General features: G+C 72.7%; 41 protein-coding genes and 2 pseudogenes (1 of these 43 only partly in view). 29 read left to right on the forward strand and 14 right to left on the reverse strand.

From position 1 onward, the window contains the following. From ACZ4V1_RS25900 to ACZ4V1_RS25915, 4 genes are all read right to left on the reverse strand, one after another. Window positions 1-699: the beginning of a protein meaA gene (locus tag ACZ4V1_RS25900; RefSeq protein ID WP_468340105.1), read on the reverse strand. The gene continues 1,329 nt to the left of window position 1, outside the view; 699 of the gene's 2,028 nt are visible here — the first part of the coding sequence; the start codon lies at window positions 697-699; the stop codon falls past the left edge of the window. 10 nt (window positions 700-709) lie between these two features. Further along, a complete protein-coding gene (ccrA, locus tag ACZ4V1_RS25905) occupies window positions 710-2,047 on the reverse strand; it encodes a crotonyl-CoA carboxylase/reductase (protein WP_468340362.1) in 1,338 nt (445 codons plus the stop codon). A gap of 385 nt (window positions 2,048-2,432) precedes the next feature. After that, complete coding sequence (locus ACZ4V1_RS25910) at window positions 2,433-3,248, reverse strand: TetR family transcriptional regulator (RefSeq protein ID WP_468340107.1); 816 nt, start codon at window positions 3,246-3,248, stop codon at window positions 2,433-2,435. A 160-nt stretch (window positions 3,249-3,408) separates the two neighbouring features. Continuing rightward, entirely contained in the window at window positions 3,409-5,214 is a 1,806-nt protein-coding gene (locus tag ACZ4V1_RS25915; RefSeq protein ID WP_468340109.1) for a 3-hydroxyacyl-CoA dehydrogenase family protein, read from the reverse strand. A 412-nt stretch (window positions 5,215-5,626) separates the two neighbouring features. Between ACZ4V1_RS25915 and ACZ4V1_RS25920 the strand changes: the two genes are divergently transcribed. After that, window positions 5,627-6,220, forward strand: a complete 594-nt coding sequence (locus ACZ4V1_RS25920; protein ID WP_468340111.1) for an adenylosuccinate lyase — start codon at window positions 5,627-5,629, stop codon at window positions 6,218-6,220. Between the two features lie 4 nt (window positions 6,221-6,224). Here ACZ4V1_RS25920 and ACZ4V1_RS25925 read toward each other — a convergent pair whose 3' ends face one another. From ACZ4V1_RS25925 to ACZ4V1_RS25935, 3 genes are read right to left on the reverse strand one after another with little or no spacing between them, the layout of a single operon-like run. Beyond that, window positions 6,225-6,752 (reverse strand): GNAT family N-acetyltransferase, encoded by a 528-nt coding sequence (locus tag ACZ4V1_RS25925; protein ID WP_468340113.1) that lies wholly within the window; start codon window positions 6,750-6,752, stop codon window positions 6,225-6,227. After that, window positions 6,749-7,147: a RidA family protein gene (locus ACZ4V1_RS25930; protein ID WP_468340115.1), complete on the reverse strand. Its 399-nt coding sequence runs from the start codon at window positions 7,145-7,147 to the stop codon at window positions 6,749-6,751. Before ACZ4V1_RS25930 ends, ACZ4V1_RS25925 begins: the two co-directional genes overlap by 4 nt. Window positions 7,148-7,204: 57 nt before the next feature. Next, the gene (locus tag ACZ4V1_RS25935) at window positions 7,205-8,800 is read right to left on the reverse strand and encodes an alpha/beta hydrolase (protein ID WP_468340117.1); all 1,596 of its coding nucleotides are present in this window, start codon (window positions 8,798-8,800) and stop codon (window positions 7,205-7,207) included. Between the two features lie 423 nt (window positions 8,801-9,223). On the opposite strand from ACZ4V1_RS25935, the pseudogene ACZ4V1_RS25940 reads away from it, so the two are divergent. Continuing rightward, window positions 9,224-9,796 (forward strand): annotated as a pseudogene (locus ACZ4V1_RS25940) (N-acetylmuramoyl-L-alanine amidase); the annotation flags it as partial. Window positions 9,797-10,692: 896 nt separating this feature from the next. On the opposite strand, the pseudogene ACZ4V1_RS25945 reads toward ACZ4V1_RS25940, so the two are convergent. Then, a pseudogene (locus ACZ4V1_RS25945) lies at window positions 10,693-10,845 on the reverse strand (Rv2578c family radical SAM protein); the annotation flags it as partial. 174 nt (window positions 10,846-11,019) lie between these two features. Between ACZ4V1_RS25945 and ACZ4V1_RS25950 the strand changes: the two are divergent. From ACZ4V1_RS25950 to ACZ4V1_RS26000, 11 genes are all read left to right on the forward strand, one after another. After that, window positions 11,020-11,463: an SRPBCC family protein gene (locus ACZ4V1_RS25950; RefSeq protein ID WP_468340119.1), complete on the forward strand. Its 444-nt coding sequence runs from the start codon at window positions 11,020-11,022 to the stop codon at window positions 11,461-11,463. 149 nt (window positions 11,464-11,612) lie between these two features. Next, a complete protein-coding gene (locus ACZ4V1_RS25955) occupies window positions 11,613-14,021 on the forward strand; it encodes an MFS transporter (protein WP_468340121.1) in 2,409 nt (802 codons plus the stop codon). 145 nt (window positions 14,022-14,166) lie between these two features. Further along, the gene (locus ACZ4V1_RS25960) at window positions 14,167-16,638 is read left to right on the forward strand and encodes an ATP-binding SpoIIE family protein phosphatase (RefSeq protein ID WP_468340123.1); all 2,472 of its coding nucleotides are present in this window, start codon (window positions 14,167-14,169) and stop codon (window positions 16,636-16,638) included. Between the two features lie 147 nt (window positions 16,639-16,785). Further along, window positions 16,786-17,511: a class I SAM-dependent methyltransferase gene (locus tag ACZ4V1_RS25965; protein ID WP_468340125.1), complete on the forward strand. Its 726-nt coding sequence runs from the start codon at window positions 16,786-16,788 to the stop codon at window positions 17,509-17,511. A gap of 121 nt (window positions 17,512-17,632) precedes the next feature. Continuing rightward, window positions 17,633-18,211, forward strand: a complete 579-nt coding sequence (locus ACZ4V1_RS25970) for a dienelactone hydrolase family protein (protein ID WP_468340127.1) — start codon at window positions 17,633-17,635, stop codon at window positions 18,209-18,211. A 288-nt stretch (window positions 18,212-18,499) separates the two neighbouring features. Then, window positions 18,500-19,333: a M55 family metallopeptidase gene (locus ACZ4V1_RS25975; protein WP_468340129.1), complete on the forward strand. Its 834-nt coding sequence runs from the start codon at window positions 18,500-18,502 to the stop codon at window positions 19,331-19,333. Then, window positions 19,326-20,648, forward strand: a complete 1,323-nt coding sequence (locus ACZ4V1_RS25980; RefSeq protein ID WP_468340131.1) for a M20/M25/M40 family metallo-hydrolase — start codon at window positions 19,326-19,328, stop codon at window positions 20,646-20,648. Before ACZ4V1_RS25975 ends, ACZ4V1_RS25980 begins: the two co-directional genes overlap by 8 nt. A 57-nt stretch (window positions 20,649-20,705) precedes the next feature. Further along, window positions 20,706-22,673, forward strand: coding sequence for a prolyl oligopeptidase family serine peptidase (locus ACZ4V1_RS25985; RefSeq protein WP_468340133.1), 1,968 nt, complete (start codon window positions 20,706-20,708; stop codon window positions 22,671-22,673). After that, window positions 22,670-23,593 carry a S66 peptidase family protein gene (locus ACZ4V1_RS25990; protein WP_468340135.1) on the forward strand — a complete coding sequence of 308 codons (924 nt, stop codon included), beginning with the start codon at window positions 22,670-22,672 and terminating at the stop codon, window positions 23,591-23,593. Before ACZ4V1_RS25985 ends, ACZ4V1_RS25990 begins: the two co-directional genes overlap by 4 nt. Before the next feature lie 53 nt (window positions 23,594-23,646). Beyond that, window positions 23,647-24,213, forward strand: a complete 567-nt coding sequence (locus tag ACZ4V1_RS25995) for a GNAT family N-acetyltransferase (protein WP_468340137.1) — start codon at window positions 23,647-23,649, stop codon at window positions 24,211-24,213. Window positions 24,214-24,399: 186 nt separating this feature from the next. Then, on the forward strand, window positions 24,400-26,379 hold the full coding sequence (locus tag ACZ4V1_RS26000) for a DUF5107 domain-containing protein (RefSeq protein WP_468340139.1): 1,980 nt from the start codon (window positions 24,400-24,402) through the stop codon (window positions 26,377-26,379). Window positions 26,380-26,408: 29 nt separating this feature from the next. On the opposite strand, the gene ACZ4V1_RS26005 is transcribed toward ACZ4V1_RS26000, so the two are convergent. Next, on the reverse strand, window positions 26,409-26,756 hold the full coding sequence (locus ACZ4V1_RS26005) for a VOC family protein (RefSeq protein WP_468340142.1): 348 nt from the start codon (window positions 26,754-26,756) through the stop codon (window positions 26,409-26,411). Window positions 26,757-26,836: 80 nt separating this feature from the next. Here ACZ4V1_RS26005 and ACZ4V1_RS26010 point away from each other — a divergent pair, with 80 nt between their 5' ends. Beyond that, complete coding sequence (locus ACZ4V1_RS26010) at window positions 26,837-27,352, forward strand: phage holin family protein (RefSeq protein WP_468340144.1); 516 nt, start codon at window positions 26,837-26,839, stop codon at window positions 27,350-27,352. Window positions 27,353-27,450: 98 nt separating this feature from the next. Here ACZ4V1_RS26010 and ACZ4V1_RS26015 read toward each other — a convergent pair whose 3' ends face one another. Then, window positions 27,451-28,413 (reverse strand): LLM class F420-dependent oxidoreductase, encoded by a 963-nt coding sequence (locus ACZ4V1_RS26015; RefSeq protein WP_468340146.1) that lies wholly within the window; start codon window positions 28,411-28,413, stop codon window positions 27,451-27,453. 182 nt (window positions 28,414-28,595) lie between these two features. On the opposite strand from ACZ4V1_RS26015, the gene ACZ4V1_RS26020 reads away from it, so the two are divergent. From ACZ4V1_RS26020 to ACZ4V1_RS26080, 13 genes are all read left to right on the forward strand, one after another. Continuing rightward, the gene (locus ACZ4V1_RS26020; protein WP_468340148.1) at window positions 28,596-30,497 is read left to right on the forward strand and encodes an NAD(P)/FAD-dependent oxidoreductase; all 1,902 of its coding nucleotides are present in this window, start codon (window positions 28,596-28,598) and stop codon (window positions 30,495-30,497) included. Beyond that, on the forward strand, window positions 30,494-32,341 hold the full coding sequence (locus ACZ4V1_RS26025) for a transketolase (protein WP_468340150.1): 1,848 nt from the start codon (window positions 30,494-30,496) through the stop codon (window positions 32,339-32,341). The genes ACZ4V1_RS26020 and ACZ4V1_RS26025 overlap by 4 nt, the downstream gene beginning before the upstream one ends. After that, the gene (gene ligD, locus ACZ4V1_RS26030) at window positions 32,338-33,267 is read left to right on the forward strand and encodes a non-homologous end-joining DNA ligase (protein ID WP_468340152.1); all 930 of its coding nucleotides are present in this window, start codon (window positions 32,338-32,340) and stop codon (window positions 33,265-33,267) included. The genes ACZ4V1_RS26025 and ligD overlap by 4 nt, the downstream gene beginning before the upstream one ends. A gap of 159 nt (window positions 33,268-33,426) precedes the next feature. After that, window positions 33,427-33,798 carry a gas vesicle protein GvpO gene (locus ACZ4V1_RS26035; RefSeq protein WP_468340154.1) on the forward strand — a complete coding sequence of 124 codons (372 nt, stop codon included), beginning with the start codon at window positions 33,427-33,429 and terminating at the stop codon, window positions 33,796-33,798. Window positions 33,799-33,882: 84 nt separating this feature from the next. Then, window positions 33,883-34,320 carry a gas vesicle structural protein GvpA gene (locus ACZ4V1_RS26040; RefSeq protein ID WP_468340156.1) on the forward strand — a complete coding sequence of 146 codons (438 nt, stop codon included), beginning with the start codon at window positions 33,883-33,885 and terminating at the stop codon, window positions 34,318-34,320. Beyond that, entirely contained in the window at window positions 34,317-35,090 is a 774-nt protein-coding gene (locus ACZ4V1_RS26045) for a GvpL/GvpF family gas vesicle protein (RefSeq protein WP_468340158.1), read from the forward strand. The genes ACZ4V1_RS26040 and ACZ4V1_RS26045 overlap by 4 nt, the downstream gene beginning before the upstream one ends. 4 nt (window positions 35,091-35,094) lie before the next feature. Beyond that, window positions 35,095-35,358: a gas vesicle protein GvpG gene (locus ACZ4V1_RS26050; protein WP_468340160.1), complete on the forward strand. Its 264-nt coding sequence runs from the start codon at window positions 35,095-35,097 to the stop codon at window positions 35,356-35,358. Continuing rightward, window positions 35,355-36,113 carry a DNA primase gene (locus tag ACZ4V1_RS26055; RefSeq protein ID WP_468340162.1) on the forward strand — a complete coding sequence of 253 codons (759 nt, stop codon included), beginning with the start codon at window positions 35,355-35,357 and terminating at the stop codon, window positions 36,111-36,113. The genes ACZ4V1_RS26050 and ACZ4V1_RS26055 overlap by 4 nt, the downstream gene beginning before the upstream one ends. Further along, complete coding sequence (locus tag ACZ4V1_RS26060; RefSeq protein WP_468340164.1) at window positions 36,110-37,255, forward strand: SRPBCC family protein; 1,146 nt, start codon at window positions 36,110-36,112, stop codon at window positions 37,253-37,255. The genes ACZ4V1_RS26055 and ACZ4V1_RS26060 overlap by 4 nt, the downstream gene beginning before the upstream one ends. Continuing rightward, a complete protein-coding gene (locus ACZ4V1_RS26065; RefSeq protein WP_055419336.1) occupies window positions 37,252-37,578 on the forward strand; it encodes a gas vesicle protein in 327 nt (108 codons plus the stop codon). The genes ACZ4V1_RS26060 and ACZ4V1_RS26065 overlap by 4 nt, the downstream gene beginning before the upstream one ends. Further along, window positions 37,575-38,372 carry a GvpL/GvpF family gas vesicle protein gene (locus tag ACZ4V1_RS26070; RefSeq protein ID WP_468340166.1) on the forward strand — a complete coding sequence of 266 codons (798 nt, stop codon included), beginning with the start codon at window positions 37,575-37,577 and terminating at the stop codon, window positions 38,370-38,372. The genes ACZ4V1_RS26065 and ACZ4V1_RS26070 overlap by 4 nt, the downstream gene beginning before the upstream one ends. Then, window positions 38,369-38,551 carry a gas vesicle protein gene (locus ACZ4V1_RS26075; protein ID WP_003972471.1) on the forward strand — a complete coding sequence of 61 codons (183 nt, stop codon included), beginning with the start codon at window positions 38,369-38,371 and terminating at the stop codon, window positions 38,549-38,551. Before ACZ4V1_RS26070 ends, ACZ4V1_RS26075 begins: the two co-directional genes overlap by 4 nt. After that, window positions 38,526-38,846, forward strand: coding sequence for a gas vesicle protein K (locus tag ACZ4V1_RS26080; RefSeq protein WP_468340169.1), 321 nt, complete (start codon window positions 38,526-38,528; stop codon window positions 38,844-38,846). The genes ACZ4V1_RS26075 and ACZ4V1_RS26080 overlap by 26 nt, the downstream gene beginning before the upstream one ends. 37 nt (window positions 38,847-38,883) lie before the next feature. Here ACZ4V1_RS26080 and ACZ4V1_RS26085 read toward each other — a convergent pair whose 3' ends face one another. The 3 genes from ACZ4V1_RS26085 to ACZ4V1_RS26095 all read right to left on the reverse strand — a co-directional run bounded on the left by ACZ4V1_RS26085 (window position 38,884) and on the right by ACZ4V1_RS26095 (window position 41,591). Continuing rightward, window positions 38,884-39,054, reverse strand: coding sequence for a hydrophobic protein (locus tag ACZ4V1_RS26085; RefSeq protein ID WP_468340171.1), 171 nt, complete (start codon window positions 39,052-39,054; stop codon window positions 38,884-38,886). Between the two features lie 42 nt (window positions 39,055-39,096). Further along, a complete protein-coding gene (locus ACZ4V1_RS26090; protein ID WP_468340173.1) occupies window positions 39,097-39,939 on the reverse strand; it encodes a class I SAM-dependent methyltransferase in 843 nt (280 codons plus the stop codon). A 146-nt stretch (window positions 39,940-40,085) separates the two neighbouring features. Beyond that, window positions 40,086-41,591 (reverse strand): phosphatase PAP2 family protein, encoded by a 1,506-nt coding sequence (locus tag ACZ4V1_RS26095; protein ID WP_468340175.1) that lies wholly within the window; start codon window positions 41,589-41,591, stop codon window positions 40,086-40,088. Between the two features lie 123 nt (window positions 41,592-41,714). Here ACZ4V1_RS26095 and ACZ4V1_RS26100 point away from each other — a divergent pair, with 123 nt between their 5' ends. Beyond that, complete coding sequence (locus ACZ4V1_RS26100; RefSeq protein ID WP_468340177.1) at window positions 41,715-43,337, forward strand: ABC-F family ATP-binding cassette domain-containing protein; 1,623 nt, start codon at window positions 41,715-41,717, stop codon at window positions 43,335-43,337. 14 nt (window positions 43,338-43,351) lie between these two features. Here the strand turns inward: ACZ4V1_RS26100 and ACZ4V1_RS26105 are convergent, their stop codons facing one another. Continuing rightward, complete coding sequence (locus ACZ4V1_RS26105; RefSeq protein ID WP_468340179.1) at window positions 43,352-44,473, reverse strand: baeRF2 domain-containing protein; 1,122 nt, start codon at window positions 44,471-44,473, stop codon at window positions 43,352-43,354. A 59-nt stretch (window positions 44,474-44,532) separates the two neighbouring features. Here ACZ4V1_RS26105 and ACZ4V1_RS26110 point away from each other — a divergent pair, with 59 nt between their 5' ends. Beyond that, window positions 44,533-44,811: a DUF6158 family protein gene (locus tag ACZ4V1_RS26110; protein ID WP_468340181.1), complete on the forward strand. Its 279-nt coding sequence runs from the start codon at window positions 44,533-44,535 to the stop codon at window positions 44,809-44,811. The last annotated feature ends 173 nt before the right edge of the window (window positions 44,812-44,984 follow it).

The following is a 44,984-nucleotide window of genomic DNA, read 5'->3' on the forward strand; positions in this document are numbered from 1 at the left end:
GGCGCGCATCTTGCACATCTCCTCGACGAAGCGGACGCCCGCGTTCACGAAGAAGGAGATGCGGCCGACCACGTCGCCCATGCGTTCCTGCGGCACCTGGCCGCCGTCGCGCACGGCGTCCAGCACGGCGATCGCGGTGGACATCGCGTAGGCGATCTCCTGCACCGGAGTGGCGCCCGCCTCCTGCAGGTGGTAGCTGCAGATGTTGATCGGGTTCCACTTCGGGAGGTGGGAGACCGTGTAGGCGATCATGTCCGTGGTCAGCCGGAGCGACGGCCCCGGCGGGAAGACGTGCGTCCCCCGGGACAGGTACTCCTTGACGATGTCGTTCTGGGTCGTGCCCTGGAGCTTGGTGATGTCCGCACCCTGCTCCTCGGCGACGACCTGGTAGAGCGCCAGCAGCCACATGGCCGTGGCGTTGATGGTCATCGAGGTGTTCATCTGCTCCAGGGGGATGTCCTGGAACAGCCGGCGCATGTCACCGAGGTGCGCGACCGGCACCCCGACCCGGCCGACCTCGCCGCGGGCGAGGACGTGGTCGGAGTCGTAGCCGGTCTGCGTCGGCAGGTCGAACGCGACCGACAGGCCCGTCTGCCCCTTGGCGAGGTTGCGCCGGTACAGCTCGTTGGACGCCTCGGCCGTGGAGTGACCGGCGTAGGTCCGCATCAACCACGGCCGGTCCTTCTGACGCTCACTCATGCGGCGCTCCTCAGATGTTCCGGAAGCGGTTGATGGCGTCGACGTGCTTGGCGCGCATCTCCTCGTCGCGCACGCCCAGGCCCTCCTCGGGGGCCAGGCACAGCACGCCGACCTTGCCCTGGTGGGCGTTGCGGTGGACGTCGTGGGCGGCTTGGCCGGTGTCCTGAAGGGAGTACACCTTGGAGAGCGTCGGGTGGATCTTGCCCTTGGCGATGAGGCGGTTGGCCTCCCAGGCCTCGCGGTAGTTGGCGAAGTGGGAGCCGATGATCCGCTTCAGGGACATCCACAGGTAGCGGTTGTCGTACTGGTGGTCGTACCCGGAGGTGGACGCGCAGGTGACGATCGTGCCGCCCTTGCGGGTGACGTAGACGGAGGCGCCGAACGTCTCGCGGCCCGGGTGCTCGAAGACGATGTCCACGTCCTCGCCGCCGGTGAGTTCGCGGATGCGCTTGCCGAAGCGCTTCCACTCCTTGGGGTCCTGGGTGTGCTCGTCCTTCCAGAACCGGTAGTCCTCGGCGTTGCGGTCGATGATGTGCTCGGCGCCCATCTTCCGGCAGATCTCCGCCTTCTGTTCGCTGGAGACGACGCAGATCGGGGTGGCGCCGCCGGCCAGCGCGAACTGGGTGGCGTAGGAGCCGAGCCCGCCGCTCGCGCCCCAGACCAGGACGTTGTCACCCTGCTTCATCTGGGCGCCGTTGCGGGAGACCAGCTGGCGGTACGCGGTGGAGTTGACCAGGCCCGGGGCGGCGGCCTCCTCCCAGCTGAGGTGGTCCGGCTTGGGCATCAGCTGGTTGGACTTGACGAGGGCGACCTCCGCCAGACCGCCGAAGTTGGTCTCGAAGCCCCAGATGCGCTGCTCGGGGTCGAGCATCGTGTCGTTGTGGCCGTCCGAGGACTCCAGCTCGACGGAGAGGCAGTGCGCGACGACCTCGTCGCCGGGCTGCCAGGCGTTGACGCCCGGGCCGGTGCGCAGGACGACGCCGGCCAGGTCGGAGCCGATGATGTGGTACGGCAGGTCGTGTCGCTTGGTGAGCTCGCTGACCCTGCCGTAGCGCTCCAGGAAGCCGAACGTCGACAGGGGCTCGAAGATCGAGGTCCACACCGAGTTGTAGTTGACCGAGGAGGCCATCACGGCCACCAGGGCCTCGCCGGGGCCCAGCTCGGGCAGCGGCACCTCGTCCAGGTGGATCGACTTGCGGGGGTCCTTGTCGCGGGTCTCGAGGCCCGCGAACATCTCCGTCTCGTCCTTGTGCACGGTGATCGCGCGGTACGACTCGGGGAGCGCGAGAGCGGCGAAGTCGGCCGAGGTGGACTCGGGCGACTGGATCGCGGCCAGGATGTCCTTCATGGTCACGGTGTTGCCTCCGGCGTCGAGCGCCCTGAGGGAGGGGCGCTGAGGGTTACGTCGGTGCTGCTGAGGGGTTGGCTGGGGGGTGCCGTCGGTTCGGCGGTGGTGCTGTTCGGCAGCGCTTTGTGGCGCGGAGGGTGCCTGTGACGCAGGCGCCGGGCACGCAGGCGATCGCTTGCGGGGACAGCCCGGACACCTTCAACGTATGACACCGCGTGTCACCCCGCAAGGCACTGAGTGCCAGAACCTGCTCTCAGATGAAATCTTTACCTGACAGATGAGCGATGATCGATCGAACGAGGGCCGAGAGTGCCGAGAAAAGGGGCATTGACATGCGACAACGGCCACCCGGAGGGTGGCCGTTGTCACAGACGTGCAGAGCGGGTCAGCGCTCCTTGAGGGCCTGCTCGATGGTGCGCATGACCTCGTGCAGCGGTGCGTCGGTGCGCGCGACCGTCACCAGCACCTCGCCCTGCACCGAGGCCGAGGAGGCGGCCGTCCGCGCTGAGGACGCCGTGTCGCGTCCGGCCCCTATGCCCGTGCCGAACGTTCTGCGCACGATCGCGAAGGCGTGGTCGAGCTGAGCCTCCACGTCACCCTGTCCGCCCGCCCGCAGCCAGCGCCGCAGCACGTGGTTGTGGGCGGTGACCACGGCGGACGCGGCGACCTCGGCCAGCAGCGGGTCGTCGTTGGCGTCGTCGTCGTGCGCGTGCTCGTCGAAGTGGCCGAGCAGATAGCGGGTGAAGAGGCGCTCGTAGCGGGCCACCGACGCGATCTCCGCCTCGCGCAGGGTCGGGACCTCACGGGTCAGCTTGTAGCGGGCGACCGAGATCTCCGGCCGGGCCGCGTACATCTTCATGACTTCCTTGATGCCCCGGCACACGGTGTCGAGCGGGTGCTCGTGCGCGGGTGCCGCGTTGAGCACGGCCTCGGCGCGGACCAGGGTGTCGTCGTGGTCCGGGAAGATCGCCTCTTCCTTGGAGCGGAAGTGACGGAAGAAGGTGCGGCGGGCGACCCCTGCCTGGGCCGCGATCTCGTCGACGGTGGTCGCCTCGTACCCCTTGGTCGCGAACAGCTCCATCGCGGCTGCCGCCAGCTCCCGGCGCATTTTGAGCCGCTGGGCGGCGGCTCGGCCGCCGGCCGCGCTCTCCGGCGCGTCGGGCGTAGCTGGTGTACGTGAGGACTTGGCGGGCTGGGACATGACCCGAACGTACTGCATGTGCGCGCAATCATGCGCGTGACCGGGGATCCCCCCGCCCGGGGAGGACGGGGGAGACCCCGCCGGGCAGGGCGGGGGAGAGCCGGCCGGATCGAGCAGTCCGCCCCAGTCCTCCTCGGACCGGAACCAGTCGCCGGGACGCTCAGCGGCGGGCATATTCGCGGAAGCCGCGTCCCGTCTTGCGGCCGAGGCAGCCCGCGGCCACCAAGTGCTCCAGGAGCGGCGCCGGGGCCAGACCCGGGTCGCGGAACTCGCGGTGCAGGACCTTCTCGATGGCGAGCGAGACGTCCAGCCCGACCACGTCCAGCAGCTCGAAGGGGCCCATCGGGTAGCCGCCGCCCAGCTTCATCGCGGCGTCGATGTCGTCGAGCGTCGCGTAGTGCTCCTGCACCATCTTGACCGCGTTGTTGAGGTACGGGAACAGCAGCGCGTTCACGATGAACCCGGCCCGGTCGCCGCAGTCCACGGCGTGCTTGCGGACCTTGGCGCAGACCTCGCGGACGGTGGCGTGCACGTCGTCGGCGGTCAGCACCGTACGCACCACCTCGACCAGCTTCATGGCCGGCGCCGGGTTGAAGAAGTGCATGCCGATCACGTCCTGCGGGCGCGAGGTGGCGCGGGCGCAGGCGACGACGGGCAGCGAGGAGGTGGTGGTGGCCAGCACCGCACCGGGCTTGCAGACCTTGTCCAGCGTGGCGAACAGCTGCCGCTTGACCTCCAGATCCTCGGCGACCGCCTCCACCGCCAGGTCCACGTCGGCGAAGTCGTCGTACGACCCCGTCGGCGTGACCCGCTCCAGCGTCAGCGCGGCGGCCTCCGCGGTCAGCCTGCCCTTGTCGACGCCACGCGCCAGGGACTTGCCGATCCGGGCCTTGGCCGTCTGCGCCTTCTCCACGCTGCGGGCGGCGAGGACGACCTCGTACCCGGCCTTGGCGAACACCTCCGCGATGCCGGACGCCATGGTGCCCGAACCGGCGACGCCCACCGCGCGCACGGGACGGCCGGGGACCGGGGTGTCGCCCGCCCGCGGGGTCAGGGAGTCCGGCACCACGACCGCGCTGCCCGGCGCCTCGTAGGTGTAGAAGCCGCGCCCGGCCTTGCGGCCGGTCAGGCCCGCCTCGCTGAGCTGCCTCAGGATCGGCGCCGGGGCGTGCAGACGGTCGTGGGAGGCGGCGTACATGGCCTCCAGGACCGTGCGCGCGGTGTCCACGCCGATCAGGTCCAGCAGGGTCAGCGGGCCCATCGGCAGGCCGCAGCCGAGGCGCATCGCGGCGTCGATGTCCTCGCGGGAGGCGTAGTTCGCCTCGTACATCGCCGCGGCCTGGTTGAGGTAGCCGAACAGCAGGCCGTCGGCGACGAACCCGGGCCGGTCGCCGACCGCGACGGGCTCCTTGCCGAGGTCCAGGGCGAGGTCGGTGACCGCCGTGACGGCGCCCGGCGCGGTCAGCACGGAGGAGACGACCTCCACCAGCTTCATCGCCGGAGCCGGGTTGAAGAAGTGCAGGCCCAGCACCCGCTCCGGGCGGGCCGAGTCGGCGGCGAGCCGCGTCACGGACAGGGCGTTGGTGCCGGTCGCCAGGATGGTCTCGGGTCGCACGATCCCGTCCAGGTCCCGGAAGACCTGGTGCTTGATCTCGTACGACTCCGGGACCACCTCGATCACCAGGTCGGCGTCGGCCGCCGCCCGCAGATCGGTGGAGGTGCGGATGCGGGCGAGGGCGTCGGTGCGCTCCTGCCCGGTGAGGCGCCCGCGCTCGACGGCGCGGGCGGTGGAGGCCTCCAGGGCGGCGACCGCGGTCGCGGCCTGCGCCTCACTGATGTCGATGCCGACGACGTCGCGGCCGGCCCGGGCCAGGACCTCGGCGATGCCGGTGCCCATCGTGCCGAGACCGACGACGGCGATGGTCTGGAGCGGGGACAGGGGGGTGTCGGACAGGGGAGTGGCCATCGCGGGACTCCAGGAATGAGGGTGACGACGGGAACACGCCCGGACGCGCCGAGGGGCGTACCGGGTGCGTACGGAAGGGAGTGGAGTGCGGGTGTTGCCGGGCTGACTGGCGCACACGCCCGGGGTGCCGTCGCTCAGGGCGTGCACACGCCCGCACGGCGGCGTTCTCCGACCGGCCCTGTCCCGAGGCCGAGTCGCACTGCGGTACCTGAATGCCGGGACACCTCGGTGCCCGGGTACCGAACCGACTGCTCTCTGCTTTCACGGTGGCCGCGTCACCAGACCGCCGTGAGGAGTGCCGCGAGTGGGTAACTCGCTCGTCTGAGATTAACTCGCGGGTAACGAGCGCGCCAGCCCCCGGTGTTCGTGATGTACGTCCCACACGGCCTGTGACGCCCCTAACCTCGGTGTCATGGACGAAGAGTTGCGAACGCTCACGGAGCGCTTACGGGCCGAGGTGGCGGCGTCGGGCGCGACGGATGCCTGCGCGGTGTACGACCGTCTCGTGACGACCGGGGACGGGGACGAGCTGGCAGCGGTGCTCACCGAGCCCGGGCATCCGCTCTGGGCCCGCGAACTGGCCGCCTTCCGGCTGGGCGTGGCGGGGGACCGGCGGGCCTTCGAGTCCCTCGTGCTGCTGCTGAACCACCGCGACCCGCCGCGCTGCGCATCCGCCGCCCACGCTCTCGCCCGCCTCGGTGACCCCCGCACCGCCCGCGCCGCCGCCGCGCTCGCCACCAACGAGCTGCGGGTCGCCTATGCCCTGCACCCGGTGCGGCTGCTGGTCGAGCTGAGGGCGCCCGAGGCCGTGCCCGCCCTGATCACCACGCTGCGGCGGCGGCTGCGCCCGCACGACCCGTACCGGCGCGTCGCACTCGCCTGCGTGGACGGGCTCGGCACGCTGGGCGACGACCGCGCCACTTCCGTCCTGAACGACGCCCTGGCCCACCCGGCGCTGGCCGAGGCGGCGGTGCGGGCACTGGCGCGGATCCCGGGCCGGCGGTGAGCCGTCAGCCGGTCAGGTGCCTGGCGTACCGCACCTCGGGCACCTCGACACCGTCCACCTCGAACGGCTCCTCGGCGCCGTCGGCGCGAAATCCGGCCTGTTCGTAGAAGCGCCGGGCGCGGGCGTTGCCCTCCACCACCCACAGGAGCATCCGCGCGTGCCCGGCGGCCGTGCACCGGCGCACCGACTCCCGGAGCAGGGCCCTCCCGACACCGGTGCCGAAACGCCCCGGGTCGACGTAGAGGGCGTACAACTCGGCGTCGGCGGTGTGCGCTTCGCCGTCGCGGTAGGGGCCGTGGCAGGCCCAGCCGACCACCTCGCCGGCTTCGTCCTCGGCGACCAGGTTCACCATGTCGTCCGGGGCACGGGTGAACAAGTCGCGGCGTCGCGCGGCGTCCTCGCTCGGGTCGAGCTTGTCCAGGTACGCCTGCGGCATGAGGCCCCGGTACGCCGTCCGCCAGCCCCGGACGCGGATCGCGCAGACGCGGTCGCAGTCGGCGAGCGTCATCTCCCGCACCCGCGGCCCGCTCACGGAGCCACCACCGCGAACGCCTCGATCTCCATCAGGAACTCCGGCCGGACCAGTGAGGAGACCTGTACCGCCGACGCGGCGGGCAGCCGGTCGTCGGGTATGTGCTCGGCGCGGGCCGCGCGGATCGCGGACATGTGCGCCATGTCCGTGACGAAGAAGGTCAGTTTCACCACGTCGTCGAAGGTCGCGCCGGCCGCTGCCAGGCACCGGCGCAGGTTCTCGAAGACCTGGCGGGCCTGGGCCGCCGGATCGCCCTCGCCGACCAGCCCGCCGACCTCGTCCAGGGCGAGCTGGCCCGAGACGGCCACGAACCGTCCGGTGCCGAGCACGACATGGGTGTACTGCGCGGCGGGCGCGACGCCGTCGGGGGCGGAAATCCTGGTCAGCTGACTCATGCGTCCATCGTGGACCATGGGTCCGACAACGCCCCCGACGGGCCGTCGAGCCTGCGGCTAACCCCGGAAGCCGAGCAGCCCGTGCAGCGTCGAGCCGCGTGAGGACGTCGACGCCGCCTTCGACTCCAGCGGCTTCGGCGCGGGCAGCGCCGGGCACACCGCGTCCGCCTCGCCGTCGCCGCGCGGCACGGTGCCGTCGGCCAGGTAGGCGGCCAGGTGCTCGTCCAGGCAGGTGTTCCCGCTCAGCGTGATGCCGTGGTTCCCGCCGCCCTCCTCGACCACCATGCTGGAGCCGCGCAGCAGCCGGTGCACGGTGACGCCGCCCTCGTACGGGGTGGCCGCGTCGTCGGTCGCCTGGAACAGCAGCGCCGGCGGCAGTTCGCGGTTCGTGACGTCAAGCGGTTGCCGCGAGCCCGTGGGCCAGAACGCGCACGGCGCGTTGTACCAGGCGTTGTTCCATGCCATGAAGGGCGCCTTCTCGTACACGTCCCAGTTGTCGTCGCGCCAGTCGTCCCAGTCGCGCGGCCAGCCGGCGTCACGGCACTCCACGGCGGTGTAGACGCTGTAGCCGTTGTCCCCGGAGGCGTCGACGGCCCCGAAGTTCTCGTACGCCTCGACCAGCGGGGCGGTGTTCCGGTCGTTCGCGTACGCGGCGAACGCCTCCGCCAGGTAGGGCCAGTAGCCGTTGTAGTAACCGCCGGGGATGAAGGTGTCCTCCAGTTCCGAGGCCCCGACCTTGCCGTCCGCGGGCTTCCTCGCCAGCGCCGTCCGCATGGCGTACCACGCGGCCTCGATCCGCTCCGGGTCGGTGCCCAGCCCGTACGTCGCGTCGTGCTCGGCGATCCAGGCGAGGAAGGCCCGGTGACGGTCGTTGAAGGCGAGGTCCTGACGGAGGTTGACGTCGTGCCAGACGGCGGTCGGGTCCACGACGGAGTCCAGGACCAGGCGCCGCACCCGGTCCGGGTGGAGTCTGGCGTAGACCGCGCCGAGGTAGGTGCCGTACGAGTAGCCGAAGTAGTTGATCCGCTCCGCGCCGAGCGCCCTGCGGATCGCCTCGATGTCCCGAGCGGTGCTGACCGTGTCGACGTACGGCAGCACGTCCGGGTACTTCTCGCCGCATGCCTCGGCGAACGACTCGGCGCGGGCGAGGTTGGCCTTCTCGACGGCAGGGGTGGCGGGCAGGGAGTCCGGGCGTACCGGACCGAAGTGACCCGGCCGGCAGTTCAGGGCGGGTTCGCTCTTCCCCACGCCGCGCGGGTCGAAGCCGACGACGTCGTACTGGGCGGCCACCTCCGCGGGCAGCGAGGACGCCACGAACCCGGCGAGCGTCAGTCCGCTGCCGCCCGGGCCGCCCGGGTTGACCAGCAACGGGCCCTGGTACTCCGCGGCGGTGTGCGGGATGCGGGACAGCGCCAGCGTGATCTGCTCGCCGTCCGGACGCGCGTGGTCGAGCGGCACCGAGAGCGACGCGCACTGGAGGGTCGGGTAGTCGGCCGTGCCGCACTTCTTCCAGTTGGGCTGCGCGGCCCGCGGGGTGCCGACGAGGTGCGGCGCGCTCGCGGAGTGCGGTGCGCTCGCCTCGGCGGGGACGGCCGTGACGGTCCCGGCGGCGATGACGGCGGCGCCGCACAGTACGGCTGCGCGTTGTCTCATGGCGTCCTCCCAGGACGGAGAGGCTGCGGTCCGCGCGGGTCGCGGTCCTCGCCGCATCGTCCCGGGGAGCGCCCCCGGAGGAACGCGATCTGCTCACACTTGACCCAATTGCGTCGAGAGATGCCCTCGACTGGATGGCCCGATGGATGGCCGGATCCGTGCGATGGCCCACATCGTCCCGGCCGTCGGCGCGGACCTGGTGCTCACACCGGGTATCTACCCGACACGTGCCCTCGTGCGGACCGCGCACGTGGGCACGCGGCCCGGCGAAACCCCACCGCAAGGCCGACGCGATCACCGCGCTCCGACGAGGCCCCGCACCCCACGACCGGAGGCTGACATGGCCCAACCACCCATCCCGAGCGGCATCGTCATGCCGGCGACCACCTGGTCGTGTCCGGAGCGTGTGTGATGGCCGCGCCGATGGGAGCGCGGAGCTTCCTGCGGGCCCTGCGGGAAGAGGGCCTGGTGGTCGTCGAGGTCGGCGATTGGGAGGGACACAACCGCAACCACGTGGGCCCCTGGGGGCCCGTCCACGGGGTGATGATCCACCACACCGTGACCCGGGGCAGCGCCCGCACGGTGGAGATCTGCCGCAAGGGCTACGCGGGACTGCCCGGACCGCTGTGCCACGGCGTCATCACCAAGGACGGCCGGGTCCACCTGGTCGGCTACGGGCGTGCCAACCACGCGGGCCTGGGAGACGACGACGTCCTGCGCGCCGTCATCGACGAAGCGCGACCACCGGCGGACAACGAGGCGAACACCGACGGAAACCGGCACTTCTACGGCTTCGAGTGCGAGAACCTCGGTGACGGTGCCGACCCCTGGCCCGCCGTGCAACTGAACGCCATCGAACGCGCCGCCGCCGCCGTATGCCGCCACCACGGCTGGAACGAGCGCTCCGTGATCGGCCACCTCGAATGGCAGCCCGGAAAGGTCGACCCGCGCGGCTTCACCATGGCGTCGATGCGCGCCCGGATCGAAGAACGCCTCACCCACCCCGCCGGCTGGACCCCCGGCGATCCCGAGGAGGACGACATGCCGCGAGCGATCGGCCGCTACGACAGCGACGACCAGCGGATCACGCCCCGCAAGTGGACCACGCTCAACGTCGACGGGGTGGACCTGCTCACCCGGGCGTCCCACTACCAGGCCATGGCCCAGATCCAGGCGGAAGTCCCGCCGGGCTCCACCCTCCAGGGCCGCTTCTACCACCTGCGTCCAGGCGGCTCCCGCTGGAGCGGCCCGATCACCGAACGGACGGGCACCGACGGCGCCAGCTTCGCCGACTTCCACAACAGCGGGTCCATCGTCGCCAACGAGCGGCTGCGGTTCGAGTTCATGTACTACCCGGCCGACAGCGGCGACCAGCAGCCGATCACGATCACGGCGGCGTACGTGCGCGGCCTCTACTGGGAGGCATCCTGATGAAAGGTCTCGCGCTACTGGAAGGCAGTGGTAGCCGGCACCGCGGCGCGGTACCCCAGAGCCGCGGCCGGCACCGCGGCTCTGGGTACCGCGGTTCAGTGAGCTGCACGACCGGGACGTCCCGGTCGTGCGGCTTGACTCGGGGGACTTCCCCACGCCCTGTCGGTCGCGGCCACGGTCACGTCGAACGGTTTCCTGCGCGGCGGGGGATCAGGGTCGGGCGGCCCGGCGTCGCGTACTGTCGCGCAGCAAGAGCCACGGTGTGGCGTCGGCTGCCTGCGTTCGAGGGGTGGCCTCCGGCTGCATGAGGGTGGCGTAGGCCGCCCGCCCCGCCTGGTTGGCGTCTCGCGTCCTGTTCTGCTGGTCCGGCAGTGGAGGCTGTGCCATGTCCTTCCAGGCCCTGCCTGCCTGCGATGCGCTGAGCAAGGAACCTCCCCGGCTCAATAGGGTCATTGGGTGAAGTACACGCACGCGTGCGTGCAGCCCCGGTGCGGATCGACCGTCCATCCGAACGACAGGCGCGAGGCGCCCGGCCCCCGGTCCAGGATCGAGTGGGCCCGCACCTCGTGGAAGGTGATGCCCCGGAACTCGGGCGTGGTCGGAGTCCGTGAGGTCCTCCCAGCGCATGGCGCCTCCTCGGTAGTGCCGCGCCCCACACAATAGAACACTTGTTCCCTTGATCGTGCGGATGAGTCGCGCGGGGCCGCTTCACGCCCCCCGATTTGGTGGCCGGGCGGCGGGGTGGTTGGCTTGCCCGGACCCCGAGAACCAGGCCCTGGAGGAACCCGATGGCGCAGGTCGAGGCGACTACGGAGCGGATCGTCGCAGCGGACGCGGAGACGGTGTTCGACACCCTCGCCGACTACAGCGGCAGCCGCGAGAAGCTGCTGCCCGAGCACTTCAGTGAGTACGAGGTCCGCGAGGGCGGCGACGGTGAGGGCACCCTCGTGCACTGGAAGCTCCAGGCCACCAGCAAGCGCGTGCGTGACTGCCTGCTGGAGGTCACCGAGCCGACCGACGGCGAGCTCGTCGAGAAGGACCGCAACTCCTCCATGGTCACCACCTGGCGGGTCACCCCGGCCGGCGAGGGCAAGTCCCGCGTGGTCGTCGTGAGCGTCTGGCAGGGTGCCGGCGGTGTCGGCGGATTCTTCGAGAAGACCTTCGCGCCCAAGGGCCTCGCCCGGATCTACGACGCGATGCTCGCCAAGCTCGCCACCGAGGTCGAGAAGTAGTCAAAGGGCAAGTACGGAGCGGCCGTTGGCCGCCTCACCGGTTCGAGTGATCTGCTCGAGTTACCGCCATATGCCGTAACTCTTCGCACTTGTTCGCAGTTGTCGCCCCAGGCGGCAATTGTGAGCAGGTGTGACGAGGGGAGCGGTACGTGGGCGGGATCACTCTGGTGCAAGGAGAACCGGCCACCGCACCCCCGACGCCTCCCGAGCCCCCCGCACCGGAGCCGGCGGCGGGGGCCGGACTGAGCCCGCGCCGGGTGCGGCTGGTCTTCGTCGGGCTGATGCTGGCGCTGCTGCTCGCCGCGCTGGAGCAGATGATCGTGGCCACGGCGCTGCCGAAGATCGTCGGCGAGCTGCACGGCCTGGAGAAGATGTCCTGGGCGATCACCGCCTACCTGCTCACCTCCACCGTCGGTCTGCCGATCTACGGCAAGCTCGGTGACCTCTTCGGGCGCAAGGGCGTCTTCCAGTTCGCCATCCTGGTGTTCATCGTCGGCTCGGCACTCGCAGGCCGGGCGCAGACCATGGATCAGCTGATCGCCTTCCGGGCTGTGCAGGGCGTCGGCGCGGGCGGCCTGATGATCGGCGTGCAGGCGATCATCGCGGACATCGTGCCGCCCCGCGAGCGCGGCCGGTTCATGGGCCTGATCGGTGCCGCCTTCGGACTCGCCTCGGTCGCCGGTCCACTGCTGGGCGGTTACTTCACCGACCACCTCTCCTGGCGCTGGTGCTTCTACATCAACGTGCCGTTCGGACTGGTCACCATGGCCGTCGTGGCCGTGGTACTGAAGCTGCCCAAGCCGACGGCCAAGCCCCGCCTCGACATCCTCGGCGCGCTGCTGCTCGCCACCGCTTCCACCTGCCTGGTACTGCTGACCAGTTGGGGCGGCACCGAGTACGAGTGGGGCTCGGAGGTCATCCTCGGGCTCGCCGCCGGAGCGGTCGCGGCCACCGTCCTCTTCCTGGTCGCCGAGCACTTCGCGTCCGAACCGCTGATCCCGCTGCGGCTGTTCCGGGACTCCGTCTTCAACGTCACCGGCCTGGTCGGACTCGTCGTCGGCGTCGCCCTGTTCGGTGCCGCCAGCTACCTGCCGACCTTCCTGCAGATGGTCGACGGAGCCACCGCCACCGAGTCCGGCCTGCTGATGCTGCCGATGATGGGCGGCATCGTCGGTGCCTCGATCATCTCCGGACAGATGATCAGCCGCACCGGGCACTACCGGTCCCACCCGATCCTCGGCAGCGCCCTGTCCGTCGTCGGCATGTGGCTGCTGTCCGGTCTCGACGCGGACACCCCCCGGCTGCACTACAGCGTCTGGATGGCGGTCCTCGGCGCCGGCATCGGCATGGTGATGCCCGTCCTGATCCTCGCCGTGCAGAACTCCGTGCGCCCCGCCGACCTCGGCACCGCCACCAGCGCCAACAACTACTTCCGGCAGATCGGCGGCAGCGTCGGCGCGGCCGTCTTCGGCACGCTCTTCGCCGACCGGCTCACCGACGCCCTGGCCGACCGGATCCCCGCCGAAGCGGGCGCCGGACTGCCCGACGCCGAGGCCATCACCCCACAGCTCGTCCACTCCCTGCCCCCGGCGCTGCGCGACGCCTACATCGGGGCGTACGCCGACGCCATGCCGCGGATCTTCCTCTACCTGGTGCCGGTGCTCGTCCTCGGGCTGCTCATCGCCTTCTTCCTCAAGGAGAAACCACTGGTGTCCCACAACGCCTCCGTCACCGAACAGGAAACCGCCCCCGCCGCGCAGCCCGTCGCCCCCGTCCCGCAGGCCCGTTCGCCGTACGCCGCCGGCATCGCGGTGTGCGGCACGGTGCAGCACCACGACGGCACCGTCGTGCCCCGCGCGGCGCTCACCCTGATCGACGTCGGCGGCCGGCAGATCGGCCGGGGCGCCAGCGGCGACGACGGACGGTACGCGCTGGCCACGCCCGGCCCGGGGGCGTACGTCCTGATCGCCGCGGCCGGCGGCCACCAGCCGCAGGCGGTCTCCGTGACCGTCGGCGAACGCCCGGTGGAACTGGACGTGGTCCTCGGCGGCGCCGGCCGCCTCGCCGGCAGTGTGCTCACCGCGGACGGCAGCCCCGTACGCGACGCCACCGTCACGCTCACCAACGTCCACGGCGAGGTCGTCGCCACCACGCGCAGCGGTCGTGAGGGCGGCTACGTCATCACCGAGCTGGTGGCCGGCGAGTACACCCTCGCCGGCAGCGCCCCCGCCTTCCGCCCGGCCGCGCTGCCCGTCAGCGTCCAGGCCGCCCGGGAGACCCGCCAGGACATCGAGCTGGCCGGTGGCGCCGTGCTGCGCGGCACCGTGCGCGCCAGTGCCGGACGGGCCGTGGAGGACGCGCGCGTGACGCTGCTCGACGCGGCGGGCAACGTGGTGGACACGCTGACCACGGGGCCGGACGGCACCTTCCGGTTCGTCGACCTCTCCTCCGGCGAGTACACGGTCATCGCGGCCGGTTACCCGCCGGTCGCCACCGTGCTCCAGGTGGCCGGCGGCGGCCGCACGGAACGCGACCTCCAGCTCGGACACGAGGACTGAGACCGGACACCGGCGCGCGGGCGTGCGCCGGTGTGTTCGCGCCCCACCAATTCCCCCGTTGCCGCACACGGTCACCTGCCACCGCCGTACCGTGGTGACGGCGACACGGATCTTGCGGAGCTGTGGGGAGAGAGGGTCTGACGCCATGGACCATGGCACCCAGCGGGACGCACCTCCAGGCCGCCGGGCCGGACCCGGCGCCGTGCCGCCGGACCCCGTTTCGGGCCGGGTCCCGCTCGCCGTGGTCGTGGTGGACCGCGACGGTCTGGTCTCCCACTGGAGCCGGGGCGCACGGCGGCTGTTCGCCCTGCCCAAGGAGGAGGCGATCGGCCGGCCCGCCCCCGACCTGCTGCCCGTCTCCGGCGTGCTCCCCGAGGACGAGGACCACACCGGGTACGGCTCGTACGCCGCCTACGACGGCCTCGGACCCGGACTGGAGTCCTCCCTCGACGGGCGGTTGTCCTACCCGGCGGCGGGCCGCGCCCGCCTGACCGTGCCGGGCAACGACCGCGTCGACGTGCTGTGGTGGGCCTACCCGCTGGTCGGCCCCGGCACGGAACGGCTGCTGGTGCTGGCCGCCGACGCGGACGGCCTGCGGCGGGACTGCGCCGAGGGCCGCGCCGAGGAGACGACCGTCGAGCGGATCGCCCCCGGCTTCGCGCTGCACACCGACTTCCCCGGCGCGGACGAACTCGCCCGCCGGCTGCCCGAGATCCTGCCCAGCATGAGCGTCGGCGAGAGCGCCCGCATCGTCGCGCAGGTCCTCGAACTGGGCTACCCCATCCTGGAGTTCAGCCAGAACGACCGGGTGCCCGTCACCCCCGACTGGGGCGTGCCCCGGCGCGCCGAGCGCAGGGCGCGCCGCGAGCGGGCGGCCCGGGCACTGGCGGCCGGCGAGCCGCTGCCGGGCGACCTGCGCGACGAGGCCGAGGACCTGGAGTACGCCGCCGTCCGCGAACGCCTGGAGTTCCTCAACGAGGTCAGCGGACGCATCGGCACCTCGCTCGACCTCTCCCGGACCATCGTCGAGGTCAGCAAGGCGGTCGTCCCGCGCTTCACCGACGTCGCCGGCACCTACCTGCGCGAACAGGTCGTCGCCGGCGAGGGCTTCCCCGACGGCGTGCCGGACACGACGACGATGTGGCACCGGGTCGCCCTGGAGCACACCGACGAACCCGGCCGCTGGGACGACGTCGTACCGGTCGGCGAGGCCATGCCGTTCCCGGCGCACACCCCCTTCTTCCAGTGCATGACCAGCGGCGAGCCGGTCCTGGTGCCCCGCATCACCGAGGAGATGGGCCACGCCATCGCCTCCCAGTTCGAAAAGCGCGACATCCGGCCGCTCATCACCGGCCGCTCGATGCTGCTGGTGCCGCTGAAGGCACGCCACGTGGTCCTGGGGTTCATGATCCTGCTCCGGCACCCGGAGCGGCCCGTCTTCAACGACATGGACCGGGTCACCGGCGCCGAACTCGCCGCCCGCGCGGGCCTCGTCCTCGACAACGCACGCATGTACACGTACCAGGAGAACGTCGCCGAGACGCTCCAGGACAGCATGCTGCCGCACATCCCCGCGCGCATGGCCGGCTGCGACATCGCCACCCGCTACCTGCCCGGCACCCTCCTGGGCCGCGTCGGCGGCGACTGGTTCGACGCGGTCAAGCTGCCCGGCGCCCGCACCGCCCTCGTCGTCGGGGACGTGATGGGCCACGGCCTGGGCTCCGCCGCCATGATGGGCCAGCTGCGCACCGCCGTGCAGACCATGGCCGGTCTCGACCTGCCGCCCGCCCAACTGCTGCGCAACCTCGACGACCTCGCCCAGCGGCTCGGCGACACCCACCTCGCGACCTGCCTGTACGCCGTCTACGACCCCATCGCCGGTGAACTGCGCCTCGCCAACGCCGGTCACATCCCGCCCGTCCTGGTCCGCGCCGAAGACGGCGCCAGCGAACTGATCGACCTGCCCACGGGAGCGCCGATCGGCGTCGGCGGGGTGCCCTTCGAGACGGTACGCGTGCCGGTGGCGCCCGGCGACCGGCTGGTGATGTGCACCGACGGCCTGGTGGAGATGCGCGGCGAGGACATCGGCGTCGGCCTCGCCACCCTCTGCGAGTCCGCCGCCCACCCGGCCGCCTCCATGGACGACGCCTGCGACACCATCATCCGTGCCCTGGGCACCCGCGGCGGACGCAAGGACGACGTGGCCCTGCTGATGGCAAGACTCACCGGCATCGAGTCCGACGCCGTCGCGGAATGGCGCCTCGCCCGCGACCCGGCCGAGGTCGGCCGCGCCCGCGCGGCGGTCCGTGAGCAGCTTCACGACTGGGCCCTGCCGAAACTGGCCGGCCCGGCCGAGCTGATGGTCAGCGAACTCGTCACCAACGCCGTACGGCACGCCCACGCCCGTCCCGTCGAACTGCGCCTGGTCCGCGCCGACACGCTGCTGTGCGAGGTGGACGACGACGACCACGAACTGCCGGTGCTGCGCAGCGCCGGCCCCGACGACGAGAACGGGCGCGGACTGCGCGTCGTCAGCACCCTCGCCCGCGAGTGGGGCGCGAGCCGTACGACGGCGGGCAAGACCGTCTGGTTCGAACTGGCCCTGCCCCGCCGCTGAGCCGGCCCGCGTCACCGGGGGCGCGCGCCGTTCGCACGTCCGGTGAAGGAATGCGCCGGGCGCTTGTGGCCGTGCGCCGGGCGCGGTAGACCGTACGGGCCCGTCACCTCCGGCGGGCCGTACGTCGTCGCACCTGGGGAGACGGGCATGAGCGTGACGAGTCGGTACCGGGAAGCCTGGGAGAGCTTCTGGAGCGAGGCCCCCGAGGGGCAGGGGGCGGTGTTCTGGGACGCGGAGCCGATGCTGACCGCCGGACGCCACCTGGCACACTTCGAGCCGCACCTGACCGACCCCGGCCTGCCGATGATCGACCTCGGCTGCGGCAACGGCACTCAGACCCGCTACTTCGCCGACCGCTTCCCGCACGTCGTCGGCGCCGACCTCTCCGCCGCCGCCCTCGACCACGCCCGCCAGGCAGACCCCGCCGGACAGGCGGTCTACCGGCAGCTGGACGCCGCCGACAAGGCCGCGGCCGAGACCCTGCACGCGGAGCTGGGCGACGCCAACGTCTATGTGCGGGGCGTCCTGCACCAGTGCGAGCCCGACGACCGCCAGCCGCTGGCCGACGCCCTCGCCGCACTCGTCGGCGAACGCGGCCGTGCCTTCCTGGTGGAGCCCTCCCAGGCCGCCAAGACCGTGCTGATGGGCCTGGCCCAGGTGCCCGGAGGACCGCCGGCCAAGCTGGCGCCCGTCCTCCGGCACGGCCTGACCCCCGGCGCGGTCCCCGACGAGGCGGTGCCCGAGTACCTTCGCGCGGCCGGCCTCACCGTCCTGGCGAGCGGCGAACTCCCGCTGATCACCACGGAGTACACCCCGGACGGCACGCGCATCGAACTGCCTTCGGCGTGGGTGGTGGCGGCGCGGCGCCGGTGACGGCGGGGCCCGGCCCCGACCACCGGCCCGGTCCCGGCCGGACGAGGCCGGCCGATGTCAGTGCCGCGAGACATACTCGTGCCGCGGCGCCGCCCGGGCACCGCGGTACGAGGAGGGCAACATGGCCGAGGTGCTGGTCTTCCACCATGGACACGGGCTGACCGCCGGCGTGCGGGAGTTCGCCGGGCGGCTTCGACGGGCCGGACACACCGTCCACGCCCCGGACCTCTACGAGGGGCGGACGTTCGACACCCTCGAGGAAGGCATCGGATACGCCGAGAAAGCCGGGTTCGGCACGATCACCGCTCGCGGCACCGCTGCCGCCGGGGAACTGCCCGCGGAACTCGTGTATATCGGATTCTCGCTCGGTGTCCTCCCGGCGCAGAAACTGGCCCAGACCCGGCCCGGCGCGAAGGGCGCAGTGCTGCTCGAGGCATGCCTTCCGGTCTCGGAGTCCGGTGACGTCTGGCCCCGGGAGGTCCCGGTCCAGATCCACGGCATGGACGCGGATCCGTACTTCGTCGGAGAGGGCGATGTGGAGGCCGCCCGGGCGATCGTCGGGACGGCCGCGGATGCCGAGCTGCACCTCTACCCCGGCGACAGGCACCTGTTCACCGACAGCAGCCTCCGGACCTACGACGAGCAGTGCGCGACGCGGGTCGACCGACGGGTGCTCGACCTCCTCGACCGCATCGAGTGACACGCGTCCGGCACAAGCGGTACGCAGCAGGCCGGCTGCCGGGAGAAGCGCCGGCCACCGGGCGGGTTTCCCGAGCAGTCCCGGCGTCAGCCCCGGCAGGGTCGCCGGACGTGCCGTCCCTGCCCGCCGGGAGGGTGACCGTCCGCGAGCGGCGGCAGGTCCCGCCACGCGTGCGGTTCGTCCCGCCGGACGCGACGCGGGAGCCCGCCGACCGATTCCGGCGGTATGGACCTGTGGCTGCCGGGTGGTCCCTGGCAGGCGTATTCGGCGGCATGTAGCGTCATCCGCATGAAGATCCTCATCAGCGCCGACATGGAGGGCGCCACCGGTGTCACCTGGCCGGCCGACGTGCTGCCGGGGACGCCGCAGTGGGAGCGGTGCCGGTCGATGTTCACCTCGGACGTGAACGCGGCCGTGCTGGGCTTCCTCGACGGCGGCGCCGACGAGGTACTCGTCAACGAGGCCCACTGGACCATGCGCAACCTGCTCCTGGAGCGGCTCGACGAGCGTACGCAGATGCTCACCGGCCGGCACAAGGCGCTGTCCATGGTGGAGGGCGTCCAGCACGGGGACGTGGACGGCATCGCGTTCATCGGGTACCACGCGGGCGCCGGCATGGAGGGCGTCCTCGCGCACACCTACCTCGCCAACCAGATCACCGGCGTGTGGCTGAACGACGTACGGGCCAGCGAGGGCCTGCTCAACGCGCACGTCGTCGCCGAGTACGGGGTGCCGGTGGTGCTGGTCACCGGGGACGACGTGGCCTGCGAGGACGCGCTCGGGTACGCGCCCGAGGCGCCGAAGGTCGCGGTCAAGGACCACGTGTCGCGGTACGCGGCCGTGTGCCGGACGCCGGCCAGGACCGCCGCCGACATCCGGGCGGCGGCCAAGGAGGCGGCGGCGCTCGCGGTGCGGTACGAGCCGGTGGACGGCGGGCCGTTCACCGTAGCCGTGGAGTTCGACGCCGAGCACCTGGCGGCGGCCTCGACGGTCGTGCCGGGGGTGGCGCGCGTCGGGGAGCGGAAGGTGGCGTACACCCACGACACCATGTTCGAGGCGATCCGTACGTTCAAGGCGGTCACCACGATCGCCTCGGCCGCGGTGGAGGAGCAGTATGGCTGAGCAGCACCGGCACACCGGCGCGCAGGCACTGGACGAGGTCGTCCGGTTCACCTCCGAGCTGATCCGGATCGACACGACGAACCGGGGCGGCGGCGACTGCCGCGAGCGTCCGGCCGCCGAGTACGCCGCCGCGCGGCTCGCCGAGGCCGGGATCGAGCCCACCCTGCTGGAGCGGACCGAGGGCCGGACCAACGTCGTGGCCCGGATCGAGGGCACCGACCCGTCGGCCGGTGCGCTGCTCGTGCACGGTCATCTGGACGTCGTGCCCGCCGAGGCCGCCGACTGGAGCGTGCACCCGTTCTCCGGCGAGATCCGCGACGGTGTCGTCTGGGGGCGCGGCGCCGTCGACATGAAGAACATGGACGCGATGATCCTGGCCGTCGTGCGCGACTGGGCCCGGCAGGGAGTGCGGCCCCGGCGGGACATCGTGATCGCGTTCACGGCGGACGAGGAGGCCAGCGCCGAGGACGGTTCCGGATTCCTCGCCGACCGGCACGCCGCGCTGTTCGAGGGCTGCACGGAGGGCGTCAGCGAGTCGGGGGCGTTCACCTTCCACGACGGTGCCGGCCGGCAGTTCTATCCGATCGCCGCCGGTGAGCGCGGCACGGGCTGGCTCAGGCTCACCGCGCGGGGGCGGGCCGGCCACGGTTCCAAGGTGAACGGCGAGAACGCGGTCACCCGGCTCGCGTCGGCGATCACCCGCATCGGCCAACACGAGTGGCCACTGCGCCTGACCCCGACCGTGCGCGCCGCCCTGACCGAACTCGCCGCCGTCTACGGCATCGAGACCGACCTGCGGGACGTCGACGCGCTCCTGGACAAGCTCGGGCCCGCCGCGGGGCTGGTCGAGTCCACCGTCCGCAACAGCAGCAACCCGACCATGCTGGACGCCGGCTACAAGGTCAACGTCATCCCCGGGGAGGCCGTCGCCCACGTCGACGGGCGGTTCCTGCACGGCTGCGAGGACGAGTTCCGCAGCACCCTCGACCGGCTCACCGGGCCCGACGTGGACTGGGAGTTCGCCCACCGCGAGGTCGCCCTCCAGGCGCCCGTGGACTCGCCGACGTACGCCCGGATGCGCGCCGCCGTCGAGGAGTTCGCCCCGGAGGGGCACGTGGTGCCGTACTGCATGTCCGGTGGCACGGACGCCAAGCAGTTCTCGCGGCTCGGCATCACCGGATACGGATTCGCGCCGCTGAAGCTGCCCGAGGGCTTCGACTACCAGGCCCTCTTCCACGGCGTCGACGAGCGCGTCCCCGTCGAGGCGCTGCACTTCGGCGTCCGCGTCCTGGACCGTTTTCTGCGCACGGCCTGACGGACACCCTCTCGGGTCGCCCGACGAGAAGCCGCCCGTCAAGGAACTGGAGGAGAAGTGGGGGAGTCAGTGCGGACTCTGGCGTACGGATCGTGGCCCTCGCCCATCGACGCGGCCCTCGCCGCCGAGCACGACGGGCGCCCCGAGGACGTGGGCTTCGTCGGCGACGAGGTGTGGTGGACCGCGCCCCGGCCCACCGAGGGCGGGCGGCGCACGCTGACGCGGCGGCGTCCCGACGGCACCGAGGAGCCGGTGCTGCCCGCGCCGTGGAACGTCCGCAGCCGCGTCATCGAGTACGGCGGCCGGCCCTGGGACGCGCTCATGACCGGCACCGGGCCGCTGCTGGTCTTCGTGAACTTCGCCGACCAGCGGCTGTACGCCTGCGAGCCGGGCGGCGGCGAGCCGCGTCCGCTGACGCCCGTCTCCCCGGTGGGCGGCGGGCTGCGCTGGGCCGAGCCGCACCTGCGGCCCGAGCGCGGCGAGGTGTGGTGCGTCCTGGAGGAGTTCACCGGCGACGGGCCCGGCGACGTGCGCCGGGTGCCGGCGGCGGTCCCGCTGGACGGCTCGGCGGCCGACGACCGGGACGCGGTCCGTGAACTCGCCGGGGACCGGCACCGCTTCGTCACCGGGCCCCGTGTCTCGCCCGACGGGCGGCGCGCCGCCTGGCTCGCCTGGGACCACCCGCTCATGCCCTGGGACGGCACCGAGCTGATCGTCGCCGAGATCGGCCCCGACGGCACGTTCCGCGACGCCCGGACCGTGGCCGGCGGGCCCGAGGAGTCCGTCGCCCAGGTGGACTGGGCCCCCGACGGGGCCCTGCTGTACGCCTCCGACCGCACCGGATGGTGGAACCTGTACCGCGACGGGCAGCCGTTGTGCGCTCGTGCGGAGGAGTTCGGCGGGCCGCTGTGGAAGCTCGGCCTGCGCTGGTTCGCGCCGCTGGACAGCGGCCTGATCGCCGTCGTGCACGGCCGTGGCGCCACCGCCCTCGGCATACTCGACCCGGAGACCGGCGAGGTGGTCGACGCCGCGGGCCCCTGGACCGAGTTCGCGGCCACCCTCGCCGCGTACGGGGAGCGGGTCGTGGCCGTCGGTGCGAGTCCGCGCAGCTCCCACGAGGTGGTGGAGCTGGACGCCCGTACCGGCCGGGCGCGGGTGATCGGCGCCCCGCACGAAGACGCCGTGGACCCGGCGTACTACCCCGAACCGCGGATCCGCACCTTCACCGGACCTGCCGGGCGGGACGTCCACGCCCACCTCTACCCGCCGCACAACCCCGACTGCGCCGCGCCGGACGGCGAGCTGCCGCCCTACGTGATCTGGGCGCACGGCGGCCCCACCAGCCGGTCGCCGCTCGTGCTGGACCTGGAGATCGCGTACTTCACCTCGCGCGGCATCGGCGTCGCGGAGGTCAACTACGGCGGCTCCACCGGGCACGGCCGCGAGTACCGGGGCCGGCTGCGCGAGCAGTGGGGCGTGGTCGACGTCGAGGACTGCGCCGCCGTCGCCCTCGCCCTGGCGGAGGAGGGCACCGCCGACCGGGAGCGGCTCGCCGTGCGCGGTGGCAGCGCGGGCGGCTGGACGGCCGCCGCCTCGCTGGCCGCGACCGACGTCTACGCCTGCGGCACGGTCAGCTACCCGATCCTCGACCTGACGGGCTGGGGCACGGGGGAGACCCACGACTTCGAGTCGCGGTATCTGGAGAGCCTCATCGGCCCGTACGCCGAGGTGCCCGAGCGGTACGTCGAACGGTCGCCCGCCGAACACGCCGACCGGGTCACCGCACCGTTCCTGCTGCTCCAGGGGCTCGACGACGTGATCTGCCCGCCCGTCCAGTGCGAGCGGTTCCTCGCCCGCATGGCCGGCCGTGGCGTGCCGCACGCGTACCTCACCTTCGAGGGCGAGGGACACGGATTCCGCCGGGCGGAGACGATGGTGCGCGCCCTGGAGGCCGAACTCTCCCTCTACTCCCAGGTCTTCGGCCTCGACCCGCGCGGCATCCCCACCCTGGAGCTGGCCCGGTGAGGGACCTCACCAGACCGTCCCGGCTCGCCGCCGGCGCCCGGGTGGCCGTCGTCGCACCCAGCGGGCCCGTGCCCGAGGAGCGGCTGCAGGCGGGCCTGGACGTGCTGCGCGGCTGGGACCTGGACCCGGTCGTGGCGCCGCACGTCCTGGACCGGCACGGCACCTTCGACTACCTCGCGGGCACCGACGCCGACCGGGCCGCCGACCTCCAGGCCGCCTGGTGCGACCCGGCCGTGGACGCCGTGCTGTGCGCGCGCGGCGGCTACGGCGTCCAGCGCATGGCCGACCTGCTCGACTGGGAGGCGATGCGTGCGGCCGGACCGAAGGTGTTCGTCGGCTTCAGCGACATCACCGCGCTGCACGAGGCGTTCGCCACCCGGCTGGGCCTGGTCACGCTGCACGGGCCCATGGTGGCCGGGGTCGACTTCATCAAGAGCGCGCGGGCGCAGGAACACCTGAAGGCCACCCTGTTCGCTCCGGAGACGGTCCGCGTGATCGCCTCCGGCGGCACGCCCATGGTCTCCGGCCGGGCGCGCGGCGTCACCCTCGGCGGCTGCCTCGCCCTGCTCGCCGCCGAACTGGGCACCCCGCACGCCCGTCCCTCCGCACGCGGCGGGCTGCTGTGCCTCGAGGACGTGGGGGAGGAGACGTACCGGCTGGACCGCTACCTCACCCAGCTCCTGCGGGCCGGCCGGCTCGACGGGGTCGGCGGAGTGCTCCTCGGGTCGTGGCAGGAGTGCGAGCCCCGCGAGCGGCTGCGACCGATGCTGGCCGACCGGCTCGGCGGCCTCGGCGTGCCGGTCGTCGAGGACTTCGGCTTCGGCCACTGCGAGGGAGCGCTGACCGTCCCGTTCGGCGTGGCGGCGGAACTGGACGCGGACGCGGGTACCTTGACGCTGGACCGGCCGGCGCTCGGCTGATCACCGCGCCGGCCGGCCCCGCGCGCGGCGGCACGGCGCCGTAGGCTGGCGCAATGCCGCACAACGCGTCCCGCCACCTCGCCGAAGGCCCTCGCGTGGGCATACGGCACTTCACCTACGAGGACGGCGCCGAGTTCACCGCCCGCGCCCGGGAGAGCAAGGACCTGCACCGACCGTGGCTCTTCCCGCCGGACAGCGCCCAGGCCTACGACGCCTATGCGGCCCGGCTGATCGAGGACCCCGCCAACGCCGGGTTCCTGGTGTGCGAGAAGGACGCGGACGGCGGGCGGGAAGGCTCCATCGCCGGGTTCGTCAACATCAACAACATCGTCGGGGGCGGCTTCCTCAGCGGCGCGCTCGGCTACGGCGCCTTCGCGCACGCGGCGGGCCGCGGACTGATGCGCGAAGGGCTGGACCTCGTCGTGCGGTACGCGTTCGGACCCATGCGGCTGCACCGGCTGGAGATCAACGTACAGCCGGGCAACGCCGCCTCGATCGCGCTGGCCCGCGCCTGCGGCTTCCACTTGGAGGGCTTCTCGCCGAGGATGCTCTACATCGACGGGGCGTGGCGCGACCACCAGCGCTGGGCGGTCACCGCCGAGACCGTGACCTCCCGCTGATCTTCATCGGGCCCGGACCCGGGCCCGGCCCCGGATTCGGGCCCGTCACCGTCGACCGGAGATCGCGGGAGCCATCCCATGGCCACCCGAAAGGGCGCCCACCGACGCGAGCGTGAGCGACGTCGCGCGAACACGACCGACGGTGCCCCTGTTCACGGAACCGGTGAGCGGCTTCCATGGGGAACCGTGACGACGATCCGACGCGAGGTACTGACCCTGCCCGCCGCGCCGCTGGGGCCGGACAATCCCCTGCCGCCGCTGCGCCCCCTGGACGAGGCCCACCGCATCGACGAACGCGACCGGGCCGGCCTGCCGCGCGACATGGCCCGCCAGGTCGACTACGAGCCCCTGCGCAGCCTGCTGCCGGTGCGGGGCCGGGACGGCTACGACCGCAAGCGCGAGGCCCGGGAGGTCGACACCCTCGTCATCGAGAACGACCGGCTCCGCGCCACCGTCCTGCCCGGTCTCGGCGGCCGTGTGGCCTCCCTCCACCACAAGCCGACCGACCGCGAGCTGCTCTACGTCAACCCCGTGCTCCAGCCCGCCAACTTCGCCCTCAACGGCGCCTGGTTCTCCGGCGGCATCGAATGGAACATCGGCGCGACCGGCCACACCACCCTCTCCTGCTCGCCCGTGCACGCCGCCCGGGTGCCCGCCCCCGACGGCGGCGAGATGCTGCGCCTGTGGGAGTGGGAGCGGCTGCGGGACCTGCCCTTCCAGGTCGACCTGTGGCTGCCGGAGGGCTCCGACTTCCTCCACGTCGGCGTCCGGATCCGCAACCCGCACGAACGCCCGGCGCCGACCTACTGGTGGTCCAACATCGCCGTGCCCGAGGAACGACGCGTCCTCGCCCCGGCCGACGAGGCCTGGCAGTTCGGCTACGAGCGGCGGCTGCGGCGCGTGCCCGTCCCGACGTACGACGGTGTCGACCGGACGTACCCGCCGAACAGCACGTACCCCGCCGACTGGTTCTACGAGGTGCCGGACGGCCGGCGCCGCTGGATCGCCGCGCTCGACGAGCACGGACACGGGCTGGTGCAGACGTCGACCGACGTGCTGCGCGGCCGCAAGCTGTTCGTATGGGGCACCGGGCCCGGCGGGCGGCGCTGGCAGGAGTGGCTCACCGAGCCCGGCACCGGCGGCTACTGCGAGATCCAGGCCGGGCTCGCCCGCACCCAGCTGGAACACGTCAAGCTGGAGGCGGAGAGCGAGGTGTCCTGGCTGGAGGCGTACGGGCCGCTCGACGCGGCGCCCGGGGGCGAGTGGCACACCGTACTGCGCGGGGCGGAGGAGCGGCTGGAGACGGTCCTGCCACGTGCCGGCGTCGACGCGGCCTACGAGGCCTGGCGGCCGTACGCCGACGCCGAGCCCGGCGAGAGCCTCGCCACCGGGTCGGGCTGGGGCGCGCTCGAAGTACTGCGCGCGGGCTGGAAGCTGCCCGGCACGCCCTTCGGGGAGCACACCCTCGGCGACGAGCAGCGGCCCTGGCTGCACCTGCTGCGCGCCGGGTCCCTGCCCGAACCGGCGCGCCACGAACCGCCCGGGGGCACGCTGGTCGCCCGGCCCTGGCGGGACATGCTGGAGACCACGGCCGCCACACCGCTCGCCGAGTACCACCTCGGCGTCGCCCAGTGGCACGGCGGCGACCGGGCCCAGGCGGTGCGCAGCTGGGAGCGCGGCCTGAAGACCGCCGCCGCCGGCTGGCCCCTGCTGCGCTGCCTCGCCGTCGCCGACCAGGAGGACGGCCACCACGAGCGGGCCGCCGACCGGTATGCCGAGGCCTTCGACGATCTGTGCGGGCAACCGCGCGAGCGGCGGGAGGAGACGGACGTCCGCGCCGACGACGCGGAGCGGACGGCCGTCGCCGCCGCGCTCGGCCGCGAGGCGATCGAGGCGCTGCTCGCGGTCGGCCGCACGGCGGACGCCCGTACCGTGTGGGAGCGGCTGCACCCCACGACCCGGGCCCGCGGCCGGTTCCGGCTGACCGAGGCGGAGCTGCTGGCCGCCGAGGGCCGGCGCGGCGCGGCACGGGCCGTCTTCGACGAGGGCTTCGAGGTCGCCGACCTGCGGGAGGGCGCGGAGAGCATCGGCCGGCTGTGGGCCCGGCTCGGCGACGAACCGCTCCCGGCCCGCCACGACTTCCGGATGCGGCCGGACGGGGCGTGAGCCCGCCCGGCCCGCCGCCCGCCCCGCCGCTAACCCCGCCGGTCCACGTACTCGTAGATCGCCCCGTCCGGGTGCCGGGCGATCAGGTTGCGGCCCGCGGGCGTCGGGACCGGGCCCGCGATGACGTCCGCGCCCAGCGAGGTGAGGACACGATGGGTCTCCTCGACGTCCGTCACGGCGATCGTCGCGGCGACCTTGCGCAACACCTCGAGCTGGGACTCGGGCCCGCTCATCAGCAGGAAGCAGCCGACCGCGGCGACTTGGACACCGCCGCGTTCGAAGCGGTGGGCCGGGCCGCCGGCCAGACCTTCGTAGAAGGGGATCGCCTTGTCCAGGTCGTCGACGTAGATGCGCAGTGTGGCTCCCAGAATGTCCATGCGGAAGAGCCTAGTTGGGAGCGATGGGGCGCACTCGCGGTCCCGCCCATGGAAGCTCCGTTCGCGGGTACCCGCACGGCATGGACCGCATGGATCACTTGGAACACCTGGACAAGCATCTGGTCGACGAACTGGCACAGGTGGCACGCGAGACCGTGCGCGACGAGCTGCGTGAGCAGACGCGGAAGCAGCGCCGCAAGGCCACGCTCTACGCCGCGTCGGGTGCCGCCGCCCTGTACGCGGGTGCCGCCCTCGCGCTCGCCGTGGGTCTGGCCCTCGCCATCGGCCTGCCGGACTGGGCCGCCGCGCTGATCACGGCCGTCCTCCTGGGCGTCGTGGCCTACCTGCTGCGCGGTGCGGCCCGGCCGGGGTCCGACCACGGCTCGGGACACGGCGGCGCACTCGGCGGAACCGCGCCGAGTGCGCCGCCGAACGGACTGGGCGTGCCGTACCCGCCGGTGCCGCCCGTCGCACCCGGCGGTGTCGGCGGCACGAGCGGCGCCCCGGTGGCGGGCACGCCCCCGCCGAGCGCCACCGGGCCCGCGGCGCCGCCCCGGGACGGCGTCGACCCCATGGCCCCGCGCGACCGCGGTTGACCGGCCGCGACTCGGCAGACACGGCGCCCCCCGAATCCGCGGAAGCGGTTCGGGGGGCGCCGTGTCTGCGTGTCTGCGTGTCTGCGTGTCTGCGCCGCTCAGGTGTCCTGCTGGAGCTGCGGCAGCACCTTCGTGCGGTAGAAGTCGAAGAAGCCGCGCAGGTCGGGGCCGATCTGGTTGACGTAGACGCGGTCGAAGCCGGCGTCCGCGAACCCCTTCAGCTCCGCGACGTGTTCGTCCACGTCGTCGCCGCACACCCGGCTGCCCCGGACCATGTCCTCGGTGACCAGGGTCTGCGCCTGCTCGAAGTGCTTGGGCGAAGGCAGCACCTGGCCCAGCTCGCCCGGCAGCAGCTCGTTGGCCCACAGCCGGTGCACGGTCCGTACCGCCTCGTCCCGGTCGGTGTCGTAGCAGACCTTGGTGCCCCCGCTGACCAGCTTGCCGCCGCCCCCGCCCTTGCGGTACTGCTCCACCATCGAGGTGTCCGGCATCATCGTGATGTATCCGTCGCCCACCCGCGACGCCAGCTTGGTCGCCGACGGGCCGAAGCCGGAGATGTCGATCGGGACGGGCTCGTCCGGGACGGTGTAGAGGCGGGCGTTCTCCACCGTGTAGTGCGTGCCGTGGTGGTTGACCTCCTCGCCGGTGAACAGCCGCCGCATGATCAGGATGGCCTCCTCCAGCATCTCCAGGCGTACGTGCGCGGCCGGCCAGGCGTCCCCGAGGATGTGCTCGTTGAGCGCCTCGCCGGTGCCGACGCCGAGCCGGAAGCGGCCCTGAGTCATCACCGCGCTGGTCGCCGCGGCCTGCGCCACCACCGCCGGGTGGATGCGCACGGTCGGACAGGTCACCGCCGTCTCGACGGGCAGGGACACCGCGTCGGACAGGGCACCGATCACGGACCACACGAAGGGGCTCTGTCCCTGCTCGCCGTTCCAGGGGTGGTAGTGGTCCGAGATCCACAGCGCCTGGAATCCGGCCTGCTCGGCCATCCGCGCCTGCTCGATCAGCTCCGCGGGACCGTACTGCTCGCACGAGAGGAAGTAGCCGTACTCGGGCATGGGGCGCCTCCGGGGCATGACATGAGGGGGTGGGTCCCGGCCCGGGTACCCGGGGGCCCGGCCGGAAACCGGCGGTGCCGGGGCGTCGACCGGGCCGCCGCCCGGGCCCGGCGCACGTTTGGGGGGCTTGGCCAGGGGGACGCGGAAGGCTCACGAGGTACGCGACAGCCCGGAGGCGAACCGTGAGCCGACCCCGCATCGTGATCGTCGGTGCCGGCTTCGCCGGGTACCGGACGGCCCGCACCCTGTCCCGGCTCACCCGGCACCAGGCCGACATCACCCTGCTCAACCCGACCGACTACTTCCTCTACCTGCCCCTGCTGCCCCAGGTCGCCGCCGGAGTCCTGGAACCGCGCCGGGTCAGCGTGTCCCTGTCGGGCACCCTGCCGCGCGTGCGGCTGGTGCTCGGCGAGGCCGACGGCATCGACCTCGACGGGCACACCGTGCGCTACACCGACCCGGAGGGCGGCGAGGGCACCCTGTCCTACGACCGGCTGGTGCTCGCCGCGGGCAGCGTCAACAAGCTGCTGCCCATTCCCGGTGTCGCCGAGCACGCCCACGGCTTCCGCGGGCTGCCGGAAGCGCTGTACCTGCGCGATCACGTCACCCGTCAGGTGGAGCTGGCCGCCGCGGCCGACGACCGTGCGGAGTGCGCCGCCCGGTGCACCTTCGTCGTGGTCGGCGCCGGATACACCGGCACGGAGGTCGCCGCGCACGGCCAGATGTACACGGACGCTCAGGTCCGCAAGCACCCGATGCGCACCGGCATGCGGCCCCGCTGGATGCTGCTGGACGTGGCGCCCCGGGTGCTGCCCGAGATGGACGAACGGCTCTCCCGCACCGCCGAGCGGGTGTTGCGGCAGCGGGGCGTCGACGTGCGGATGGGAATCTCCGTGAAGGAGGCCACGCACGACGGGGTCCTGCTGACCGACGGTACGAGTGTCGACACACGCACGCTGGTGTGGTGCGTGGGCGTGCGGCCCGACCCTCTGGTGGAGTCCCTCGGGCTGCCCATGGAACGCGGCCGCCTGCTCGTCGATCCGCACCTCCAGGTGCCGGGACGGCCCGAGCTGTTCGCGTGCGGTGACGTGGCCGCGGTGCCGGACCTGTACCAGCCCGGCCAGTACACACCGATGACCGCGCAGCACGCCTGGCGGCACGGCAAGGTCTGCGCCCGGAACGTCGCCGCGTCGCTCGGCGTCGGCGAGCGACGGGCCTACCGCCACCGCGACATGGGGTTCGTCGTCGACCTCGGCGGCGCCAAGGCCGCCGCCAACCCGCTCGGCCTCCCGATGTCCGGCCCGGCGGCGGGCGCGGTCACCCGCGGCTACCACCTCGCCGCGATGCCCGGCAACCGCGTCCGGGTCGCCGCGGACTGGCTGCTGGACGCGGTGCTGCCCCGGCAGGCCGTCCAGCTGGGCCTCGTACGGTCCTGGTCCGTGCCTTTGGAGTCGGCGTCGCCGGAGGTGGCGCGGGTGCCGGGCGGTGCGGGGACCCGGAAGCAGGAGGGAGCGCCGACGGAAGCCGACCCGGGGCGCCGAGACGGCCCCAGGTCCGCGGAGCCCCGGCGGAACCAGCGGGGTGGTGAGCCCGCGAAGGGTCAGCCTGGTGGTGAACCGGCGAAGGGTCAGCCCGGTGGTGAGCCCGCGAAGGGTCAGCCTGGTGGTGAGCCCGCGAAGGGTCAGCCCGGTGGTGAGCCCGCGAAGGGTCAGCCTGGCGGTGAACCGGCGAAGGGTCAGCCTGGTGGTGAGCCCGCGAAGGGTCAGCCCGGCCGTGGACCGGCCAAGGGCCGCCCGGCCGGTGCCGCTGCCGAGTCCCGTCCCGCCCGCGCGCCCGCCAAGCCGCCGTCCACCGCGGCGCCCGCCAAGCCGCCCTCCGCGAACGCGCCCGCCGAGCCACGGAGGCCGGGGGCGGCGCCCGGCAAGCCCCGGTCCGCCGGTGCGGCGCCCGCCCCGGCCCGGTCCGCCGGTGCTCCCGACGACCCCGGCCCCGAACCCCCGGCGAACCAGCCGCCCCCCGGACCCGACATCGCCCCCGGCCCCGTCAAGCGTTCCGACGGACGTGCCGCAGAAGGAGACTCATGAACACCGGTGAACTCGTCGACCTCGGACAGCAGCTGCGCGTCGACAGCGTACGGACGTCCGCCGCCGCGGGCTCCGGACACCCGACGTCATCGATGTCCGCCGCGGACCTGATGGCCGTACTCCTCGCCAACCACCTTCGCTACGACTTCGAGCGCCCCGCCCACCCCGGCAACGACCGTTTCGTCCTCTCCAAGGGACACGCCTCGCCCCTCCTCTACTCCGCCTACAAGGCGGCCGGCGCCATCGACGACGAGGAGCTGCTCACCTTCCGCAAGCTGGGCAGCCGCCTGGAGGGGCATCCCACGCCGCAGCGGCTGCCGTGGGTCGAGACGGCCACCGGATCGCTCGGCCAGGGGCTGCCCGTCGGTGTAGGCATCGCACTGTCCGGCAAGCGGCTGGACCACGCCGACTACCGCGTGTGGGTGCTGTGCGGCGACAGCGAGATGGCCGAGGGGTCGGTGTGGGAGGCCGCCGAGCACGCCGGGTACGAGCACCTCGACAACCTCACGGTGATCGTCGACGTCAACCGGCTCGGCCAGCGCGGCCAGACCCGGCACGGACACGACCTGGACGCGTACGCGCGCCGCTTCCGGGCCTTCGACTGGCACACGATCGAGATCGACGGCCACGACGTGGACGCCATCGACCGCGCCTACGGCGAGGCACTGTCCACCAAGGGCCAGCCCACCGCGATCATCGCCCGCACCCTCAAGGGCAAGGGCGTCGAGTCCGTGGAGGACCGCGAGGGCCAGCACGGCAAGCCGCTGCCGGAGGCCGAGGAGGCGATCGCGGAACTCGGCGGGCCGCGCGAGCTCACGGTCCAGGTCCAGGAGCCGCCGTCCGCACGGGCACTGCACTCGGCCGGCACCGGACAGACCGAGCTGCCCCGCTACGACAAGGGCGACGAGGTCGCCACCCGCAACGCCTTCGGCGAGGCGCTCGCCGCACTCGGTACCGCCCGCGGTGACGTCGTCGCCCTCGACGGCGAGGTCGGCGACTCCACGCGCGCCGAGTTCTTCGCCAAGGAACACCCCGAGCGCTACTTCGAGTGCTACATCGCCGAGCAGCAGATGGTCGCCACCGCGGTGGGCATGGCGGCCCGCGGCTGGGTGCCGTTCGCCACCACGTTCGCCGCCTTCCTGACCCGCGCCCACGACTTCGTGCGGATGGCGTCCGTCAGCGGCTCCGGCATCAACCTCGTCGGTTCCCACGCGGGCGTCGCCATCGGCCAGGACGGGCCCAGCCAGATGGGCCTGGAGGACCTCGCGATGATGCGGGCCATCCACGGCTCGACCGTGCTGTACCCGTGCGACGCCAACCAGGCGGCCCGCCTCGTCGCCGAGATGGCCGGCCTGGAGGGCATCCGCTACCTGCGCACCTCACGCGGCGAGAGCAAGGTGATCTACAGCCCCGACGAGGAGTTCCCCGTCGGCGGCAGCAAGGTGCTGCGCTCCTCCGACCGCGACCGGCTGACCGTCGTCGCGGCCGGCGTCACCCTGCACGAGGCGCTCGCCGCGGCCGACGCCCTGGGTGAGGACGGCATCGCGGTCCGGGTGATCGACCTGTACTCGGTCAAGCCCGTCGACCGGGCCACCCTGCGCGAGGCCGCCGAGGACACCGGCTGCCTGGTGACCGTGGAGGACCACCGCCAGGAGGGCGGCATCGGCGACGCCGTCCTCGACGCGTTCAGCGACGGACGGCCCGTGCCCCGCCTGGTCCGGCTCGCCGTCGGCACGATGCCGGGCTCCGCGACCCCGGCCGAGGAACTGCACGCCGCCGGAATCGACGCCGAGTCCGTCGAGGCGGCCGTACGGATGCTGGTGGAGCAGGCGATCGTGCCGTGAGCGGTGACGCCGTGCGGACCGTCCGGGCCGGCCGGCACACGGTGGAGGTCCACCGGCCGGACAAGGTGCTGTTCCCCGCGGGCGACGGCGGCGCGAAGGAGTACACCAAGGGCGACCTCGTCGACTACCACCGTGCCGTCGCCCCCTTCATGCTGCCGCACCTGCGAGGGCGCCCGCTGATGCTGGAACGGCACCCGGACGGCGTCGACGGACCGCGGTTCATGCAGAAGAACACCCCGGAGCACTACCCGGACTGGATCAGCCGCGTCGAGGTGGGCAAGGAGGGCGGTACGGTCCGCCACACCGTCTGCGACGACACCGCCACCCTCCTCTACCTCGCCGACCAGGCCGCCCTCACCCTGCACCGCTGGCTGTCCCGGGCCGGGCAGGTGGACCGGCCGGACCGGATGGTCTTCGACCTCGACCCGGCCGGTGACGACTTCGAGGCGGTCCGGGAGACGGCCCGGCTGCTGGGCGGACTGCTCGACGAGCTGAAACTGCCCTCGGCCCTCATGACCACCGGGTCCAGGGGGCTGCACGTCGTCGTGCCACTGAACGGCCGTCAGGAATTCGACGACGTGAGGGAGTTCTCCCGGGACGTCGCCTCGGTCCTGGCCGCGGCCCATCCCGACCGGCTCACCACCGCCGCCCGCAAGAAGGACCGCGGCGAGCGGCTCTACCTCGACATCCAGCGCAACGCCTACGCGCAGACCGCGGTCGTCCCCTTCACCGTCCGCGCCCGGCCCGGCGCGCCCGTGGCCACGCCCATCTCCTGGGACCAGCTGGACGACCCCGCGCTGCACGCCCGCCGCTGGACGATCGCGGACGCCGTCGACCAGGCGCGCACCCATCCGTGGGCCGGGATCATGAGCCGCGCCCGGGCCCTGGGCCCCGCCCGACGGCGGCTGAACGCCCTGCGCGGCTGACCGCCCCGTGCGGCTGGCCGCCCCGTGCGGCTGACCGCCCCGCGCCGCTGAGCCGGGCCGGGGCCGGCGGGGGCGTCGGGGGCGTCGGGGGGTGGCACATGCCCGTGCCCGGAGAGGTTTGGCGAACATTCTTGCGGCCACACGGAGGGGGAGGTGGCCATGTCGAACACGAACAACACGTCCGAATCGCAAGGCTCACAACAGAGTTCGCGTAAATCACAGAAACCACAGGAGACCCAGGACTCGCAAGAGTCCCGTCGGCCCCGGCCGATGGAGGTGCTGCGCGAGGCGCGCGCCCAGCTCGCGGAGCTCACCGGTATGACCGCGGAGTCCGTCTCGTCCTTCGAGCAGACGGAGGAGGGCTGGTCGCTGGAGGTCGAGGTGCTCGAGCTCGAGCGGGTGCCCGACACGATGAGTCTGATGGCGAGCTACCAGGTGGAGCTCGATGCCGAGGGCCAGCTCACGGGCTACCGGCGGGTCAGGCGTTACGAGCGCGGGCGGGCCGACGCGCGCGGCTCCGGCGGCCGCTAGGCCGCCCGGCCGGACCGGCTGAACGCATCCACACCCACACACGAGAACGAACCCACACCCACACAAGATGGAGGAACAGCAGGCATGACTGTTATACCGGCACAACAGACCGGCGGCGGAGGCGGCAGCAGCGGCCTCTACGACGTGCTTGAGCTTGTTCTGGACAGGGGGCTCGTCATCGACGCATTCGTGCGCGTCTCCCTGGTCGGCATCGAGATCTTGAAGATCGACGTCCGTGTCGTCGTCGCCAGCGTGGACACCTATCTGCGCTTCGCCGAGGCGTGCAACCGGCTCGACCTGGAGGCCGGGCCGCGCAAGGACCCGGGTCTGCCCGACCTGGTCGGTGAGATGACCGAGTCCGGCGCCCGCGGCAAGTCCAAGGGGGCGCTGTCCGGCGCCGCCGAGACCATCTCCGACGCGTTCAAGCAGGCCCGTGACGAGGGCGGCTCCGAGCGCGAGACCACTTCGCGTCCGCGCGCCCGCAAGGCCGCGCCCTCGCGCCGGAAGGAGGAGCAGGAGTGAGTACGTACGTCTACGGCATCACCGCCGGCTCCCACCCCTCGCTGCCCGAGGACCTCAGGGGCGTCGGCGACCCGCCGCGCGAGGTGCGGATCCTGAACGAGGGCGAGCTGGCGGCCGTCGTCAGCGACGCGCCCGAGGACCTGCGCCCCAAGCGCAGGGAGCTGCTCGCCCACCAGAACGTGCTGAGCGAGGTCGGAGCGGATGGCTGTGTGCTGCCCATGCGCTTCGGCAGCGTCGCCCCGGACGACGAGGCGGTCACCGGCGTGCTCGCCGAGCGGGCCGAGCACTACCGGGAACGCCTCGGGGCGCTGGACGGCCGGGTCGAGTACAACGTCAAGGCCAACCACGTCGAAGAGGCCGTCCTGCACCACGTGATGGCCGAGAATCCGGAGATCCGGGCCCTGGCCGAGTCCAACCGGCAGTCGGGCGGCGGCAGCTACGAAAGCAAGATCCAGCTAGGCGAGATGGTCGCGGCCGCGGTCAAGGGCAAGGAGGCCGAGGACGCCACGACGCTGGAGCGGGCCCTGGAGCGGGCCGCCGACGCCGTGAGCGTGGGGCCCGAGTCCACCGGCTGGCTGGCCAACGTGTCGTTCCTGGTGAACCGCGAGTCGGCCGAGGAGTTCCTGGCGGCCGTCGAGCGGGCCCGCGGGGAGATGCCGCACCTGGAGGTGCGCGTGAACGGTCCGCTGCCGCCGTACAGCTTCGTCGAGCCCGGCCCGGCCGAGCCCGCGGGCACCGCGGCCGGTGGCGTGGACGCCGGAGCGGGGTGACGACGTGGGACTGATCTCGGAGGTCCTGATGCTGCCGCTCGCTCCGGCGCGCGGCGGCGCGTGGGCCATCAGACAGGTGCTGAAGGAGGCCGAGCGGATCTACTACGACCCCGCCACGGTTCGAGCCGAACTAGCCCGTCTGGAGGAGCAGCTGGAGGCCGGCGAGATCACCGAGGAGGAGTTCGACCGGCAGGAGGACGAGCTTCTGGACCGGCTGGAGATCGCTACGCGCACGAGCGCGGGATTGGGCAACGGGACGGCGCCATGAATCGAGTGGGACTGGGCCTCGCGGTAGGGGCCGGCTATTTGCTCGGCCGCACGAAGAAGATGAAACTCGCCGTCGCCGTGGGCACCATGGTGGCCGGCAAGAAGATGAACCTGACCCCGAAGGGCATAGCGGAGCTGGTCTCCACGCAGCTGCAGAACAACCCCCAGTTCAAGGAGATCGGGGACCAGCTGCGCACGGATCTGCGGGGCGTGGGCAAGGCGGCCTCGGGCGCCATGGTCGAGCGGCAGATCGACGCGCTCGCCGACCGGCTGCACGGGCGCACCGCCCAGGTGCGCGACCAGCTCTCCGGCGTGGCGTCCCAGGCGCCGGGCGTCGGGTCCGACGAATCCGGTGAAGCCGACGACCGCCGCTCCTCCCGCGACTCCGAGGCCTCGGAGGACTCGGAGGAGCCGGAGGAGCCGGAGGACGCCGCCGAGGAGCGCGCGGAGTACGACGACGAGCGCCACGAGGAGGACGAGCCGGCCGGCGGGCAGGCCGGCCAGGAGCGCGGAGAGCGGCGTCGGGAGCAGCGCGAACCGCGGCGCGAGCGGGCCGCGAAGAAGGCTCCGCCCGCGGCACGAAAGGCTGCCGAGAAGGCACCCGCGAAGAAGGCGGGGGCCAAGGCACCCGCGAAAAAGGCCGCGGCGAAGCGGGCACAGCCCGCCAAGAAGACGGCCGGCAAGAAGACGGCCGGGGCCCGGGGCGTCGCCCGCGGTGCCGGAACCCGGCAGTCGAAGGGCGGTGGTGAGCGATGACCGACACCCTCGGATCCGCGGCCTCCACGGCGGGCAAGGCCGCGAAGCAGAACCCGATCGCCGACGTGGCGCAGAGCGAGGCGGCCGACCGCCTCAAGGCGGAGGTCCAGGACTATCTCGCCGCCCAGGTCACGCGGCTGCTGACCGGCGTCGGCAGCAAGCTCGGCGAGACCACCGGCAAGCTGAACGACATCGCCGAGGGCAACAGCCCCGGATTCGGCAAGCTCGCCCTCGACGGCGGACGCAAGCTCGCCGAGGGCAAGGGCCCCGTGCGGGCCGCCTTCGAGGTCGGGGCCGGCAAGGTCAAGGACAACGTGGTCGGCGCCTTCAAGAACCTCGGCGGCGGCAAGGGCAGGAAGAAGGGCGGCGGTGGCCAGAAGCCGACCGTGATCATCGAGTACGTCGATGTCGGCGTACCGCTGCGCACGGCCTACGACCAGTGGACCCAGTACCAGGACTTCAGCACCTTCGCCAAGGGCGTCAAGAGCGCGAACCGCGCCGACGACACCTCGTCCGACTGGCAGCTGAAGGTCTTCTGGTCCAACCGCAGCTGGAAGGCGAAGACCACCGAGCAGGTGCCCGACGACCGGATCTCCTGGACGTCGGAGGGCGCCAAGGGCTCGACCAAGGGTGTCGTCAGCTTCCACCAGCTGGCCGACAACCTGACCCGGGTGATCCTGGTCATCGAGTACTACCCCAAGGGGCTGTTCGAGAAGACCGGCAACATCTGGCGCGCCCAGGGCCGCCGGGCCCGCCTCGATCTGAAGAACTACGTCCGTCACATCACCCTGAAGGGCGAGGCGGACGACGGCTGGCGCGGCGAGATCCGCGACGGCGAGGTCGTCCGCAGCCACGAGGACGCCCTCGCGCAGGAGCAGGAGGAGAGCCAGGGCGGCGAAGAGGCCCATGAGGGGGAGGAGGAAGCGCCGGACACCGAGTACGAGGGCGGCCGGTACGAGGAGGAGCCGCAGGAGGAGCCGGAGGGCGAGTACGAGGAAGAGTCCGAGACGGAGCCGGAAGGCGAGCCGGAGGGGGAGTACGAGGAACCCGAAGGCGAGTACGAGGAGGAAGAGGAAGCCGACGAGGACGAGTACGCGTCCCGTGACGAGTACGAGGACGCCGACAGCGGGAGCAGTCGATGACCACACCCAGCCGGCTGCCCGATCCCTACGGCCAGGGACAGAGCGCCAATCTCGCCGACATCCTGGAGCGGGTGCTCGACAAGGGAGTCGTCATCGCCGGCGACATCCGGATCAACCTGCTCGACATAGAGCTGCTCACCATCAAGCTGCGGCTGGTCGTGGCCTCCGTCGACAAGGCCAAGGAAATGGGCATCGACTGGTGGGAGAGCGACCCCGCACTCTCCTCGCGCGCCCGGCGCGACGAACTGACCCGGGAGAACGCCGAACTGCGCGAGCGCTTGCGCGAACTGGATCCGGGCCGCGTACCGAGGGAGGCGCCATGACCGGACTGCGGTATGTCTACGCCGTCTGCCGCCCCTTCGACGCGGCCCTCCAGTCACAGCTGACCGGGGTCGCGGGCGACCCGCCCAGGCTGCTGGCCCACGGCGGCCTGGTCGCCGTCGTCAGCCACGTGCCCGAGGCCGACTTCTCCGAGGAGGCGCTGCGGGCCCGCCTGGAGGACCTGGACTGGCTCGCCGGGACCGCCCGCGCCCACCAGCAGGTCATCGACGCGCTCACCGCCGTCACCACTCCGCTGCCGCTCCGGCTGGCCACGGTCTTCCGGGACGACAGCGGCGTACGCGTGATGATGGAGCAGCGCGAGGAGGCCTTCCGGCGCACGCTGGAGCGGCTGGACGGGCGCGTGGAATGGGGCGTCAAGGTGTACGTCGAGGCGGAGCCCGAGCAGACCGCCGGACCGGCACGGCCCGCCGCCAAGCCCGCATCGGGCCGGGACTACCTGCGGCAGCGGCGCCGGCAGACACGGGCCGACGACGACCTGTGGAGCAGGGCCGAGGAGTTCGCGACCCGCCTGCACGGGACGCTGGCCTCCCGGGCCGACGACGCGCGGCTGCACGCGCCGCAGAACCCCCGCCTTTCCGGCGCCGCCGGACGGAACGTTCTCAACGCCGCCTACTTGGTGCGGCGCGACGTGTCCGAGGAATTCGTGGAAATGGTGGACCGGACGAAGGACGACGCCCCGGGAATTCGCGTGGAACTCACCGGGCCGTGGGCGGCCTATTCCTTCGCCGGTGAAGAAGGGAACGCCGAAGAGGAAAGCGCGGGGGAGGGCTCATGACCGTCGTCGAACGCCGCGAGATCGCCCTGGTCGACCTGCTCGACCGGCTGCTCGCCGGCGGCGTCGTCATCACCGGCGACGTCACGCTGCGCATAGCGGACGTCGACCTGGTGCGCATCGACCTGAACGCGCTGATCAGCTCGGTCAACCGCAATGTCCCGTCGCCGTTCGGGGACTGACGTGAGTGAACATCCCGAGCCCCGCAAGCGCCTCGACCTCGAACCCGACACGGTCGAGCGCGATCTGATCAAACTGGTGCTGACGGTCGTCGAGCTGCTGCGCCAGCTCATGGAACGCCAGGCGCTGCGCCGCGTCGACGAGGGCGACCTGAGCGAGGAGCAGGAGGAGCGGATCGGGCTCACCCTGATGCTCCTCGACGACCGCATGACCGAACTGCGCGACCGCTACGGCCTGCGGCCCGAGGACCTGAACCTGGACCTCGGGCCGCTGGGACCGCTGCTGCCCCGGGAGTGAACTCTCCCGGGGCAGCAGCCTCACCACTTGTACAGCCTCACCACCTGTACCAGCGGCCCCTGCCGCCGCCGGCCGTCGTCCCGCGGACCAGGAACCCCAGTAGCCACAGGACCAGGACTGCCAAGGCAATCCACCAGAGAATCTTCACGGCGAATCCGGCGCCGAAAAGAATGATTGCGAGAAGCAGTACGATCAGAAGCGGAACCATAATGTGTACCTCCTGTCGTACTGGTTTCCCGGATTTCACCGATCAGGCACCCGCCGGGCTTTCTTTTGCTTCCTTTCGGCACACGATCTCCCCGTGCAGGACGCTGAACCAGCTCTCCGGCCGCCCGCCCCACTCCCGCCAGGCCGCCGAGACGGCCCGCAGCTGTTCCGTGGTCGCGTGGCCGCCCTCGACGGCGCGCTCGGCGTACGCCGACGCCAGGGTTCGGTCCGCCCACAGACCGCTCCACCACGCCCGTTCCTCGGGTGTGGCGAAGGTCCAGGTGGCGGAGGTCGCCGTGATGTCCGTGAACCCCGCCTCCAGCGCCCAGGCCTTCAGCCGGCGTCCGGCGTCCGGCTCGCCGCCGTTGGCGCGGGCCACCCGGTGGTACAGGTCCAGCCAGTCGTCCATGCCCGATGAGGCGGGGTACCAGGTCATGGCGCCGTAGTCCGAGTCGCGGACGGCGATGACGCCGTCCGGCCTCGCGACCCGCCTCATCTCGCGCAGCGCCCGCACCGGGTCGCCCACGTGCTGGAGCACCTGGTGGGCGTGGACGACGCAGAACGTGTCGTCCGGGTAGTCGAGGGCGTGCACGTCCGCGACCGCGAAGTCGGTGTTGGCCAAACCGCGTTCGGCCGCCGTGGCCCGGGCCCGCTCGACGATCTCCGGTGCCCGGTCCACGCCGGTGACGTGCCCGTCCGGGACCAGTTCCGCCAGGTCCGCGGTGATGGTGCCCGGACCGCAGCCGACGTCCAGGATCCGCATGTGCGGCTTCAGGGACCCGAGCAGGTAGCCGGCGGAGTTGGCGGCGGTGCGCCAGGTGTGCGAGCGGAGCACGGACTCGTGGTGTCCGTGCGTGTAGACGGCGGTCTCCTGCGGCTTCGGCATGGTGGATCCCCTCTCCCGACGATGCGGATCACGGTACGCGCACCGATCGAATGATGAGACCCGTGTTTTGCGATGTGGACTGACGATGTGTCAGGGGAGGCGGGGTCCGGAGAGCGTGCTCCGAGGGTGTGCGGCGCCCGGAAGCGTCAGGAGAGAAGTCCGTCGCCGGGCAGCGGGCGGTACACCGTGAGCGCCTCGGGCAGCTTCTCGAGCGTCAGATCGCCCTCCGTCTCCGTCAGTTCCCCGTCGAAGGCCATCAGCGTGCCCGGCGCGACCCCGGACAGGCGCAGCCGGCTCACCTGCACCGCCGCGTGTGCGGGGGAGCGGGTCAGCGGACCGGCCAGGGCCGCGGACAGCAGCCGCAGGGCCGGCCTGCGGCCACCGTGCACCACCCGCACGTCCAGCTGCCCGTCCGCCAGGTCGAGGCGGCGGCCGGAGGCGATGCCCCTGCGGTGGTACGTGCCGTTGCCCGCGAACAGCATCCACAGCGGGCGCCGGCGCCCCCGTACCTCGGCCTCCAGCGGATGACGGTCGGCGCGCAGCACCCGCACGGCCGCCACCACACCGGCCGGCCAGCCGCCGATCCGGGGCGACCAGCGCTCCCGCTCGCGCACCAGTTCCGGGTACACGCCGAGGCTGAAGGTGTTGAGGAAGACGCCGTGCCGACCGCCGGAAGCGAACCGGCCCACGTCCACCCGCACGCCCTCGCCCCGCTCCAGCGCCCGGCACAGATCCCGTACGTCCTCCACACCGAGGTCGTAGGCGAAGTGGTTGAGCGTGCCGCCGGGCAGCACCGCGAGCGGCAGTCCGCGGCGGACCGCGATCTCGGCCGCGGCGTTCACGGTGCCGTCGCCGCCGCACACACCGAGCACCCGGGCGTGTTCCGCCGCCTTCTCCAGCTCCGCCCGGACGTCCTCCGCCTCGCACTCCACCACCTCCGCGTCGGGCAGCGCGTCGCACAGCGCCCGCACCCGGTCCGAGGTGCCCGAGCCGATGTTGGCCACCATGACGAGGCCCTCGCCGCCGGGCAGCGCCGGTACCTCGGCCCGCGGCCGGGCCGGCGGGGTGAGCTGGGCGCGCGTCGGCACCATGCCCCGTACGGCGAACGCGGCCCCCGCCCCGAGGGCCGCACCCGCCAGCACGTCACTCGGGTAGTGGACGCCGGTGTAGACCCTGGACAGGGCGACCGCGGCGGCCACCGGGGCGACCGCCGCGCCCCACGCCGGGGACTCCAGCGCGACGCCGGTCGCGAACGCGGCGGCCGACGCGGCGTGCCCCGACGGGAAGGACGTCGTGACCGGCTGCCGCTTCAGCTGCCGCACCAGCGGCACCGGGTCCAGTACGGGACGGGAACGCCGGACCGAGCGCTTGCCGAGGGTGTTGATCGCCAGCGAGGCCAGGCTCAGCGAGGCGAGGCCCCGGGCGGCGGCGCGACGGGCCCTCGGAGTCCGGGTCGCGGCCAGCGCGGCGCCCGCCGCGAACCACAGCACACCGTGGTTGGCGCTGTGGCTCAGGCGGGGCAGCAGGGGGTCGGCGCCGGGCCAGGTACGGGCGGCGACGGCCTCGAACAGGCGCTGGTCGAGCCGCAGGAAACCGTTGCGGACCGGATGCGGGCCGGGTGTCGGGGCGGTGAGGTCTACGTCGGGGCTCATGGCTCCCGCCTACCCTGCGAACGGTGTTTCCTGCGGGTGGCGCGCCCCACGTGCGGCACCCCGGGCCGCGGCGGGGAAAAAGGGGTTTGCCCCGGACGTGCCGGGAGCCGCAGAATCCGGTCCATGGGTCATCTCGAAGCCGCGCACCTGGAGTACTACCTCCCCGACGGAAGGGCGCTGCTCGGCGACGTCTCCTTCCGGGTGGGGGAAGGGGCCGTCGTGGCCCTCGTCGGACCCAACGGAGCCGGCAAGACCACCCTGCTCCGCCTGCTGTCCGGCGAGCTCAAACCGCACGGCGGGAGCGTCACCGTCGGTGGCGGCCTCGGGGTGATGCGGCAGTTCGTGGGCTCGGTCCGGGACGAGACGACCGTACGCGACCTGCTCGTGTCCGTGGCCCCTCCCCGCATCCGCGAGGCGGCCCGCGCCGTCGATGCCGCCGAGCACGGGATCCTGACCGTCGACGACGAGGCCGCGCAGATGCGCTACGCCCAGGCGCTCGCCGACTGGGCCGAGGCACAGGGCTACGAGGCCGAGACCCTGTGGGACATCTGCACCACGGCCGCGCTGGGCGTCCCCTACGAGCGTGCCCAGTGGCGGCAGGTGAGCACGCTGTCCGGCGGCGAGCAGAAGCGGCTGGTGCTGGAGGCACTGCTGCGCGGCACCGACGAGGTGCTGCTGCTCGACGAGCCGGACAACTACCTCGACGTGCCCGGCAAGCGGTGGCTGGAGGAGCGGCTCGAGGAGACCCGCAAGACCGTGCTGTTCGTCTCCCACGACCGGGAGCTGCTCGCCCGCGCCGCCCAGAAGATCGTCTCCCTGGAACCCGGCCCCGCGGGCGCCGACGCCTGGATGCACGGCGGCGGCTTCGCCACCTTCCACGACGCCCGGCGCGAGCGCTTCGCCCGCTTCGAGGAACTGCGCCGCCGCTGGGACGAGAAGCACGCCCAGCTGAAGAAGCTGGTGCTGACCCTGCGTCAGGCGGCCGCGGTCAGCCACGAGATGGCGTCCCGCTACGCCGCCGCACAGACCCGGCTGCGCAAGTTCGAGGAGGCCGGGCCACCGCCCGAGCCGCCGCGCGAGCAGGACATCAGGATGCGCCTGAAGGGCGGCCGTACCGGCGTCCGCGCCGTCACCTGCGAGCAGCTGGAACTCACCGGCCTGATGAAACCCTTCGACCTGGAGGTCTTCTACGGCGAACGGGTCGCCGTCCTCGGCTCCAACGGCTCCGGCAAGTCGCACTTCCTGAGGCTGCTCGCCGGCGACGACGACGTGACGCACACCGGACACTGGAAGCTCGGGGCCCGCGTGGTGCCCGGGCACTTCGCGCAGACCCACGCCCACCCGGAACTGCTCGGCCGCACCCTCCTGGACATCCTGTGGACCGAACACTCCCAGGACCGGGGTGCCGCCATGTCGAGGCTGCGCCGCTACGAGCTGACCCAGCAGGCCGAGCAGACCTTCGACCGGCTCTCCGGCGGCCAGCAGGCCCGCTTCCAGATCCTCCTGCTGGAACTCCAGGGTGTCACCGCCCTGCTGCTCGACGAGCCGACCGACAACCTCGACCTGGAATCGGCCGAAGCCCTCCAGGAGGGCCTGGAGGGCTTCGAGGGCACGGTCCTCGCGGTCACCCACGACCGCTGGTTCGCCCGCTCCTTCGACCGGTACCTCGTCTTCGGCGGCGACGGCCGCGTCCGCGAGACGCCGGAACCGGTGTGGGACGAACGGCGGGTGGAGCGGGCCCGCTGACGCTCACGCGGAGGTCACTTCCAGCGCAGCAGCGCCCCCAGACCCCCCACCGGCGCCTTCTGTGCCGCCTCGGACGGCAGGGCCGGCGTCACCGAGATCGCCGGGGCGCCGGTCATCACCGCCGAGCGCAGCAGGGCGTCGTCCGCACGGGCCGACCAGGAGTTCTGCTCGCCGAGCGTCTTCAGCTCGGTACGGCGCACCGCCAGCTGGTCGGCGTCCTCGCCGATCCACACCTCGCGGTGCGTGTCGGGGGCGTCCGGGATGACCAGCAGCTCGTCGATGCGGTGCTCCCGGGCCGCCTCGACCAGCGCGGGCACGCCCTCCGCGGCGCCGGCCCGGCCCTCGCCGTCCGGTGTCCGGGCGGCCAGGAAACGGTCCAGGTCCGCTCGCGCGCGCGAGCGGACGTGGTCGTCGCGCAGCCCCTCCACCTCGTCGTCCAGCAGCCTGCTGCCGGCGCCGCGCGAGGCCTCGGCGACGCGGCCTTGCAGCCGCTTGGGCAGCCGCTCGTGCACGGACCGCCGTTCCCGGTCGTCACCCACGAGGATCAGCAGGTCCGCGCCCGTCTCCTCCTGGCACACGGCGAGCGCGTCCGCGATCTCCGCCGCGTTGTGCTCCCAGGTGTTCTCCACCCGCAGCTGGAAGTGGCGCTCCGACCAGTCGACGGTGCTCGTGCGGTGCACCGGCCACTGCCGGCCGGTCACGCCGCCCGCGTCCGAGCTGCCCAGCGCGCTGCGCAGCTCGAAATCGGCGCCCCTGCGGTCGACGTACGCCACCACGCACACCGGATCCTCGCCGGCCAGGTCCAGCAGCGGTGCGACGTGCGGCAGCGGCGCCCAGTCGGCGGTGGTCCCACCGTACGGCGGCCGGGCCAGCGGCGGATCGAGGACCACCTGCCCGGCGCACGCGAACAGCGCCCGCCCGTGCGGGTCGGTGGCGTGGCGCAGTCCCTCCACCGCCTCCCGCACGGCGCGGCAGGTCGCGTCGTCAGCGCCCTGCTCCGCCAGCTCCCGGGCCACCGCCGCGGCCGTCAGCTCACGTTCGTGGGGGGTGTCCTCTGCGTTGCGGGACAGATCGACGTACACGGAGGCCCAGGGCCCCTGGTGTTCGTAGAGGGGATGCAGAAACGCGAGATCCATGGCTCCCTCCCGGGTGCCGCTCGGGGGTGGTAGTGCTCCGGGGCGGGTACCCGGACCGCATGAACGAACACGACACGCGGGACGACACCATGACCGGAGTGGACCCGGGCCGCCTGGACGACCAGCAGCTCATGAAGGAGCTGGAGACCATCCACCGCACGCGCCACGACACCCTGCTGTACGGGTCGAACGACGCGCTGCGGGCCCACAACGACCGGATGGCACAGCTCGAGGGCGAGTGGCTGCGCCGCAACCCCCGGCGCCCGGTCGCCGCGGGCCGCACCCGCGAGGGCGCCCGGGAACGGGGTTGTCAGGAGACCACCACCCCGGGCGGCTGACCGCGCCCGTCCGGACGCCGCCATGACACGCGGGACCCGGCCAGCCGCCATGACACGCGGGGGCCCAGGGGGGGGGGGGGGGGGGGGGGGGGGGGGGGGGGGGGGGGGGGGGGGGGGGGGGGGGGGGGGTCTTTTTTTTCTTCTTTTTGTTGTTTCCCTCGTTTGCTGTCTCT

This window comes from Streptomyces sp. NPDC028991 (assembly GCF_055564775.1).

Bases quoted from the DNA above. Each gene is read 5' to 3' on its own strand.
- ACZ4V1_RS26100 (WP_468340177.1), top strand. From the start codon at position 41,715: ATGGGTCATCTCGAAGCCGCGCACCTGGAGTACTACCTCCCCGACGGA.
- ACZ4V1_RS26110 (WP_468340181.1), top strand. From the start codon at position 44,533: ATGAACGAACACGACACGCGGGACGACACCATGACCGGAGTGGACCCG.
- ACZ4V1_RS25915 (WP_468340109.1), bottom strand. From the start codon at position 5,214: ATGGCCACTCCCCTGTCCGACACCCCCCTGTCCCCGCTCCAGACCATC.
- ACZ4V1_RS25975 (WP_468340129.1), top strand. From the start codon at position 18,500: ATGAAGATCCTCATCAGCGCCGACATGGAGGGCGCCACCGGTGTCACC.
- ACZ4V1_RS26015 (WP_468340146.1), bottom strand. From the start codon at position 28,413: ATGCCCGAGTACGGCTACTTCCTCTCGTGCGAGCAGTACGGTCCCGCG.
- ACZ4V1_RS25970 (WP_468340127.1), top strand. From the start codon at position 17,633: ATGGCCGAGGTGCTGGTCTTCCACCATGGACACGGGCTGACCGCCGGC.
- ACZ4V1_RS25930 (WP_468340115.1), bottom strand. From the start codon at position 7,147: ATGAGTCAGCTGACCAGGATTTCCGCCCCCGACGGCGTCGCGCCCGCC.
- ACZ4V1_RS26035 (WP_468340154.1), top strand. From the start codon at position 33,427: ATGTCGAACACGAACAACACGTCCGAATCGCAAGGCTCACAACAGAGT.
- ACZ4V1_RS26005 (WP_468340142.1), bottom strand. From the start codon at position 26,756: ATGGACATTCTGGGAGCCACACTGCGCATCTACGTCGACGACCTGGAC.
- ACZ4V1_RS26055 (WP_468340162.1), top strand. From the start codon at position 35,355: ATGAATCGAGTGGGACTGGGCCTCGCGGTAGGGGCCGGCTATTTGCTC.
- ccrA (WP_468340362.1), bottom strand. From the start codon at position 2,047: ATGAAGGACATCCTGGCCGCGATCCAGTCGCCCGAGTCCACCTCGGCC.
- ACZ4V1_RS26105 (WP_468340179.1), bottom strand. From the start codon at position 44,473: ATGGATCTCGCGTTTCTGCATCCCCTCTACGAACACCAGGGGCCCTGG.
- ACZ4V1_RS26025 (WP_468340150.1), top strand. From the start codon at position 30,494: ATGAACACCGGTGAACTCGTCGACCTCGGACAGCAGCTGCGCGTCGAC.
- ACZ4V1_RS25960 (WP_468340123.1), top strand. From the start codon at position 14,167: ATGGACCATGGCACCCAGCGGGACGCACCTCCAGGCCGCCGGGCCGGA.
- ACZ4V1_RS26085 (WP_468340171.1), bottom strand. From the start codon at position 39,054: ATGGTTCCGCTTCTGATCGTACTGCTTCTCGCAATCATTCTTTTCGGC.
- ACZ4V1_RS26095 (WP_468340175.1), bottom strand. From the start codon at position 41,591: ATGAGCCCCGACGTAGACCTCACCGCCCCGACACCCGGCCCGCATCCG.
- ACZ4V1_RS25935 (WP_468340117.1), bottom strand. From the start codon at position 8,800: ATGAGACAACGCGCAGCCGTACTGTGCGGCGCCGCCGTCATCGCCGCC.
- ACZ4V1_RS25995 (WP_468340137.1), top strand. From the start codon at position 23,647: ATGCCGCACAACGCGTCCCGCCACCTCGCCGAAGGCCCTCGCGTGGGC.
- ACZ4V1_RS26040 (WP_468340156.1), top strand. From the start codon at position 33,883: ATGACTGTTATACCGGCACAACAGACCGGCGGCGGAGGCGGCAGCAGC.
- ACZ4V1_RS26065 (WP_055419336.1), top strand. From the start codon at position 37,252: ATGACCACACCCAGCCGGCTGCCCGATCCCTACGGCCAGGGACAGAGC.
- ACZ4V1_RS25965 (WP_468340125.1), top strand. From the start codon at position 16,786: ATGAGCGTGACGAGTCGGTACCGGGAAGCCTGGGAGAGCTTCTGGAGC.
- ACZ4V1_RS26090 (WP_468340173.1), bottom strand. From the start codon at position 39,939: ATGCCGAAGCCGCAGGAGACCGCCGTCTACACGCACGGACACCACGAG.
- ACZ4V1_RS25980 (WP_468340131.1), top strand. From the start codon at position 19,326: ATGGCTGAGCAGCACCGGCACACCGGCGCGCAGGCACTGGACGAGGTC.
- ACZ4V1_RS26075 (WP_003972471.1), top strand. From the start codon at position 38,369: ATGACCGTCGTCGAACGCCGCGAGATCGCCCTGGTCGACCTGCTCGAC.
- ACZ4V1_RS26060 (WP_468340164.1), top strand. From the start codon at position 36,110: ATGACCGACACCCTCGGATCCGCGGCCTCCACGGCGGGCAAGGCCGCG.
- ACZ4V1_RS26010 (WP_468340144.1), top strand. From the start codon at position 26,837: ATGGACCGCATGGATCACTTGGAACACCTGGACAAGCATCTGGTCGAC.
- ACZ4V1_RS25910 (WP_468340107.1), bottom strand. From the start codon at position 3,248: ATGTCCCAGCCCGCCAAGTCCTCACGTACACCAGCTACGCCCGACGCG.
- ACZ4V1_RS25920 (WP_468340111.1), top strand. From the start codon at position 5,627: ATGGACGAAGAGTTGCGAACGCTCACGGAGCGCTTACGGGCCGAGGTG.
- ACZ4V1_RS26080 (WP_468340169.1), top strand. From the start codon at position 38,526: ATGTCCCGTCGCCGTTCGGGGACTGACGTGAGTGAACATCCCGAGCCC.
- ACZ4V1_RS25950 (WP_468340119.1), top strand. From the start codon at position 11,020: ATGGCGCAGGTCGAGGCGACTACGGAGCGGATCGTCGCAGCGGACGCG.
- ACZ4V1_RS26070 (WP_468340166.1), top strand. From the start codon at position 37,575: ATGACCGGACTGCGGTATGTCTACGCCGTCTGCCGCCCCTTCGACGCG.